This is a genomic window from Aeromonas sp. R2-4, from assembly GCF_040908365.1.
GTDB classification, from domain to species: domain Bacteria; phylum Pseudomonadota; class Gammaproteobacteria; order Enterobacterales; family Aeromonadaceae; genus Aeromonas; species Aeromonas veronii.
Genome location: NZ_JBFODO010000046.1, coordinates 1 through 57,671, shown reverse-complemented (window position 1 = coordinate 57,671; position 57,671 = coordinate 1). Strand labels below are relative to the sequence as shown.

The window sequence follows — 57,671 nt, the reverse complement described above, 5'->3', positions numbered from 1 at the left end:
GTGCAAACGGCTGAACAGTTGATCGATCATTATCTCATTCTCCTTGATGCTGTTTTCCAGCATATCCAGCCACATGTAGTTATTGATATGGAGCACCAGCAAGCATTGGTGCAGTTTCAAACCTTACATGAGCGGATAGAACATGCAAAGAATCAGACAGAAACAGCTTTGTGGAAACTTTCAAAAGCAGGTCGAGCATCTGATATGTACAAGCTGAACGCGGGTTAGTACTACATGGATATTCATAAAAAAATTACAGATATAGAAAATGAGTTGGCCCGACTCGCGCAGCAAAAGCAGCAAGAAACTGCAATGCAGGAGGTGCTTCCGCTGCGCTATGAACTCAACATGGCTGCGTTTGCCAAGTACATGCCCGCCATTCATGACTTTTTCAAAGCATACCAGCCTGCCAGGCCTTTTCGTTTCTTCTGTAATGAAAATGGCGTTCCCAATATTCTGTGGCTTGACGAGGGCGTCTCGCTTTATGGGGACGATCCATTTAGCGAGGTTCAGTCGCAGATTGCCGAGGTCATTGAACAAAGCGTTTTGCAGTGCATCGATTTTGTGCCTCAGTGGTATATCGACGGCCAAATCCATATCAAATACAACAATGAAATCTCCAAATTAAAAGAGAAGTCAGCGCTGGAAGGATTGCGTCTCAACGCGGCATTACATTCTGATATTCCTCTGGCACTGATGTATGGCATTGGTTTGGGCTACCAGCTCGGTTGCTTGTATGAACAGTGCAAGATCAAGAATCTGTTTGCTTTTGAGCCTGATCTTGACATGTTTTATGCCTCGCTTTTCTGCTTTGACTGGCATCAGCTGCTCGCCTACATGGATGAGGAGTCGATCAGCCTTCATCTCTTTATCGGTGTTGACGAGCAATTGCTGGTCGCTGACATGATGGAGGCGCTGCATCGCAAGGGGGCATTCTGGTCGGCAAGCTATTTCTCGTTCTGTCATTACCATTCCCCCAAGCTGCACGCCTTGATAACACAGGTGGAAAGGGAGTTCTATCTGCTCAAAACGGGGTGGGGGTTCTTTGATGACAACATCTATGCACTTGCCCATAGCCACACCCATCTGCAAGACGGCACCCCCTTTCTGAAACGGTGGCGTGATACCCGTGCCTTCGAGCAGATCCCTGTCTTTGTGATTGGCAATGGCCCCTCACTGGATCAGAGCATCGAGTTCATCCGGCAGCATCAGCAGCAGGCCATCATCATCGCATGTGGTACGGCGGTCAGTGCGCTGTATAAAGCTGGCGTCAAACCGGATATCTACGTTGCAGTGGAGCGAACTAAAAGCTCTGCGGATTTTCTGAATATTCTCAATGCCGATGACTTTATCAAGGATACGGTGTTTCTGAGCGTTGATGTCATCCATCCTGAATGCAAGCGCTTTTTTCGCAAAACAGGATTGGCATTCAAGCCCAATGAGCCGATGTTCTCCATGCTGATTAGCGCGTTTGGTCAGGCATTCGAGTACGATAATATCGAATTTTCCAATCCGTTCGTTGGTAATACCGGCCTCAATTATGCGGCCTTGCTTGGCTTCAAGCAGGTGTATTTGTTTGGTATCGACAATGGCTATAAAACAGCCGGACAGCATCACTCCAGCCTGAGTCTCTATTACAACGACAAGCAAGAGGCTAAATACCAGGAAAACTTAAAGAATACTTTCCCGGCACCGGGTAACTTTGGCGACGAAGTGCGTATCAACCATCTATTTGGACTGGCCATTCATAATATGGCCCGTGTATTGCGTGATTATCCCGAGATGCAGTGCGTCAACAGTAGTGACGGCGCTTATATCGAAGGGGCGATCCCTCGCCGTGTTGAATCGTTGCAACCAGAATGGCCGGTACTTGACAAGATCGCACTCATGGATGAAGTGATGGCGACTTGTTTCCAGCCTTTTGACATGGCCAGTTTTGATTTTGCCGCTGCGTTGCAGGTACCGCTGTTCATTGAGCTTGTGGACAAGTTCCGTGATGACTGGCGCCAGGTAGCCTGTGAGCACAACGCGGTGCTGGCTATGATGCAACGCCATCACGACTATCTGCTTTATCTGTTGATGAGCCGCGAATCCCATCTCTATCGGGTCTTGATCGGTTCAATGAACTATTTCTACGCCAATATCATCAGCCTGATGATGTCGCAGGTGACAGCAGAACCCGAGGTACTGGCGGTCAAGATAAAAGAGGCGCAGGCAATCCTGGAGTTATTTTTCGAGGACAGCGAAGTGATGTATGCCGATGCGTTCGATGGCCATGATACCACCTACTTTACCGGCCTGGATGTGTTCAAGCGCTAGTCCTTGAATCGGATGGGGATGACGCTGTTCATCTCCATTCCCTAACAGTATGATATAGAAGTATTTAATCCTTTCAGGTGCATATATGGCCACCCTTTCCCTGGCATCCACCGCATTTCTCATGCCCGGTAATGTGGCATGGGCTCCTTTGGCCCGACATGCACAGTTGCAATTTTGTCCTCAAGGTCAATGGCAGCAGATGGCCGCTTGTGACGGACATCTGGTGCTCTGGTTTTGGGAGCAACTGCTGACCGACAGCGAATGCCAGCATTGGCACACCTTGGCTGAACCTGCATTGTCCGAAACCATCGACACCTGGTTGGAAGCATTGCTCTCGCCACTGCGGGGGCTCCCTCATCTTTATCTCGGTGCTTGTTCACTGCAAGGAGGCGGTGTGAGTGGCGCTCTTCACCCCTGGATGATGCAGCTGGATATCTGTTTTACCCGAGCACTTGCACGTCACCATATTAGGGATTTGGGGCTGGGTCGCTGGCTCTTTGAGCAGGGGCGAGCCCATTGTGTGGACGAGCGTAATCGTTACCTTCTTTCTTGTCCTCTCTCGATGCACGGCTTGACCAGCCTTGCCGACTGGATTGCCGCGCGTTGGATGCTTGATCAGGCGCCGATACGCAAGGTGCTGGTGCTCGATTGTGACAATACCCTATGGGGGGGGGTAGTGGGTGAAGAGGGGTTGACTGGCCTGTACCTTGGTCAGGACGGTCTCGGCAAACTCTATCAGTCGTTTCAGGATGCGGCGCTCTATTGGTATCAGCGTGGCGTGTTATTGGCATTGTGCTCTAAAAACGAGCCTGCAGATGTTTGGCTGGTGTTTGAGCAGCATGGCGCCATGAGACTCAAAAGGCGAAATGTTGCAGCGTCTGCCATTGGTTGGGGCTCTAAATCTCAAGGTTTGCGACATATTGCTGCCAGCCTCAATCTGGGGCTTGAGGCCTTGGTCTTCTGGGATGACTCCCCCCTAGAAAGGGCCGAAGTTCGCCATGCACTGCCACAAGTCGATGTCATTGAACCACCAGCAGATATTTGGGTATGGCCTACAACCTTGCTCACTTATGGGGGGTTCTCGCGTACCTTCAGTGGTGATGACGCTGTTCGTCAGGCCTCCTATCTGGCATTGGCAGATGCCGCCCGGTTACGTAGCGAGGTTGGCAGTGAACAACATTTTCTCGCCTCCTTGTCGTTGCGTGCGGCGATACAGCCGTTGGCGGTGGATAACCTTGCTCGTGCCGAGCAGATCATCCATAAAACCAACCAGTTTAATCTCTCCTGTCAGCGATATGAGGCGAGCGAGCTCAAACGGCTGGCGCAGTCTGGCTGGTGCTGGCTAGTGTCGTTGCAGGATCGCTTTGCCGATCATGGTTTGGTTGGCTTGGTGCTGATCATAAACCTCACGCCCAAACTGGCATTGCTCGATACGCTGGCTCTGAGTTGCAGAGTGTTGTCCAGAGGGCTCGAATATTGGTTACTGGATAGAGTCTCGGCTGCATTGCGCGAGGCGGGGATCGAGCGCTTGGTTATTGGCTCGAACCGTTGTGCACGTAATGAACCTGCGCTGACATGGTTGGCATCCCTGTCGTTGACCCCCTGTGATAATCCGGATCCCGCCCGTTTTTCCCATGAGCATTACCATAGTCTGGCGCTCGAACAGCTGAATTTGCCTTTTTTGGAGTTTTATCACCATGACTGATCTCTTCACTCTGTTGGAACAGCAGTTTCCTTCTGCAACCGTCACGCGAGGCGACTATCAATTGGGACTTGGGGCCTTTCCGGAATGGGATTCGCTCGGTCATTTCAATTTTCTGTTACTGGTTGAACAGACGTTCTCGGTTCGCTTCGAGCCTGAAGAGCTGGCGACGATGAAACAGCTTCAGGATGTTCGTGAGGCGCTGTTGCGTCGTGGTCTTGCCCTGTGATTGAAGCTCTCTCTCATATTCTTGGCTCCCTCGGGATCGCACGAGGGAGCGCTATAATGGTTCACTCTGACGCCATGGCTGTGGCCCAGTTTCCAGGACGGGGCAATGAAGCCGGCATACATGCTTTTTGGTTGGGGATGCAGGAGTGGCTTGGAAACGAGGGCACTCTGCTGGTGCCAACATTCACGTATAGCCTGACTCGTCAGACCTGTTTCGACAGGGCGACGTCTCCCAGTGAAGTGGGCCTGATGACGGAGCAGTTTCGCACTCTGCCAGGGGTTGCGCGGACCCGCGATCCTATATTCAGCGTTGCGGTATGGGGAGCGGGGCGTGACCAGGTGGTTGCAGCAGGGGGTCATGACTGCTTTGGTGAAGAGAGCCCCTTCGCCTGGTTGGCGGCCCACGATGGCTGGATTGCCGGTTTTGCCTGTCATCCCGATCGCATTACCTTCACCCACTATGTCGAGCAGCAACTAGGTGTCGATTATCGCTTTATGAAACGCTTTGAGGGTGATGTCCGCGAGCAGGGAATGGTGCGCCCCTGGTATTGTGACTACTTTGTGCGAAGACTCGATCTGGCCAGCGAGATAGACCTCTCCCGTCTGGTTGAAGCCCTTAAAAATCAGGACAAATGGCACCACGGGGTGTTTGGACGGTTACCTGTCTGGGCCGTACGCTGCGCCGACTTTGCCGCGGTGGCAAAAGAGCTGATCGCTGTCCATCCCCATGCGCTTATCGGGGAGGGAAGATGAAACTGCACCATATTGGACTGGTGGTGGCCGAACTGGATCTTGGCGTACGTTATTGCTGCGAGACCCTCGGGCTTTCCCGCTTTAGCGAGCCGGTGCTCGATCCGTTGCAGCGGGTGCATATCTGTTTTGCCTATGATGATGCGGGGATTTGCTATGAACTGATTGCACCGGCCAGTGATGATAGCCCCGTCAGTCAGGCGCTACGTACCCGTCATAACCTGCTCAATCATCTGGCCTATGAGGTGGCTGACTTGGCAATGGCTGCCGAAAAACTGCGGGCCCAGCGTCATCTTCCCCTCGGGCCCAGCCAGCCCGCTATCGCGTTTGGCGGCGCCCACGTTCAATTTTTCCTAAGCCCGCTTGGGCACATTGTCGAATTGGTTCAGCATACCCATGACTCCTGACACGGATTTTTTACCTGCAGACTGGCAAGACCCGACGCAGATTGGCCAGGCCATGTATGATCTGGCGGTGCGCCTTTATCCTATCAATCGCAGTCTGACCGGTAATGGCGTTCGAGAAAGCCTGGCATTGCTATGCCATTGCCTGCCGGAGTTGCAGGTTCACGAAGTGCCGACCGGTACTGAATGTTTTGACTGGCAAGTGCCTGAAGAATGGAACGTACGCGAGGCTTACATAGTGGGGCCGGATGGGCGTCGGGTAGTCGATTTTCGCGATCATAATCTGCATCTGGTGGGGTATTCAGAGCCTGTTGATACAATTCTGTCCCTGGAAGAACTGCAGCTGCACCTGCACTCGTTACCGGAGTTGCCTGATGCCATTCCTTATGTCACTTCCTACTACCGGCGTCGGTGGGGCTTTTGTCTGACTCACAGGGTTCGTGAACAGTTGCAGCCAGGGCAGTACCGGGTAGTGATCGATGCGACGCTTGCTCCGGGGTCACTGACTTATGCCGATATGTGTTTGGCAGGAGAGAGCAAGCAAGAGATCCTGCTGTCAAGCTATCTTTGCCATCCATCCATGGCCAACAACGAGCTTTCGGGTCCCTTGGTCGGTGTGTTTTTGATGGCCTGGCTCGCCAGTATGCCGCGTCGCCGGTATAGCTATCGCCTCATATTAGTGCCTGAAACGCTGGGCGCCATTGTGTACCTGTCACGCCATCTGGCATACCTCAAGGCACAGACGCTGGCGGGGTTCAACCTCTCTTGTCTTGGGGATGAACGTGGTTACTCCTATTTGCCCTCACGCCGTGGTGGCACATTGGCTGACAGAGCCGCATTGCACGCTCTTGCCCACATTGACCCGGGATTTCATCGTTTCAGCTTTCTGGACCGAGGTTCCAATGAGCGTCAGCTGTGCGCTCCCGGGGTTGACCTGCCGATCGCCTCGATTATGCGCACAAAATATGGTTGTTACCCTGAGTATCACACCTCGCTTGATGATCTCTCTCTCGTAACTCCTGCTGGCTTGGCGGGAGGCTTTATGGCGGTGCGCAGGGCAATTGAATGTATTGAGCTGGATGGACGTTATCGAGTAACGGTGCTTTGCGAACCACAAATGGGCAAGCGCGGTCTCTATCCGGATCTGTCGACCCGCTGGTCAGGATGGGCTGTGCGAGACATGATGAACCTGCTTGCTTACAGTGATGGAGAGATGACCCTGTTCGAGATTGCCGAGACGATCCACATTCCATTCTGGCAAGCCCGCCAGCTGGCAGACATGTTGCTTGAAGCGGACTTGCTGAGTCCGGTCTAGGTGTTTAACAGAGCAGTCAGTTCACCTTCCAGCCAATCGGCTAATCCAAGCCAGTCATGGCGCTCTTGACATGCCAGCAATGCGGCAATGATTCTGGCTGCCTCGCTGCGATGTTCGTGTGGGAGCGCCAGCAAAACCTGTTCGAGTAAATCAGGAAGGGTCAGAGCACTCTCCACATGGTGGCCGAGCCGAAAACGGTGGGCGAGTGTGATGCAATGGTGTTTGAGCGTCATGATACAAAGTCCGGATGATATTCACTGCCGAGCAGAGCAGCACCATCTCGGCTGCTGTTCCAGAAATGAACTTTGGGATGGGCTGCCATATAGCGTTCTAGCTCAATTTGATAGGTTGTGAAGTTGGGATTGGTGCTGACCCGGTTCCCATGACCATCCACGACCCAGCTCAGTGCCTGACTGGCGCTGGGGCCGAGAGCTCCGTCTTGCCAGCCGGCATGGGTCTGGCCACCGGGGAAGGCAAAATCGCAACCAAGCAGGAGTACCTCAGTGCATCCGATTTGTACTGCCAGATCGACGGTCGGATGAATGACGCTTCCTCCCTGATGCAGGGTTCCCTTGGGATGTTTCCGAGCCAGCGTTGCATACATGGGACTGGCTGAGTAGGTGGTAAGCCGTGGGCCTGGCCAAGCATTCAGAGTGTCGGATGGTACCATGGGCGCGTAGACAAGAGGGACTGTATCCAACCCTGCCCCTGGCAACCTGTCTGGGGTAAGCGCATCATCAATACTGACCACTAAATGAGGCGCAAGGCCATAACTGCGTAACGAAACCAGCGCTGTATCGACGCAAATCACCAGCCAGTCGGGATGATGTGCCAGCCAGCCAGCCAGTTTTGGCAGATGTTGTGCTAGGGTGGGTCCACTGGCGATGACCAGTGCACTGCTATCAGGACGAGAGCCAAATAGAGAGCTCACGTCACCATCTTTTGCCACCAGAGACATATTCTCAGCCAGCCGGCTTAAGATCCGTGGCGATGCAGGATCAAAGCGTTGGCGAGTGTACCCAGCCAGTATCTCGCTAATCAAACGCCCACGAATGCGGCAGGCCGCATCTTCGGCCACCTCCAGTTCGCTGGGGAGGGCGAAGAAGGGGAGGACAATCTCCTGTTCATCGGCCGCGAGGCTCAGCTCTACCCGGGGGTCTTGCAGCCACTCGTCGTGCTCGAGCAAGGCCAGCACCAGAGTGAAGAGATTGTGGTGCATGATATGGACATGGAGGGTTTCTAACCGGGGGCGTGTCAGCAACACCTTCTGCAGATCGCCGAGTCCGGTGCCATAAAGGTGCAGCACGGGTACATCGGGAAGAGTTGCCGCTTGCAGTTCGGCCTCTTTCACCCGATCGTGCCGGCTGGTGAGCTGGATGCCATTGACCAGCAGTGTGCTGCTGAGGCCTTCACACAACTCCACCTGCAGATCGCCCAGCTGTGCCACCGTGAGGTGGGCTGCAAGCTGTGGCCAACGCTGTTCGATGATCGCCAGATGGTGGCGCAGCAGATCTTCATTCATCTTGTGCAATCCAATCCCAGTTGAGAGGCTGATTGGCGCACAGGTCGCGGTTGACCCGCTTGCCGATGAGTCGATCGTAATCGGCCGGGGGCAGACCGAGGGCGGGGCGCACCGACTTGATGTGCTCTGCGGTGAGCACCTCGCCAGCTGCCATCTCCTTGACCAGATAGAGGGAGCGGCGAAACGCGCGGTTACCCTGTTCACTGGCTGTGAGCTGGTAATCGGCCACTCCGAGGGCGGCATGGGCGGTATTGACCGAGGTTACCAGTTCGGTAAGTTCCGCCGGCTCCATGGAGAAGGCGCAATCTGGCCCGCCGTCGGCGCGGGCCAGGGTGAAGTGTTTCTCGATAAGGGTGGCCCCGAGCGCGGTAGCGGCGATGGCTGTGGCCGACCCCAGGGTGTGATCGGAGAGCCCCACCTCGACCCCGAAGCGCTGGCGCAACATGGGGATGGTACGCAGGTTATATTCGGCCGCCGGCGCCGGATAGCCGCTGACGCAGTGCAGCAGCGCCAGCTGGCCGTTGCCGTGCTTGAGTGCCATCTCGACCGCGGCGGCAATTTCGGCCTCGATCGCCATGCCGGTGGACATGATGAGCGGCTTGCCGGTCTGGGCGGCGTAGCGAATGAGGGGCAGATCCACCAGCTCGAAGGAGGCGATCTTGTAGGCCGGGCAATCGAGGGATTCCAGCTGATCCACCGCGCTGAAGTCGAACGGGCTGCTAAAGACCGTCAGTCCCAGCTCGCGCCCCTTGGCAAACAGCGCCTGGTGCCACTCCCAGGGGGTGTGCGCCCACTCATAAAGATCGTAGAGGCTGTGGCCATCCCACAAACCACCGTGGATCTGAAATTCCGGTCGATCACTTTTGAGGGTGATGGTATCCGGGCGGTAGGTTTGCAGCTTGACGGCGCTGGCACCCGCTGCTTTGGCGGCGGTCATGATGGCCAGGGCTCGGTCCAGATTGCCATTGTGGTTGGCCGACAGTTCGGCAATCACATAGGGGGCCTGTTCCTGGTTGATGGGGCGATGATCGATCTGCATCTGTGTTCAGATTCCTGTGCCAAGTTGCCAGCCTTGCGGCGCCGGCTGCCAGGGGGCAGGGGGCGCTATCTGCGGTGGCTCGGCAAGATAGAGGGGAAATTGGGAGAAAATTGTTTGCAAGCGATGTGCCAGCTCTTGCCACTCCGTGGGCTGAAGTGACCGGGTGGCCTGCCATGTCAGGTGCTGACCGTCCAGAGTCAGGGTTAGCAGTGGTTTGTCATCATGGCGTAGTTGCCACTGTTGACCATCAGGTAACAGCTGATAATCCGATTGTTGCAGCAACCAGGCGGTGAGTCGATCCAGCCCCAGCCCGTCCACCTGTTGCTGGCCACGGCGGCGGTAGTCGTCTGACTGTTGTTCAAGCCGGTGCAGGGTTTGCAGGAGCAGCTCAGGCTCGGCCAGCTCGCTCAGAGTCAGCCGCTCGGCCAACTGGAAGCGGGCGATCACCTGGTCGTTGAACTGCTGATTGTCGACGATGGGCACCGCTAGGGTCGGCAGGCCGAGACAGGCTCGCTCCCAAGTCATGCCGCCCGCAGCGCCAATGGCGAAGTCGTGTCGGCTCATCAGGTCGGCCATCTGGTCGCTCTGACTCAGCAGGGTGAGCGGCAGATCGGGCAGTTCGGCAACCCTTTGTTGCAGCTCGGGCCAGAAAGGATTGGCCCCACCGGCTACCAGAGTCCAGCTGACGGTTTTAGCCCATGGCAGTCGAGCCAGCGTGTTGAGGGTGACGAGACAGGCTCCGGCCGGATCAGCGCCGCCAAAGCAGATGAGGCCACGTTGCCACCGGCTGACCTTTTGGCGTGCAAGCTGGCGATAGGCGGGGCGCAGCAGGGCATAGTCGGTGCCCAGCAGCAGCCGACAGTCGGCAGGGACGAGTGACTGGTAATCGGCGGCGCTGCGCAGTGGCCCCTGATCCAGCAGCAACTGACCATGATGAGGGCGATCGGCCAGATCGTCGATCACCAGCAACTGACCACAGTGCATTGCCAGTGTCTGCTCGATCTGTCGATCAATCTGGTAGTGATCACACACCAGCCACTCCGGACGCAAGGTGGGCAAGGGGCCTGCGTCGTCCAGAGCGCAAAGAGGGTAATGCTGGTGGGATTGCAGCAGTGGCAACAGGTGGGCCGGTAGCTGATGGCAGAGAAAGTGGCACTCGGCGCCAGCCGTTTTCAGCCGATCGGCAATGGCCAGACAGCGCATCAGATGACCCAGGCCGATCTCGGCGCCGGCGTCGAGCCGGAAGGCAACCTTAAACGCCATCTTGGGCCAACACTTGATAGAGCAGTTCGGCCAGATGCCAATCTTCCGGAGTATCGATATCGACCACCCTGTGTCTTGGCAGAATATGGCCGATCCCCTCTCCACCGATGGGGCTGATCCCGTCCAACCAGGCAGCCCGCGTCCCCCAATAGAACTGACCTGCATCCTGATAGGCTGGCTCCAGATCCTGAGAGCGTTTCGCCATCTGCTCCGGCCAGAAGGGGGTGACCCGGCCCTGCTCATCCATGCGCACGGCGCGCTGGATAGGGAAGCCAAACTCGGCCACGGTATAGACAAATGGTGCCTTGTTTGCGGTCAGCCGCTGATAGGCGGCCTTCAGGTCATTGGCCTGGATAAGCGGCACCGTGGCATAGATGCAGCAGTAGTGTTCTGCCTGGATGCCGAGCTGGTCGAGCCGCTGGATGGTGTCGATCACCACAGGGGTGGTACCTGTGTGATCATCGGCGAGGTTGGCTGGCCGCAGAAATGGTACTTCCGCGCCCAGTTGACGAGCAACTTCGGCAATCTCCTCATCATCGGTGGAGACCACCACCTTGCTGAAACAGCTCGATTGTTGCGCCGCCTGGATGGCATAGGCGAGCATGGGCTGGCCACAAAAGGGGCGGATATTCTTGCGTGGGATGCGTTTGCTGCCACCCCGGGCCGGGATAATGGCGATGGCCATGATGGGTTCTCTCTGCTGGATTAATGACTGGCCAAAGCCAGGATAATCGATGACAACTCTTTGATTATTTTTGATATTATACTGGTTTTTCTGCTTGTATTATCGATTTTTGCTACGGAATGGCGGCCGTGTGGTCGATAAGGGAGACAGGTCATGGAAACTGTATGGCGTTGAATGATGAGTTATGGTGTTGAGCTACGCCCGATAGCGCCGTGGGATCTTCCCGCTTTGCGGCGTTGGCGCAATCAGGATGAGGTGCGAATGCAGATGGTATCCCAGACGCGTATTTCGCCACGGCAACAGCGCCAATGGTTCACCGTCACCCGTGAGCGACAGGATCAGCAGCACTGGGTGCTCTGGTGCAAGGGCGTGCGAGCGGGCTACGTCAATCTTAAAGGTGAGTCTCAGGGCGAGCTGCAGGGTCAGGCGATCGCCGATGCGGGGCTCTATCTGGGCAACTCAACCGTGCGGCATCCCATGTTGGCCGTTGCTGCTGCCTTATCCCAGCTTGATCAGGGTTTTGATGAGTTGCATATCGGTTGTATCCGCACTCTGGTTCGGGAGAACAATCGCTCGGCCCTACGCTTGAATGAACAACTGGGTTATAGCCAGATAGGACAAGAGAACGGATTTTTTGCATTGGAACTGCTGCCTGCGGATTACTATGCCGCCCGTGAGCGGCTACGGAGATTTTTCAGATGACAATCGCATTGGAACAGGTTTTTGCCGAGGCGCTGGGTATTGATATCGGCAGCGTCAGCGATGGGTTGGCCTACAACAGCATCCCGCAGTGGGATTCTGTCGCCCACATGGGGCTGATTGCCCAGTTGGAGGATAACTACGGCGTATTGCTCGACACCGATGACATTATCGACATGAGTTCGGTCGGAAAGGCGCGCGAGATCCTGGTCAAGTACGGGGTCGCTTTCTGATGCAGGGGCTGTTGCAGGGCAAGCGGGTGTTGATCACCGGTGCCGGGCGTGGCATCGGTCTTGCCATCGCCCGTCAGTTTGCCTCTCAGGGGGCGGAATTGTGGCTGGGAGGCCGTGATGAGGTGACCATGAGCCAGCTGGCGACCGCGATTGGTACCGAGTTTGGCGTGCCCTGCCAACCTCTCTGTTTTGATGTGGCTGACCCGTCGGCGGTCAAGCAGGCCTTTCAACAGCTTTTTACTCAGAGCCGATCGCTGGATGTGCTGGTCAACAATGCCGGCATGCTGGAAGAGGCGTTATTGGGGATGGCTAACCAGACCCATCTGCAAAAGACATTCAGCAACAATACCTTTAGCGTGGTCTACTGCAGCCAGTATGCCGCCCGCCTGATGCGGCGCAGTGGTGGTGGCTGCATCATCAATCTCGCCTCCCTGATGGGGCAGGTGGGGGCCGCCGGGCTAAGCTGCTATGCCGGCAGCAAGGCTGCGGTGATCGGTATTACCCAGTCACTGGCCAAGGAGCTGGCCGCCAGCCAGATCCGGGTCAATGCCATTGCCCCGGGTTTTATCGATACCGATATGGCACATGCTATCCCGGAAGAGAAGTTTGCCGAGCGGGTGGCCAGCATCGCGATGGGACGGATTGGCACGCCAGATGAAGTGGCCAAAGTGGCCCTGTTTCTCGCGTCCGACTTGTCGAGCTATGTGACCGGGCAGGTGATTGGGGTCGATGGGGGGATGGTGATTTGAACCGGCCTGATTTGTTGACGCATCTGGTTGAAAGTAATGACGAGCCCGCCTGGCGAGACCCGCAAGAGGGGTGGCTCAGTTATGGTGAGCTGGCTCGGCGTGTGGTGCAGTTGGCCACCATCTATCCTGCTGGCCGCCATTTGGTCTACCTGCCATTTGTGACATCAACCATGCATCTGCTGCACTACTTGCTGGCCCTGCGTGATGGCCACACCATCATGCTGGCCGATCCTGCTCAGGATGCCCAGTTGCACCGTGAACAGTGCCAGCGCTTTGGTGTCAGCCTGCGGGTATTAGAGGATGGGGCAGTTGTGCATCTTGGTGATGCGCCTTCACTTCACCCTGAACTGGCCATGCTGCTGCCGACATCGGGCAGTACGGGGTCCTGCAAATGGGTGAGATTGTCGCGAACCAATCTTGATACCAATGCCGCGGCCATCGCCGAATATCTGGCGCTGAACGGGGGTGAGCGCGCCATCACCTCGTTGCCACTTTTTTACTCCTTCGGTATGTCGGTGCTCAACAGCCATCTTTTGGCTGGCGCCTCGCTGGTTTCATGCACTGCTAGCCCCCTTGAGCGCCAATTCTGGGATGAGGTAAATCGCCATCAGGTCACCAGCGTGGCGGGGGTCCCGTTTACCTTTCAGATGCTAAACCGCTTGCGTTTTGAGTGGGCCCGCTATCCCAGCCTGATGACTCTGACCCAGGCCGGAGGAAGACTTGAGCCGGCACTGGCAAAACAGTTTGCCGAGCAGGCCTCCTTGCTGGGACGCCGTTTTTTCGTGATGTATGGTCAGACCGAAGCGGCGCCGCGCATCGCCTGGTTGGCGCACGATGAAGTGATGATTGCCCCGGATGCCATTGGCCGTGCCGTACCGGGCGGGCGTCTCTCTCTGCGTCATGAGCCCGGCTTTCCTGACGGGGAGGGGGAGCTGGTTTACCAAGGGCCAAATGTGATGTTGGGCTATGCGGAGCGCCCTGAAGATCTGGCGCGTGGACGTGATATGGATGCTCTCTTTACCGGCGATCTGGCTCGTTGTGATGAGGCTGGCCGCTTCTATCTGACCGGGCGACTCAACCGTTTCCTGAAGCTGTTTGGCAAACGGGTGAGCTTGGCTGAAGTGGAAACCTGGTTGCAGGGGAGGGGCTATTCCGGCGCTGCGACTGGCCGCGATGATCGCCTGCTGGTAGCCATCGAGGCAGATGCGTGTCCCAGTGATGCACTACAGCTGGAGCTGGCCCGCTGGCTGATGGTGCCACCATCAAGCGTGCGTATTTACCAACATCATTTGCCACGACGCAGCAATATGAAGATTGATTATCCGGCCCTATTAACAGCGCTAGAGCAACTATGAACAGGCTGTTTGATGCGCCGGTTTTCGGGCTACCCCAACGTGAAAAAAGTGGGCTGCTCCTTGCTCGCCTGAATGAATTGACGCAGCGGCATGGGCAGGGGTGTCCAGCTTTTGCCAATATTCTGTCGGCGTTTGGCTGGGGTCAGGCTTCGACCTATCAAGAGCTTCCCTATCTGGCCGCCCGCCTGTTCAAATTGGCCCAATGGCAGAGCGTGCCGCAAGAAGAGGTATTCAAGGTGCTCACCTCGTCGGGCACCACGGGGACGCCGTCACGGATCGTGCTGGATCGGGATACAGCCGCGTTGCAGAGCAAGGTGCTGGTGAAGATCCTGCAAGAGTTCGTCGGCAAGCAGCGGCAGCCCATGCTGCTGGTGGAGCAACCCGCCCTGATTCAAAACCGCAGCGGTTTTTCCGCCCGCGGCGCCGGTGCGCTGGGGCTCTCCTTCCTTGGCCGAGACCATACCTATGCCCTCGACGAGCAGATGCGGCCCAACTGGCCGGTCATCGAGGCCTTCTGTGACAAATATGCGGGCCAGCAGGTCCTGCTGTTCGGCTTCACCTTCATGGTCTGGCAATGTCTGCTGGAGCCGCTGCGTGAGCGCGGTCTGCAACTGCCGCTGACGCAGGGCACGCTTTTTCACAGCGGTGGCTGGAAGAAGCTGCAACACCACGCGGTGGATAATCCAGCCTTCAAGCTGCGCTGCTATGAGCAGCTGGGGCTGAGTCGGGTACACAACTTCTATGGCATGGTGGAGCAGGTGGGGTCGGTGTTTGTCGAGTGTGAGCATGGCCATCTTCATGCTCCCCTTTTTGCCGATCTGCTGGTGCGGGATCCGCTGACTCATCGATCGCTCGGGGTCGGCCAACCCGGCTTGCTGCAGGTGATCTCTGCCATTCCCCAAAGTTATCCCGGCCACAGTTTGCTCAGCGAGGATCTTGGCGTGCTGTTGGGGGAGGATGATTGCCCCTGCGGCCGTCGTGGCCGTTATTTCCATGTATCAGGACGTCAGCAAGGCGCCGAGGTGAGGGGATGCAGCGACACTTTCCAGTGAGCCGATCAGATGTAGAAGATGCCATCTGGCAAGCGGGGCCAGAGGTCGCTTTCGTGGCTCCCGTGAGCGGTTGGCAAGGTTTTGTCATTGGTCCGTTGCCAAGCTTTGCGCCCGTCATCTGCGACTTTGTGGCTGCGCTCTCTGCACGTCTGCTGAAGGAGGGGCGAGAGAACCCGGATCTGGCCGCCTTTGGCTTTTGGTTGCGGCCGCGCCAGATTGAGGTACAGCGCAAACGCACGGCAGGGCGTGCACCCTTGGGGATGGTTTTTCATCTGGTCCCCTCCAACGTGCCGACCGTCGCGTTCTACTCCTGGATCATGGCGCTGCTGATGGGCAATGGGTCCGTGGTACGTCTCTCATCGCGCATCGACCCGGTGCAAGAGGCCATGCTGGCCATCCTGAACGAGCTCTTCTCTCTGCCTGAGTGGCAAGAGATTGCCTCCCGTACCCGTTTTATCCGCTATGACCACGATGAGGGCATCACCGCCTGGCTGTCGGCCCGGTGTCGCCTTCGCATTATCTGGGGAGGTGATGAAACCATCAGCCGGGTACGGGCTATTCCGCTCTCACCCCGCGCTCAGGAAATCGTGTTTCCGGATCGCCGCTCCATGGCGGTGTTGGATAGCCAATGGCTCGCCAACCTGGATGCTGCTGCGTGGCGGCAAGTGGTCGCGGCTTTGCAACAAGACTTTACCCGTTTCAATCAACAAGCCTGCGCGTCCCCCACCACCATTTGCTGGTTGGGCATTCCCACCAGTGCGTTGCGCCGTTGTCTGCTCGAAGGGATCTTCGCCCCATTTGCAGATAATCCCTTCCTGATGATGGAACGCCTTATCAATAGTCAACAAAATGCCGCCTATGATGGCCAGATGAAGCTTGACACCTTCTCTGGCGTCACCTTATTGACTCCCACCGCCTCTTTGCGGCTTGAACACATCGGAGGAGGTACAGTCGCCGAATTTGTTGCCGATACCCTTGATGAGTTGCTGCTACAGCCTTGGGATATGCAGACCTGTGTCTGGGTTGGGCCAGATAAAACGCGGCTTGAGTGTGAGCTACCGCTGTCGCCTTGCTGCCGTATCGATCGGGTGGCAAGTCCGGGACAAGCGCTGGCATTCGAATGGCTCTGGGACGGCATCGACATGCTGGTGGCCTGCAGCCGTCAGCTTGATCGTATTGAATAGTGGATTCCAGGTCACATAAATCAAGTCATATCAATGAATTAGATTGGTCAGGCACGGCTCTTGCAGTAAATATTGCCATCAAGGGCAGGAAGGGTTGACAGAGACCGTGCGGTAGCCTTGTCCATTTTCTCCAATTCGCTTCTTTTTTACTCTACTTCTGGATCCTCTATGAAAGTCAGCGTACTGGTGCCGGTGTATAACCTCGGGCGCTTTATCGAGCCCTGTTTGCTAAGTCTGCTGGAACAGCAAACCAATTTCGATTTTGAGGTGATCGCCATTGATGACGGCTCGAGCGATGACTCCTGGGCCATTATGCATCGGCTGGCGCAGCAGTGGCCGCAACTCAAGGCACTACAGAATTCGCAAAATATGGGGTTGGCCAAGACCCAGAAACGCTTGCTGAAAGAGGCTAGCGGTGAATACATCGCTTATGTCGACGGGGATGATCTTGCTCTGCCGGGCAAGCTGCAGAGCCAGGCCGATTATCTTGATTCGCACACTGACTGCACGCTTTGTTACCACGAGGCGGAGATGTTTGATGATGAAACTGGCGCACGGATCAAGCTATTTACCCGCGATTATTACAATGCTCGCTATCTCGAACTCGTGATGACACGGGAGGCATTGATCCGCTTCGGGGTGTTCGTCAATGCCAGTTCCATAATGTTTCGCCGTTATGAAGGGATGGAAAATGCCATCGATGAGGGGTGCAAGATCATCCTCGATTATCCCTGGCACATCTTGAACCTCTCCCACAATCCGGGGACGCTGGATTTTATCCCTGAATTATTGGGCCGCTATCGCTTACATACCCAGAGCTTTGGCGGACAGACCCGCAAATCGGCAGAACGTCGTGAGCAGTCGCTGCGTGATCTGCTGCGCGCCTGTGATAACGCCGCTGCGTTTGGGGCGGATCCCGTGGCTATTGCCCAGGGGCGTGCCCATCACTATTACTCTGCCGCACTCTACTTTCTGCGACAGGATGACGTAGCCCGCTTCACGCAGCTTATCGAGCTGTCAGTTACCGAGGTAGCGAAGCTGGCGCCAGGCTGGTTCTTCGATGAGCGACATCAACTGGCTTGGATGCAGCGAGCTCATCCAGCACGGGTCATGCAACAACTGCTTGGAGAGGCGGCATGAGTTATCAGGCGATCGTCATTGGCGCCGGGCTTTCCGGTGCCGTGATGGCTGAGCGAATGGCCAGCCAGCTCGGTTGGAAGGTACTTGTGCTGGAGCAGCGCGATCATATCGGTGGCAACTGCTTTGACGAGTATGATGAGCATGGGGTGTTGATCCATCGCTATGGACCGCACCTCTTCCATACCGATAACAAGGAAGTCTGGGATTACCTCTCGCAGTTTACCGAGTGGCTGCCTTATGAGCATCGTGTGTTGTCACGCATCGACGGGCAGCTGGTGCCGATCCCGTTCAACCTGACCAGCATCGAACGTTGCTTTCAGACCGACAAAGCCGCCGCCATGATTGAGGCCCTGCGTACCCGGTTTGGTGATGGTGCCAGAGTGCCTATTCTGGAACTGCGCAAAGAGGCGCATCCCCTGCTGGGTGAATTGGCAGATTTCATCTATCAGAAAGCCTTCGTCAACTACACCAGTAAACAGTGGGGGGTACCGCCCGAGCAGATCTCCCCCGAGGTGACGGCACGAGTGCCCGTGGTGGTGAGTCGGGATGATCGCTACTTCACCGATCCCTGGCAGGCGGTGCCGGCGGAAGGCTATACCGCAATGTTTGAGCGCATACTTGCGTACCCCTTGATTGACGTAAGGTTGTCGACCCCTATGGAACAGCATGTCAGGTTGGACTGGCTGCAGAAGAGGGTGCTGCTGGATGGTCTTCCTTTCGATGGCCCACTGATATATACCGGTATGCTGGATCAGTTGATGCCGGCAGAAGGGAATTGCCTGCCATATCGCTCACTGCGTTTTGAACATCGCCATCTGGCGCAAGAGCAATTTCAACCGGTCACCACCGTCAATTATCCGAATGAAGAAGCCTTCACGCGGATCACCGAATTCAAGCATTTCAGCGGGCAGGTTCATCCCGGCACCAGTATCGTATACGAATATCCTTGTGACTATCAGCCGGAACAGAGGCTCGAGCCTTACTACCCGTTGTTTACCAACGCAGCCAAACAGAACTATCAGTCTTGCCGCGATGAATTGGCCCAGTTCCCGCAACTGATTGCTTTGGGGCGCCTTGCCGAGTACCGCTATTTCGATATGGATGATGCCGTCGACAATGCGCTGCAACACTATCGACACCTGGCTCAGCCGATGACAGGGAGATAAGCATGATGAATTATCTATCGAAATTGGATGGAGCTCTGCAAGCGCAGCCGATCCGTGCCATTTCATGTGATGTCTTCGACACTTTGATCTTCCGTCACGCCGGAACCGTCGAGCAATTCTGGCATCAGCTGGCAGTACAAGCTTACCAGTTAGGTATTCTTTGCAATGACGATCCTGATGCCTTTGTCGAATACCGTAAAGAGGCTGAATCGATGGCTCGGCGTCAGATGATGCAGCGAGAAGGTCACAGAGAGGTGCGGCTAGAGCACATCTATGCTTGCTGGCCCAGCGCTCAGGGGGAGCAGTTGGCCCAGCTGGAGCAGCAGCTGGAATACGACAACTGGTGGCTTAATCCGGTACTGGTCGATTGGCTGCTCAGTCAGCAACAGCGCGGCCTACTGATCGTGCTGCTTTCCGATATGTATCTGCCTGCCAGCCTGTTGCAGCGCTTCTTCAGTACTAAGGCTCCGCAGCTGTTGCTGCATAGGATCTATGTTTCTGGCGAATATCGGGCCAGCAAACAGGATGGGGGTCTGTATCAGCGCCTGCTGGCCGAGCAGCAATGGCCGCCTGAATCGGTTTTGCACATTGGGGACGACAAAATTACCGACCTGCAGATGGCAAAGGCCTCCGGGCTAAGCGCCTGTCATGTTGGGTTAGGGGATGATTACCTCGCGCAAGTGAAGTACGAGCAGCGTCTGTTTCCTCTTTGCATTCCAGGCTTAGAGCGGTTGCGGCGCCAATGGCGCTGGCTGAGTGATGGCTCGACCAGCTCAGAATTAGCTGGTCGTATCTACGCGCCGGTCCTTTACGTGTTTGCTCGCTGGCTCATAGAGAGATGCCAGCAACAGGGTATCACTACGCTGTTTTGTCTATTGCGCGAAGGTGATGTTATCGCGCGTCTTCTTGCACAGATACCCGGACACAGACTGACTGTCAAGACTTTGGCGGTTTCCCGTCGTTCCAGCTTTCTACCCAGTCGAGAGTGGTCGCTGGATCTTGTGCATCAGCTCTGTCAGCGCCGTGGATATACGCTGACTGAGTTGCTTGAGGATCTGGGGTTGACATGCCCTGAGAGCTGGGTAGCGCAGCAGCATTGCACCCTGTCGGAGCTGGTACAAACGCCGCTCTGGTGTGAGGTGCTGAGCTGGTTGGAAACTGTCCAGCCGCAGATCGTTGCCCACTTGCAACAACAGCGGCAGTGGCTGCTGCAATACCTGGTGCAACAGGGGGTAAGAAACAGCTCCGAGATCGCTATTCTCGATTGGGGATGTGGTGGCAGCCTGTTACAAAATCTCCATCAGTTGGCTGGGCTGAATGATGTTAACTACTTCATGTTTTATGCCAGTCAGCGTGCGAGCCGGGTAGCGCTAAGCCAAAAACTGCAGATATTTCAGCCCGCATCATGCCAAGCATGGGCTCAGCAATTAGCGGCCTATCCTGAAATAAGCGAGATCTTGCTCAATGGTGCGCTCAGCTCGACCCGATGCTATCAGATAACGAATGATGGCCAGATCACGACCAAACCAGTTGCACAATCTGATGATGCGATCCTCGGTCGGCAATCGCGCGAGGCGTTTGTTGGCATCCTGCTGAGATGGGGTGAGCAAGCATCTGCAGCTGGCTGGATGGAGGAAGGGCCGTCACTCGCCGAGCGTCACTATCTGGTGGGAATTCTCTATCGTCTGACTCTTTATCCTATGTGGCATGAAGCGCGTGAGTTGGCCAATTTATCGTTGCCAATGGCGCCGGGATGCAGCCAGCCACTGTTGCCACATAGCCGCGTGCTCGAGCTTAAAGAACGAGTATGCAGCGGTGAGCAGGCATATCAGTTGTTATTGGATGGCACAGATCCGATTCTACGTAATACGGTTTGGTATCCTGGACTGGTAGCTCTGGCTTTCCCTGACCAATTACAGCAGTGCGGTGAGTTGGCTACCTATCAGGATGATGAGAAGGTTGCACCGTTGTTGTTACAGAAGTTACGACAGTCAGGTATTACCAAAACGGCGTTATATGGTGCTGGTGAATTGGGATTGAAAGTGTATGAGTTCCTTACTACACATGGTATCAATATTTGCTGCGTGATTGATCGTCGGGCCTTGAATAGTTGTATTCGATTGGGTGAACATCAAGTAATCACGTTGGCAGAGGCCAAAAGACGGGATGTGGACTGTTTTACGGTCGCGTCACGGGCCTTTGCCAGCGAAATAAGTGCCGAGATCCGGCTGCAGTACAATGATAAAACCGCTTGCACTAATATTATTGTCTTCAGATAGTAATATCGGTGTTTTATAAAACAAGTGAATCAATGAATTGAAAATAGTGATATTTTCGTATTCATAATATCAAGTTGTTATAGTGTTATGACTGTTTTAGTCGTGCACTAAAAGGAGTTAAAATGACTAATTCAATTAAGGCACCTGGGTTGTTTCAGGTTGAACTGACTAATTATTGCAATATAGATTGTACCATGTGCGCGCGTTCAGCAGGTCTGAATAGACCTATAGGACACATGGACTTGGATCTTTTCAAAAAAGTTGTCGATCAATCCCGTGAATATAAAATGCCGATCCATTGGTTACATCATTTTGGGGATACCTTGATTTATCCTAAATTGCGTGATGCTCTACAATATTTCAAGGCCCATGGTTATGGCCCTGGAAATGTTTCTACTAATGCAATTTTATTGAATGATGACAAGATTGATATATTGTTGGAGTACGGCGGAAATGTACTATGTTGTATTGACACTATGGATCCAGATGCTTATAAAAAAATAAGAAACAATAATCATTTTGAAAAAGTAAAAGGTAATATTGAAAAGTTCATCGCCGAACGTGACCGCAGGAATTCTGATACCGTAATTACGATACAGTTTTTACGTACTGCGCATAATATGGATGAAGATTTGACCATTATGATGGACCACTTTGGCCAACATGATAACGTTCGATTTATAGAAAAACGTACTGACAAGCATCCTAAAGGTGGAGATATTACTATTGTAGCATTGGATGACGAATTTAATCATAAACGGACTTGCTTTAAGATTCGTTCGGAGTTGTGTGTGTTATGGACTGGCGAGTGTGTACCCTGCTGTTGGGATGCTGACGGAGAGCAGATTATAGGTGATGTGCGTGATGAATCACTAGCTGATATCTGGCTGGGTGAGCGACATAAAAAAATGCAGCAACAATTATATAAGGGAGAAGAGGGCGTGTTGTCGCTGTGTGATAAATGCACTGGTCCTATCAGCGATAATATTATGGGGTTGAGAGAACAGGTCAATGCCCATGCTTTACGTTGGATTGAAGAGGGGAAGACGGTTGTGCTTGCTGCCGCCAGCAAGGCCATGTTTGATTTGTACGAAAAAACACAACTACGGAACCTGAATGTAGCGGCTTTTTGCGATATTAATCCGGAAGGGAAAGTACCCCCTGTTAATATTCCAGTCCTCCCGTACTCAGAAATTGAAAGGATCAAGCCAGATGCGATACTTATTTTCTCTCCAGCCTACAGTACGGAAATATACTTCCAACAGAAACATTGGCGTGAAGAAAATATTGAGATAGTAGTTCTCGGTGAATTTCTATAATCTGGTATGGTAGCAGGAGTACTTTATGCCTTTTTGTATGCAGAGCTATCTTGCTCCTATTCCCTCTGTGGTGCTGGATAACTATCAAAAATATCTTGCACCATTGAAAAATCAGGGTAAACGTATTGTATTTGCACCACATTGTGAACTGGTATTTAATCTGGTGTATCGTGGCTATTTCTGTCATTTCACAGTCCTTGGTGCCTTGGATAAAAATAGTAAAAAAATTGGCAAAACAGGTAATGGTATTTTTGCTTATAGCTATGACAGTCTCACCGAATTGAAACCGGATATTGTTGTCGTAGCCAATACCCGCTACCACAATGAAATTGTGGTAGCCCTGCGTACAGCCGCAGAGGCGTTAAATTTTGAATTGGTTGATCTTTGTGAAGGTTACGAGCATACTGCATTTAGGCAGGAATTAGCTGAATTTCTGGACTGCAGGAAAATAAGCCAATTACGACCTGGTTGTATCGATGTGCCAGCAACAATTACCGATACAGATGTGATGGCCGTCGAAATTGTAATTGAGACAGGTTGGGGGTTAGGTGATAAATTGTGTGCACTGAGTGCTGCTCGTGAATTTGCACGCCGTAATCCCAACCTGTCGGTTTATTACAATACCTTACCAGAAATTGTTTCAGCCTATAGTGATGAACTTTTGAAGTTGGGCTCTGGGGCCTATCCTTTGCCGGAAAATTATGCGCTGTTTCATAGAGAAAAGGATTCATCGCCAGCAGCAAATTATTTAGGCTGTTATTACCTTGGTTTAGGTATTAATTTTGATTCTAATCCTGGGCTGGAGTTGCCCGCGGTACCACCTTGTGCCGGATTAATGCCCGATAGTTATATTGCATTACAGCCTACGGCTAATTGGGCAAGTCCGAATCTTTCCTTGGATAATATAAAAATAATCATAAAGAACGCCCCTTTACCTGTCGTTTTGACAGGGAATTATATTACCAATAACTCGACAGATAATGTCTCAGACGAAGATAAGCTACGATTCAATCAGGAGCTTGTCACTGCAGGAGCAAATGCCTCTTATATCGGTGATGAAATGAATATGCTAAAAATTATCCGTCATGCAGCACTGGTCCTGACACCGCGTTCAGCCAGTGCACATATAGCAGCAGGTTATGGTGTCAAAACCGTTGTTTGGGTACCCAATGATGGCGAGAATTGGCATCTGGATTATCCAAACTGGCAGCACAGACGTATTTCCGCTACACAAGAACATGTTTGTGATGAGCTGATTCGTGAAATGCATACCTTGATAAAGACAAAATAACACGGAGTATATATGACATCTTTTATTCATGATTGTGTATACAAGAAAATATTCAGTTTATTGCCGGAGCTCATTCGTTCGCAAGACCGAGTTTTATTGTATCCTGCAGGGGCCATGACTAAAGAGTTGATACAAAAGAATGTATTTAAAGAATGTAATCTAATCGGCATTGCAGATAAATCATGCAGTGATGGTTTCGATGCCGTACTTAATGTCACTACGTATAGCCGAGCATCCATTTTTCAAGCTAAGCCTGAATACATTCTGATCTGTTCGCTCTCATACCATAATGAAATCATGAGTGATTTTTTCGCTGACTGTTTAGCAAAGAATATAAAATTAGTTGATTTGTCAGAGTTTTTTGAAGCCGGGAAGGAAGATATAGCGGCAGCGTATATTGATAAAGTCAATGCCTTGTTATGTTCATCAGAGATTCGTGCATTGTTGGCTGATGACAAATACAAGGATAAACGACGCCTAGAGCCCTTTGGCTATAAATGTTACTCACAGCATGATGAAGACGGTATGTTAGCTGAGGTATTTCGTAGATTGGGGGCTACCTTGCCACATACATTTGTCGAGTTTGGTGTCGGTGATGGCTTAGAAAATAATTCGTTATTACTTTTAAAACAAGGCTGGCAAGGTTTATGGATTGAAGGAAGTAATACTAATGCTGCCTTGATAAAAGAGCGTTTTGCCAAACAAATTGCTGATGGAATGTTATATTTTGAACATCAGTTCATCGACAAAGATAATATCAACCAATTGATTGGTAACCATTTCAATGGTGACATAGGCATGCTATGTATTGACATTGATGGTAATGATTATTATGTCTGGGAAAAAACTGATATTGTGCAACCTTGGGTTGTTGTAATTGAGTATAACGCCAAATTCCCTCCCCCCATGAAATGGTCAATAGAATATAACAAGAATCACATCTGGAATTTGACAGATTATCAAGGGGCCAGTCTGGCTGCACTGGCTGAATTGGGTGACAAAAAAAATTATCAACTGGTTGGCTGTAATCTCAATGGTACCAATGCAATATTTGTGAGAAAGGACAAAGTCAATGAAAAATTCCTAGTTACCGATGAACTACTGGAATATTACCACCCACCAAGATATTTCCTAACGGATGGATACCGAATGATGTGTGGTCACGTACCTGATCCTCGAATGGGTGTTATTCTATAAATTAGCGAAAAAAAATTATGGTGCATAGTGAATTTTAAACCAGCGATCTCGCATAAATAAAACCCATGTTATCAGGGGACTATAATTATGAAAGAACTTGTTCTTGGTATTAATTATTTTGGGCATGATTCAGCCGTATCGCTGGTCAATATGGATGGTGAGGTTCTGTATTGCTTAACTGAGGAGCGTTTTTCCAATATAAAGCATGATGGGGCTTTTCCCATAATATCCATTAATACAGTTATCGATCTGATCAAACAGCATACACTTGGGAATTTGAGATATATAGCATTAAATCATGATCCTGAGCTATATGTAACCGACAAGTTATTCAGCTACATTGATAGTTGTTGTGTTCATGAACAGTCATCCCTGCTTAAAAATAATATTTTGGCCGTATTGTCTGAAATGCGCGTATGTCGGCAAGGGATGTACCCACTGAATTTTTTGCAAGAATTAATTGCTCGCTTAGGTATTTATAGAGATATATCACAAGATTTGCTTCGATATATAAAGTGGTCTCTGAATCGTTATCTTTATACGCAACAAACACTTAACAATATCAAGGCTATGTTTCCTGAATGCCAAGTCATTTCAGTAGCTCATCATGCTTGTCATGCGGCCAGCGCTTTCTTCTGTTCTGGTTATTCAGAGTCTGTAATCATGACGATTGATGGTTACGGCGAGCATGATACGATTACTCTGGGTTTAGGTTGTGGAAATGATATTTCAGTTATCTCGAAAAGCTGCTGGCCTAACAGTATCGGTATTCTTTATAGCATGGTGACACAATATTTAGGTTTTGATTGGTTTGGTGACGAATATAAAGTCATGGGGATGGCAGCTTATGGCGAAATTAAGTACCTTCCGCTTTTTAGAAAATTGGGCCGAGTGACAGATGATGGGGTATTTAAATTTATTCCAGGACATCTGATGTCTGGAGATGAGGTCCCTGGAGCTCCCGGAGAACAATGGTACGCTTTTACACCACTTCTTGAACAGTTATTGGGTGGACGGCGTCATCATGATGATGAGTTCGAACAACGGCATTTTGATATTGCCGCAAGCCTACAGGCATTCGTTGAAGACTGTGGGGTCTATATGGCCAAATATCTAAAGCGTATCTATCCCCATGTCGATAAAATTTGTATCGCCGGTGGTGTCGGCCTTAATGGGTTGATGAATTCTCGTATTTTGAAAGAGGCAGGCTTTTCGAGTATTTATATTCAGCCTGCTTCATCTGATGATGGGACTGCTATCGGTGCAGCATTCAGTGTGGTTGCGTCTAAATCTGAAAACCCGAAGTTTTGTCGACTACATAATATGTTTCTTGGTGTGGAACGTTCAGATGAAGAGATAAGGCAAGTTCTGGATGATAAAGGGTTGATTTATACTCGAGAGAAAAATATATCTGCTAAAATTGCGACCTTACTATCGGAAGGGAAAGTTGTTGCTAGATATGAAGGCCGATCTGAGTTTGGACCTAGAGCATTAGGGCATAGAAGTATCATGGCGAGTCCACTACACCAGGAAATGAAGGATGTTATTAATTCAAGAATAAAGCATCGTGAACGATTCAGACCTTTTGCTCCTGCCTGTTTGGCTGAGGATATAAAAGATTATTTCTATGCTGAGGATGATGCTGAATTTATGCTGATCATTCCGCAGGTTAAACCAGATAAACAGGATATTATTCCTGCTGTTGTGCATAATGATGGTACTGCGAGAGTTCAAGCTGTTCACAAGAGTAAAAACCCTGGGTTTTATGACATTATAGAAGAGTTTAAAAAAATAACTGGTGTACCTGTCATAATAAACACTTCGTTCAATGTTAATGGTGAAACGATAGTGGAATCCCCCCTAGATGCAATAGAGTGTTTTCTATATACAGATATTGATAACTTAGCCATAGGCGATTATCTGGTTTGTAAAAGCGCGAACCTTCCTGCCATGATTAAACTATCCCGCTCGGACTTCCTGGAATTGCGCAAACAGCGCTATCGCCAGCAGAGTTGGTGTCGGCAGTTGTTTTGGTCTTCTGACACAGGTTCTGTTAGTGCGTCAGAATCCGATTTAGACGCACAAGAGCAGCGTATAAAATGGCGTCGTATGGCATCGGTACTTCATCAGCATCTGGTGGCGATGCCTTATCCTGCATTCTGTATTGTTGGTGCGGGTGAGATCGGAATTGTATTTCTAAATGCATTGCGTAACCGCATGCAGATTAGTTGTTTGGTGGATAAACAGGCTGAATCTATGCAAGGATTTTCAATACCGGTAAAAACCCTCGAACAAGCTATTGCTGAGGGCGAACGCCATTTTATAATTGCATCTGAAGCCTTTGAAGCTGAGCTCAAAGCTAGGATAAATCAGCTTTTGCCGATAGAAGAAATCGTTATGTTTGGTATTTCAGATCTTATTTCTATGATGACCAAATCTGTAGAGTGAGGTACGAGTGTTGGTGTATTCCATTTGCGAGTACGCCAGCAATTTTATTGATTTATCTACTGTTCAAAGATGGTCTATGATACTCAAAATCACAAGCAATAAAAATTATGCTTTTTATGGAGGATGCTATGGATAGTTTTGGTAATAAAGTAAATTTTGATGACGTGCTTAATTATATTAATGATGGCGATGATGTGCGTGCACTACAAATATTAAGTTCTTGCATTTCGAACAACAATGATAATTTTCTATATTGTCATTTATATGTTTGTTGTTTAATAAATACCGGCCGTTTCTCAGAGGCAATTAGTTTTTTAAAAACAAAATCATCGACACCATTTTATAATGATTCACTTTGCAGAATTTATAACCTTACTAACAATGAACATGCGGAGATTGAACTGCAAGTTACTTCTGCAAAACAGAGAATAAAATCAAAGGAATATGTTGTCAGTGTCATAAATAAACTAATTGGTAAAAACTCTAATCGGTATAATTTGATTGCCTTTGAATTGGCGCGTAATTTTACTGACATTCATCCTGATTATCCTCTTGGATGGCAATTACTTGCTAAGTTAGCCATGTATACTGATAATTGGAGGGAGGCTGAATTAGCTTACCTGAAATTGCTGTCAATGGATGAAGGTAATGAAAATATACTAAATGACTATGAAAGTTTGTTAGCCAGAAAAACTATTGAACTCAGTTTTTTTGAAAATGAAACAGGTCTGGCACAGGGAATGGAATCAGAGAATAATAAACGCTCCATTAAAAAGCCCTATGTTATGGCACGCTATCCAATGAAAGATGAATTGATGACTAGTTTTAGAGATTCTTTTTTAAAGCATGTTGCAGTGGAGTTTAACTCTAATCCACCAAAGTTTATGCCTCATGATAAGTTTGTAACATTTGGTTCGTGCTTTGCATCTAATGTAGCTGCCGAATTAAAGTCTCAAGGTAAAGATGTGTGGCATATCCCTATTGGTGAAGATCTGAATAATACATATACAAATAAATTGTTTTGGCAATGGGTGTGTGGTCATGAAGTAGGGGCTGATCTAGAAAATAAGATGTTCAAATTATTAAATGTTTCTAGAGTAGAGGTTTTTCAAAAAATAAAAGATGCAAAATGCTTTATTTATACATTAGGGTTGGGTGCTGCTTTCTTTTCTAAAAGCACTGGTGAACTTCTTGTGCCAGATTCAGATTGGGTAGGGACAAGGGCTTTGATAGAACATGGAGAATTCAAAACGACTAGTGTTAGTGATAATTATAGAAATATCTTAGAAATAATCAGTTTGATAAGAAAGGTTAATATAGGGGCGCAGATAATAATTACATTATCTCCTGTACCATTGCTTGCTACTTTTGAACGGCATTCCGCTGTAATCGCTGATTGCCTAAGCAAGTCAGTTTTACGTGTGGCGGTCAATGAGGTCATGAATGATAAAATTGATGCTGTTTATTATTGGCCAAGTTTTGAGGCTGTTCGTTGGTTAGGCCCACATATAGGTAAATGCTATGGAAGTGATGATGGTGTTTCACGTCATATAAATGAAAGCATTATTTCAGATATCATTTCTGTATTTGTTGATTCAGTTACTGTGCGTGATTGTTAGTCATCATGGTGAAACTATTATGTCCTGATTTTTGGTATGAGTATGAATTGGTTCTGAAGAAGAGTGAAACTTGTCAGTGGAATAAACGTTCCCCCCATTTAATTGCTACTTTTGGTTGACGCTTCCGTTGTGCCAGACATGAGTCTTCAATAGATGACAGATTTCGCCTTGCTGCTTGGCCTGTAGCTCCGGAAAGAGTGGAAGCGTGATGGCTCCGGCATAAAACTGCTCGGTACATGGAAGAGGAGTCTGAGTCCACTTTTGATACCAAGGTTGTTTGTAAATAGGTATATAGTGCACGTTGGCGCCGATATCCTGTTCACGTACTTTTTGGAAGAGCACACTGCGTTGTTCAGGGACTACATGGTGAACATAGAGATGGAAGGCGCTACGCCGCTCGCTGTTGAAATATCGAAGTAGTTGTTGTGGTGCCAGTCTTTCGAAGTAGTAACGAGCAATCTTGTTACGCGTGTTAATCCATGTCTCCAGATTGATCATCTGGCTCAACCCTAGTGCCGCCTGAATGTCGGTCATGCGGTAGTTGAAGCCGAGTATTTGCTGCTCATAGTACCAAGGGCCGTCGGGTTCATTGATAAAGTCTTCCGGTTCACGGGTGATGCCGTGGCTGCGGAGCATACGCATCGTCTTGGCAATCGCAGGGTCGTTGGTCATGGCCATCCCCCCTTCACCGGTGGTGATGATCTTCACCGGGTGGAAGCTGAAGACGGTGATGTCGCTGTAGCGGCCATTGCCGGTAGGTTCATCGTGATAGCGAGCCCCCAGGGCGTGACAGGCATCTTCGATGATCCTAAAGCCATATTCTTGCCCCAACCGATGGATCTCTTTCATATCGCAGGGGAGGCCGGCAAAGTGAACTGGTATGACTACCTTGGGGAGTTTTCCTTCCGCCTGGGCGGCAATCAGTTTCTTCTCCAGCTCCACTGCGCACATGTTCCCTGTATCGGGTTCAATGTCGACGAAGTCGACTTGTGCACCGCAATAGAGAGCACAGTTGGCGGATGCAACGAAGCTGATGGGGGATGTCCAGACCCAATCCCCGTGGCCAACTCTCAGCGCCAGACAGGCGATATGGAGTGCTGCAGTACCTGAATTGACCGCCACCCCAAATTTAGCTCCACAGTAGTCGGCAACCGCTTGCTCGAAGCGCGGAACGACCGGCCCCTGGGTCAGGAAGTCGGACTTGAGAACTTCAACGACAGCATCGATATCTGCCTGGCTGATAGATTGACGGCCGTAGGGAATCATTTTGCTACCTTGCTCTGGTTCATCTTCTGGAGCTGTTCGATGCTGAAAAAGTGAGGGTTGCTGCGAGAGTTATATTCGAAGCCCTGTTCTACCATTTTTCCTTTTTCGCCCGCCGCTGTTTTGGAGAAATCGTTGTTGCGATTATTGAAGTTGATGGTTGGGCCAATCACGAAGAAGTCATCAAACTCGAATGTGTGATAAGAGTCATCGGCAGGGCACATTACTTCGTGAAGCTTCTCTCCCGGGCGGATGCCGATGATTTTGTGTGGCAGGTGAGGGGCCATGGCACTGGCCAAATCTGTGATGCGAACAGATGGCAATTTGGGAACGAATATTTCCCCTCCCTTCATCCGCCCAAAATTGTCCAGCACGAAATCCACCCCTTGCTGCAAAGTGATCCAGAAACGCGTCATCTCCTCATGGGTGATGGGCAACGCATCCGCATTCTGGTCAATCAGCTTTTGGAAGAAGGGGACGACAGAGCCACGAGAACCGACCACGTTGCCGTAGCGGACTACGGCAAAACGGGTGGGATCCTGTCCCGCGATGTTGTTTGCTGCAACGAAGAGCTTGTCTGATGCCAGCTTGGTGGCACCGTAGAGATTGATTGGATTGGCGGCTTTGTCAGTGGAGAGGGCAATAACTTTTTTGACTTGATTGAGCAAAGCGGCCTGGATGACGTTCTCTGCACCATGGATATTGGTTTTAATGCACTCCATGGGGTTGTATTCAGCAGCTGGAACCTGTTTCAGTGCTGCTGCATGGATCACGTAATCGACGCCACGCATTGCCATAGTGAGCCGGTTGGCGTCTCTTACATCACCGATAAAATAGCGCATGCAGGGGTCGTTAAACTCCTGTTGCATCTCGAACTGCTTCAGTTCGTCACGAGAATAGATGATAAGCCGTTTCGGTTTATAACGTTCCAGTACTGTTTTGACCAATCGTTGGCCAAACGAGCCGGTGCCACCGGTGATCAGTAGCGTTTTATCGTTGAACATTGTGGGCATCTCGTCATAAAAACAGTAGATGAATGATATGCTAGCAAATAAAGTACCAGTTTTTTTGGCAAAGAGTGTGATCCATTCACAAAAACAGTTTTAAAGGTTTGGGTGCAACCCAGACCACCTCGGATTGGCTCTCATCAGTAAAGCTTTATCAAGATGTGCCGGTGCTTTGCGAGCTTAGCTGGATAGCTTGGCAAACCTGCTCCACTGCATTGAGGGCTCTCGGGGTGAAACGGTGCAGCTCATCCGAGTTGATTAAATCGAGTCGCTGATGCTGCACCGCGTCGAGATTTGGCCACTTTCGCCAGTGAAGCAGGGCGTCAGGATCTTGACTCCCTCCCAGGATCAGCGATGGGTTGGCTCTGATCACCTGTTCCATGTCCACTTGAGGGTAAGGGGTCTTGGCATTCGCCATGATGTTGATCCCGCCGCAAAGCTCGATGGCCTGAGCCGGCCAGGCATTGCCACTGACGCTGGTGAGCGGCGGGTACCAGAGCTGGTAGAACACCTTGACACCGGTTGGTTGGCCATAGCGCTGTTGCAGGGAATGCAGGCGCGTCAGATAGCGATCGGCGGCTTCGTTGGCACTCTTCTCCACTCCAAGCAATTTGCCCAGCGCCCGCATTTCGGTGGCCAGCGAGGCAAAATCGGTGGGCTCCGAGTAGAAAACCGGGATACCCAGCTGCTCCAACGGGGCCAGCATCCGTGATTGAGCCGAGCGCCAGCCGAGGATCAAGTCCGGCTTTTGCGCCAGCAGCGCCTCGACATTGATGCTGCGATAATTGGCCACCTTGGGCTTGGTTTTCACCTCGGCGGGATAGTCTGAGGCATCATCAACGGCCACCAGCTTGTCACCGGCACCGATGTCGTAAAGCAGTTCGGTAAGATGGGGTACCACGCTCACCACCCGGCTCGGAGTGGCTGCCTGCAGCGCAGCGGGCAACCAGGCAAGCAACACGCAGGGCAGCCAGATAGGCAATCGCAACCATCTAACCATGAAATAACCCCGCCACAGTGACAAGCAGCGCCAGAATCAACCAGCCCCAGCCAATTCCTTGCAGAATATTGAGCACCTTGCGCGGTGACTCACCGTCGGGGTCATCACCGCTGCCAAGTATCGGCCAGCGTTGCAAGGTTCCCTGATAGTAGCGGGGGCCGCCAAGGCGGATCCGGCACTTGTCAGCAAGTAGCGTCAACAGCATCCCGATGGCGGGATAGGGCCAGATCGCGCCACTTCGCACCAGCTGTGCGGCCTGTTTGAGCCGCGGTAGCAGGAGCGGTAGCCCCAGCAGTAGGATGGTGGGAGCATTGAGCCCCAGATAGAGGGTACTGGCGGCTCGGCCAAAATAGCCAAACGCGGGATCCTTCATGCTCCAGCCCTGGCTCATCAGCTGCACCAGCCGCCAGAGCAAGGCGCCCTGTACGCCAGCCAAGGCAAATCCCAGCAGCGGGCCAGCCCATTGGCCGACCAGACGCAGGGCGCAGCTCTCCGTCACTGCTTTGGCGAGCCCCATGGTCGAGAGTTTGCCGGCCTCCCGCTTTAGCCAGGGGACAGACTGCAATCTCGCCAGCGGCAGGGTCTCCTGCGTGACGAGCGAGCGGGTGGCATGGGCGAGTTCGCGCAGCGGACGGGATTCGAGCATCAGCAGCAAGAACAGCAGGTCGAAGATCGGCTCGCTCAATGCCAGATTGCGCAACGACCACAGCCCGGCGGCGCAGGGTACCCATACCACCAGCATCGCCAACATACCTGCTTGCACCTGCTGGCGTGGCGTGCCATCGGCCCTGTGCACCTTGCGCCCCAACCGGGTCAGCAAGGGCGTTACGGCCGAAAGACGCAGATGGGATGGCCACGGGATCACCGCCTCCAGCAGGGCTGCCCCCACCAGAATGGCCGCCATCGTAGAAAGGAGGGCGTCGGCCATCAAATCAAGCGAGCCGGTCTCGATCACAGCTTGCCGAGCATCTTGATGATCACTTCGGCGGAGTGCTTGCCAGCCACTTCGATAAAGGCATCGAAGGATTCAACCTGTTCCTTGCCAGCGATATCGGACATGGCGCGTACTACCAGATAGGGCACCTTGAACATGTGGCACACCTGACCGATCGCTGCACCTTCCATCTCGACCGCCAGCATCTGCGGGAAGTCGGCGCGAGCCTTGGCGATGGCGTCCGGTTTGCACATGAACTGATCGCCGGTGCAGATAAGGCCGACCTTGGTCTGGTGTTTGCCTTGTTCGGCGATGCAATCCTGAGCGACCGCGATGAGTTTCTCGTCGCAGGGGAAGGCGGCGGGTTGCTGCGCCATCTGGCCCATCTCGTAACCAAAGGCGGTCACGTCCACATCGTGGAAACGCATCTCGCTGGCGATCACCACATCACCGATATGCAGGTCTTGGGCAAAGCCGCCCGCAGAGCCGGTATTGATGACGCAGTCGGGGGCAAATTTTTCCAGCAGCAGGCTGGTGGCCACGCTGGCGGCGACTTTACCGATGCCGGAGCGGGTCAGGATCACCTCTTTGCCTGCCAGCATCCCTTGATAGAACTCGCAGCCGCCCAGTTGCAGGGTGGTGGGGGTGCTCATCTGGCTGCGCAGCAGGGCTACTTCTTGCTCCATGGCGCCGATAATACCTACTTTCATTGCTGACCTCGTCTTGATAGCCGTGTGGCTGAATTTAAGTTGCTGTAGATCATAACAAAAGATGGCGTCGGCGCCGAGAGGCACAAGCGAAAGGAGAGATGAAGTGCGGCGCTCCATATGGGTGCGCCGCAGGTGACAAAAAGCATTGATGAGATAGGAGGGGGCCTTTAGCCGAGCGCGGTGTCGAGGGTCATCATCAGGGCAAAGCCCGCCATCAGGCCGAGGGTGGCATAGGTCTGGTGACCGTTGCGGTGGGTCTCCGGGATCACCTCGTGCGAGACCACAAACAGCATGGCGCCGGCGGCGAGCCCAAGTCCGATGGGGTAGGCGATGGCAAGGCCGCTGGAGAGCCCCACCCCGAGCAGGGCGCCAACCGGTTCGAGCAGGCCGCTGGCGATGGCAACCAGCACAGCCACCGAGGGGCGAAAACCGGCGGCGCACATGGCCAGCGCCACCGCCAGTCCTTCGGGAATATCCTGCAGTGCGATGGCGGTGGTGAGCGGCAGCCCCACCGACATATCCCCCTGCGAGAAGCTGACCCCGATGGCCATCCCCTCCGGCAGGTTGTGCAGGGCGATGGCAAAGACGAATAGCCAGACCCGGGAGCAGCTCTCATGGCCGGGGCCGCAGGGGCCGGTTTTGTCATGTTCGTGCGGGGTGAACTGATCCAGCCCCAACATCAACAGCACCCCGAGGGTCATGCCGACCACCACCACGGCGGCGGCACTGAAGCCGTTGCCAGTGATCCCCTCGGCGGCCTCCAGCCCCGGCAACAGCAGGGAGAAGGCACTGGCCGCCAGCATCATGCCGGCGGCAAAGCCCAGCATGGTGTCCTCTACCTTTTGCGGTACCGAGCGCAGAAACAGAGCGGGCAGGGCGCCGATGGCGGTGGCGGCAAACCCGGCAGCACCACCGACAAGGCCGTAGCGCACGCCGCTGGTCACCTCTCCGGTAGCGAGCATGATGAGACTCTGCAACAGCAGCAACAAGACGGCAGCCAGCGCGATAAAGAGGCCGAGGGCAGTGAGTGGGCGACTTTGCATCTGGCTGCGCAGTTGCTGTGACCAGGATAACGGAGGAAGAGCTGAAAGATGGTCCATGGCATGGCCTCAAGGTGAGCAAAGTGGATGATGGCATTACATCGACTCGGCCACCCCTTGTCCATGTCTGCAAGACGATTGCCGCTATCGAGAAAATGGCGTCGGGTGAATATGAAGTTTTTTGTGATCCGGCTCCGATTGTTGGTTTTGTTAAGTTGCTTTTAATTTTTAAAGAAAAGTGAGGGTGTGGTCGCTTTGTGCTAGAGTGCGCGCCTTTGCGGAACTCTATCTTCCCGGTGTTCTGCATTCTTTCCCGTCAGGAAGGTCCGGGGATTTGCTCATAGGGACGTGATCGCCACACTCCATTCGCCTGTCAGCAGTAGAGGATCACCCGCCACTATGTTTTACAAGAATCTCTCCATCGGCAAAAAGATTGCCGTGGTTTTTGCGGTCATTGCCGCAGTCAACGTTGTCTTCGGTGTTTTTCTCTCCAGCGAATTGCGCGGTGTGCGTGATCGGGTGCTGAACTTTACCGACTCTACGCTGCCGAGTGTCCTGTCGGTCGAAACCCTGCTCTATGACGTCTCCTATGTCCGTCGTGCCCAGTTTGCATTGCTGATGGTGAACGATGCCGCTGATCTGCAGGCTCGCCGCAGCCGGATCCAGCAGAATATCCAGAAAGTAGACAACGCATTTCACGCCTATGAGGCGACTGTCGGTGCTGATCATGAGCGTCAGGTGTTTAATCAGGCCAAACAACAGTGGCTCAGTTACCAACGTGCAGTGAACGAGTTTGATCAACTGCTGGTACAAGGAGAACAAGAGCAGGCCAAGGCACAGTTATTTGCCTCGAATGCTGCTTTTGGTTCTTTGGAGCGGGCAGTTAATGCTCTGATCGATGTGAACCTCGGTTTTGTGAAGGAAAACCGCAGCAGCTTGCTTGGCAGCGTCAGCATGGTGACCACTTTCGCCATGGTGAGCATTGGTGCTCTGCTGGTGTTCATGGTGGTGATGACCTGGTTCCTGACCCGCCAGATCTGCCTGCCGCTGCAAGCGGTAGTGGCTCAGGCCAACGCCATTGCCGCCGGCGATCTGACTCATCAGCTGGAGCGTCAGCATATCGGCCGCGACGAGCTGGGCATGCTGGCCAAAGCTTCCCTCAAGATGCAGGACAACCTGCGTGGTCTGATTGAAGAGGTGGTAGCTGCGGTTACCCAGTTGGGGGCGGCGATTGACGAAGTGAGTGCGGTTTCCGAACAGTCTGCCAAGGGTATTCAGAGCCAGCAGCAGGAGATCTCGCTGGTGGCGACGGCCATGACCCAGATGAAAGCGACCGTTGCTGATGTGGCGGGCAATACAGAGCACACTTCTGAGTCTGCCAGTGCGGCTAATACCTTAGCCCGCAAAGGTAATCAGGATGTGCAGCGTTCGCTGGTGGCGATCACCCGTGTGGCGGAAGAGATTGAGCAGGCTGGCACGCTGGTGGCCGAACTGGAGCGTGAATCCGCCCAGATCAACGTAGTGGTCGATGTCATTCGCAGCATTGCCGATCAGACCAATCTGCTGGCTCTCAATGCCGCCATTGAGGCAGCCCGTGCCGGTGAACAGGGCCGTGGCTTTGCGGTGGTTGCCGATGAGGTGCGCACCCTGGCGGGCCGCACCCAGGCCTCTACCGGCGAGATCGTCGCCATCATCGAAACCCTGCAGTCTCGCGCCAATCAGGCCAAAGAGGTGACCGGGCTGAGCTGTGACATGATCCGTCAGTGCGTCACCCAAAGCGAGCAGACCGGCACCGGTATCCAGCAGATCGAAGAGGCTGTCGCCCAGATTGCCGATATGGCGATCCAGATTGCCAGCGCCTGTGGTGAGCAGGATGCGGTGTCTGATGAGCTGGGTCGCAATGTTGCGCGGATCAACGAATCCGCCAATGAGGTGGCGCAGGGGGCGGATCATACTGCCCGCGCGTGTCTGGAGCTGAGCCAGCTGGCGGTGGGTCTGAAGCAGACCATCGGGCGCTTCCGTCTCGCCTGATAAGGGGGCTGGCGTACGCCGGCCTCTTTATTCATAAAAGTCGGGGCGCTTTGCCTGCCCTCACGACACCCGGCCATGTGCCGGGTGTTTTTTATCTGGCGATGGGTACGAGGCCTGATGGTTGGGGCTCTTCATACAGAGGATGAAGATCAGGGCAAACTGGGAGGGAGATCAGATGCTTATCTCTGCCTGTGTGGTGATATTCAAGAAGGTTGGTTAAGGCGTGTTTGCTAACAAGGGCGACGAACTGTTTTGGGGATGGGGAACGGGGCGAGCGGTTGGGGCGCGAGCTATGGGGGAAGAAGAGCATAAGCAGTTGGTTGGAATGCCCTGACAGGGGATATCGCAGCAATAAAAAAAACCGGCTTGCGCCGGTTTTTTTATCTGTCTGCTCGAAGGCTGGCTTATTTCGCCAAGGACTCCGGCAGCTCTTCGCGGATCTTGCCGAGCATCTCTTTCAGGACACGCGGGTTGGCAACCACGATGTTGCCGGAGTTTTCGTAGTTGTGACCGCCTACGAAGTCGGTGACGATGGCGCCCGCTTCTTTGGCCAGCAGTTCACCGGCAGCGGTGTCCCAGGGCTTGAGGCCGATTTCCCAGAAACCGTCGACGCGACCGGCAGCCACGTAGGCCAGATCCAGTGCGGCAGAGCCGGAGCGACGGATGTCGGCACATTCGATGAACATGCTCTGGAACATCTTCAGGTAGGACTCGATGTGGTGCTTTTGTTTGTAGGGGAAACCGGTAGCCAGTACGGTGCCAGCCAGCTCTTTGGCTTTGCCGACACGGATACGGTAGCCGTTCAGCTGGGCGCCGCTACCACGGGTAGCAGTAAACAGCTCGTCACGGATGGGATCGTAAACAACGGCTTGTTCGGTTTTGCCTTTCACGCGCAGGGCGATGGAAACGGCAAAGTGCGGAATGCCTTTGACCAGGTTGGTCGTGCCATCCAGTGGGTCAATGATCCATTGGTAGTCCGGATTGGTACCGGCAATCTCACCAGACTCTTCAGCAACAATGCTGTGCTCCGGGTAAGATTTTTTGATGGTGTGAATGATGGCCGCTTCGGCTTCACGGTCAACGTTGGTCACGAAGTCATTGCTGCCTTTTTGGATAGCCTCAATGTTCTCGGGCTGGGAGAAGGCTTTTACTACAACTTGACCGGCGTTGCGCGCAGCGCGCACGGCGATATTCAGCATCGGATGCATAGGTTCACCACTGGATGTTAAAGAACGGGGGATAAAAGGACGCGGTATGATACCAGTATTTTGTGCGATGGCAACTGTTATCCCCCTACGACCAATTGATTACCACTGCCAGATTTGACGGCTCCAATATAGACCAGATCTGCGCTAGTCTTATCCCAGCAGCCGGATACAGGCTGTCATGAGCATAGGGATGTGAACCATGAATTTGTCATTAGTGAGTCAGAACGTGTCAGCGGCCAGCGAGGGACTGTTGGCCATCTTGCGGTCATCACCCGAGTATGGTGATCACTTTGCCCACATCACCGTGACCCCCCTGGCCCAGTGGCAACCGGCCAAGACGGAGGCGGCGATCCTGCTGATCGACGGCGATGCGCCCTGGCAGGATGCCGGATTTGCCCGGGGAGAGAATGAGACGATCGGTTTGCCGGTCTTGCCGCTGTTGATCCGCAAGGGAGACAAGGAGCTGACGGTCTGCGGGCCGGATGTGCGTGACCCCCGTTTCTATTTTGTTTCAAACGGCATCGTGCTGGATGAGTCGGAGCTGGCCGAGCCTGCCTGCAGCCGGGTGCTGTTGCGCAAGCTGGAGTCCTACTTCCCGCTGCTTTCCCGCCTGATCATGCTGCGCCAGCGCAAGCCGGTCGCCGTGATCAACTAATATCTACCATTGCCAGAGCGCACCAGCGGCGCACCGTGGCCTTGTTTGGCCTACGGTGCGCCGCTTTTTAATGGTCTGGAGCCGGTCACTTGTTGCAAGATGAGGCGGCTATGGTGTTGCACCCAGTTCCAACCGTGCAATCTGGCTATGACCAACAAGGAGTGAATCATGATCGACTTTTATACCGCCGCAACCCCCAATGGCTTCAAGGTGGCCATTGCACTGGAAGAGCTGGGATTGCCCTATCGGGTCATTCCTCTCGATCTCTCGGCACTGGATCAGAAGAAGCCCGAGTTTCTCGCCATCAACCCCAACGGCCGCATTCCGGCCATCGTCGATCGGGATAATGACGATTTTGCCGTATTCGAGTCGGGTGCCATCCTTATCTATCTGGCGGAGAAAACGGGCAAATTGTTGCCGGCGGACCCCAAACGCCGCTCTCAGGCCATTCAGTGGTTGATGTTCCAGATGGGCGGGGTAGGGCCCATGATGGGGCAGGCCAACGTCTTCTACCGCTACTTCCCCGAGAAGATCCCCGCCGCCATCGAACGTTACCAGAAGGAGGGGCGCCGCCTGTTCGAGGTGCTCGACAGCCATCTGGCTCATCACGAATATCTGGCGGACGAGTACAGCATCGCCGATATCGCCACCTGGCCCTGGGTGCGGATTTATGACTGGAGCGGCATCTCCATCGAGGAGTTACCCCATCTGCAAGCCTGGATGGAGCGGATGGCCGAGAAGCCTGCCTGCCAGAAGGGGATCACCATACCACCGCGCAAAGAGCAGCCGGATGAGCTGATCAAGCAGGCGCAGCAGATGGTAACACGTTGATTTTTAACTGCTGACGGGGCGTGAAGCCCCGTAATATTAGAAAAACTAAGGCAAGCCGATTATAAAGATTCGTTCGTTTTTTGTGAGCTGAGTCACTATGATGCCCTCATACCACCAATCGTCCTGTGCGGTGGCTTGGCGGGCTCCCCGCCTACTGTTTCCAACACTGTTTTTGATTGCATCACAGCCTCTGTGATCAGATTCCTCTGGGCCATTTTGTGCCAGAGGGCGGCAGCTTTTTTTCGATTTTTTGGGACTGATATGGATCGGCACAGTTTTTATCCGTTGTTTTTACTGACCATTCTGATGGTCGCTGTGGGCCAGATGACCCAGACCCTCTATGTCCCCTCCATTCCCATGATGGCGGGGGACTTCAATGTGGCCTCGGGCCAGTTGCAGGCGGTGATGGCCTGTTACCTGATCCCCTATGGCCTCTCCCAGTTTGTCTACGGGCCGCTGTCGGATCGCATCGGTCGTCGTCCGGTGCTGATCGTCGGCATGATGGTGTTTCTGGTGGGCACCCTGATCATTCAGGTCATCCCCCATTTTGCCGCCTTGCTGGTGGGCAGCTTTATTCAGGGACTGGGCACCGGTGCCGGTGGCGCCATGAGCCGTACCGTGATGCGCGATCGCTACAACGGCGCCGAGCTCAACCGCGCCAACAGTCTGGTGAGCATGGGGGTGATCTTCTCCCCGCTGCTGGCGCCTGTGCTTGGGGGCTGGCTGACCGAGCTGTTCAACTGGCGTGCCGGTTACTGGTTCCTGTTCGGTTTTGGGGCCGTAGCCACTCTGGCGATCATGGCCTGGTTTGGTGAAACTCTGCCTGCTGCTGCCCGTCATCCACTGCGCGTCGGTGCTGCCTATCGCCATGTGCTGGGCAACCCCAAGTTTCAGGGCAACCTGCTCTGCCTGATGGCGACCTTTGCGGGACTCGCGGTATTTGAAGCGGCGGCCGGTGTGCTGCTCGGCGATGTGCTGAAACTGAGCGCCCGTACCGTGAGCGTGCTGTTCGTGCTGCCGCTGCCCGGCTATTTGTTCGGGGCCTGGCTCTCTGCCAAGCTGAGCTTCCGTTTGACTCAGGGCAAGCTGATGCGTCTGGGGATCGCCTTTCTGGCGCTGGGGTCGCTTATCATTCTGGTGCCGGGGCTGTTCGGGATGGTGAGTGCCGCCTCGCTGGTCGGTGGTGCGGCCGTCTACTTCATCGGTAGCGGCATTCTCTACCCGACCGCCACTTCCTGTGCCATCGAGCCCTTCCCGGGGCAGGCCGGCACCGCGGGGGCCATTCTCGGCGGGATGCAGAATCTGGGTGCCGGTGTGGTGACCCTGCTGGCGGCCGGTTTCCCGATGACCGGTCAGGTGACTCTGGGGGCCATCATGACCCTGATGGTGCTGATCGTGGCGCTGAGTTTTGTCTGGCTGCGCCACCATGGCTCGCCGCACGAGCAGATGGCGATTTGATGCCCGCGCTTGCTCTCTGAAAGCCCGCCTTCTGGCGGGCTTTTTCTTTGCCAGAACCTAATGCGGTCTACTGCTCGGCCTGCGTCAAGGTGCGTTTGCCGGTTCACCTTCTGCCACCAGTTCAAGAAAGGCGCGCATGGCGGGGGTGATGCTCTGCTGGCGGGTCAGAAAGGCGGTATGGCCGATATTCTCCAGTGGAGCGAGTGGCAGGCAAACGAGATCCGAGAGCTTGCTGGCAGAGCGGGCAAGGCCTGCGCTGACGATGGCCCAGCCCAGCCGGTGGCGTACGGCGCTGACCAGATGGAACAGCGAGTCGGTCTCCAGTACCACGTTGAGCGAGGTTCCCCCCTGCTCGGCGGCGCGATCCAGATACTGACGAAATTGCATGGTACGGCTGGGCAGCACCAACGGCTGTTGCTGCAGTTCAGCAAGCGCAATGTCACCGCTGTGCGGGTACAGATCCGCTTCGTCACGGTTCATCAGCACCGCCATCTGGTTGGCGCCTTGCGGGTAGACATGAAAGGCGCGCCGGCCAGCTCCGCCAACCGGTTCATCAAATCCCAGTCCGATATCGCACTGATGCAACTCCAGCTGTGACAGCAGCGCTTCGTTGCTGAGCACCGACAGGCGAATGACGATATCGGGATAGCGCTGCTTGCAGCGTGCGATAAACGGCATGATGTCGAGATTGGACTGCGGCACGATGCCGATGCGCAGGGTGCCGGAGAGTTCGCCTTGGAACAGGGCCAGCTCCTGTTTGAGCGCCTCCTGTTCCAGCAACATTCGTTCGGCATACTGGCGTACCAGCTCGCCGGCCTCGGTCAGGGCGACAAACTGGCTGGTGCGTACCACCAGATCGGTGCCGACACTCTTTTCCAGGGCAGTAATGCTGGCCGAGAGGGTCGGTTGGGTGATGTGGCAGGCTTTGGCCGCTTTGGCAAAATGCTGGTGTTTGGCCAGCTCGTGAAAGTAGTGAAGTTGCTTGATGTTCATCTGGTTGTAGTGGAGGCAGTGGAACCGGCTATTGAAGAATTAATCAATTGAAAAAACATCTTCGATAGAGCAACTCTATCAGGATATAGATTTATTTCATTGGTTTTGCGTCAGTCGCCGCTCTAAACTTGAATGCAGTTTGCATTTTTAGGCCAACCTGCATGCCTGCCCATTCTCCCGTCGCAACCCCCGCCAACTTGCCGTCACTGGATCATCTGGTGGAGGAGATAGCCGTCGCCATCAACATCAATGGCATCAACCATGCTGTGATGATGGCGACCCCGGACGATCTCGACGACTTTGCGGTCGGCTTTCTGTTTGGGGAGGGGATCATCCGGCACAACCACGAGGTCCACGATATCCAGATTGGGCCGGCCGAGCAGGGGATGGTGCTGGACATCACCATCGCCAACCGCTCCCTGGCTGCTTTGACCGAGCACAAGCGCCGGTTGACCGGGGCGACCGGTTGCGGCATCTGCGGCGTGGCGGCGGTAGAGCAGGCGTTGCCCGCCCTGTCGGTGTTGCCGTTGACGCCGCCATTGGATGGGGCCTTGCTGGCGGGGCTGCGTGCGCAGATCGCCCAGTGGCAGCTCAAGGGGCAGCAGCATGGTGCCCTGCATGCGGCGCTGGCGCTGGATGCCGAGGGGCGGATCCTCCACTGCCTGGAAGATATCGGGCGCCATAATGCCCTCGACAAGCTGATCGGCCTGCTGCTGCGTCAGCACCGTGCGTGCGACACCCTGGTGGTGACCAGCCGCTGCGGTAGCGAGCTGGTCCAAAAAGCCGTCCGCTTCGGCGCCCGTCATCTCATCTGCCTGGCATCGCCCAGCCAGCTGGCGGTCAGGTTGGCCCTCAAATACAACCTCAACGTCGTTCATATTCCCAAGTTTGATGCCCCGGTCAGCTATCCGAGCTATCGCCCGGCGGATCCCATCGGAGAGTGCCATGAGTCATATTGAAAAGCCCGCCAAAGCCGGCGGTTTTTCGTCCCTGCAATCCACCATGAAACAGGTGCTGCGCAGCCAGAAGACCCGTCAGAACATCAAGAACCTGCTGCGGGTCAACCAGACCGACGGCTTCGATTGCCCGGGGTGTGCCTGGGGTGACAACGACCACGGCACCTTCCAGTTTTGTGAGAACGGCGCCAAGGCAGTGGCCTGGGAGTCCACCGGCAAGACGGTGGGGGCCGAGTTTTTCGCCGCCCACTCGGTGCGCCAGCTGGCCAGCCAGAGCGACTACTGGCTCGAGTATCAGGGGCGGCTGACCGAGCCGATGCGCTACAATCCGGCGACCGATCACTACGAGTCGATAAGCTGGGATGACGCCTTCACCCTGATTGCCGACACCCTCAAGGGGCTGAATAGCCCGGGCGAGGTGGAGTTCTACACCTCGGGGCGTGCCAGCAACGAAGCTTCCTACCTCTATCAGCTGTTTGGTCGCCTGTTTGGCACCAACAACTTCCCCGACTGCTCCAACATGTGCCACGAGGCGAGCGGGGTAGCGCTGATCCAGTCGGTCGGCATCGGCAAGGGGACTGTGGTGCTGGATGACTTCGACCAGGCTGATGCGGTGTTCGTCTATGGTCAGAATCCGGGTACCAACCACCCGCGCATGATGAATGCCCTGCGTCAGGCGGCGCGCGGCGGCTGCAAGATCGTCAGCTTCAACAACTTGAAAGAGGTGGCGCTGGAGCGCTTTGCCAGCCCGCAGAGCCCGCTCGAGCTGCTGACCCCGGCGGCCACCACCATCAGCCACCAATACCTGACGCCGAAACTGGGTGGCGACATGGCCGCCATCCGTGGCATGGCCAAGTACATCCTGGAAGAGGTGCCAGAGGCGGTGGATCGCGACTTTATCGCCCGCCACACCCGCCACTTTGCCGAGTACGAGGCGCAGATGCGTGCCACCGACTGGGCGGCGATCGAGCAGCAATCCGGCCTGACCCGCGCCGACATCGTGCAGGCTGCCCGGGTATTTGCCGCAAGCCAGCGCATTATCAGTTGTTGGGCCATGGGGGTGACCCAGCACCTGCACTCGGTTGATACCATTCGCGAAATCGTCAACCTGCACCTGATGCGCGGCCAGATTGGCAAGCCGGGGGCGGGGCTCTGTCCGGTACGGGGTCACAGCAACGTGCAGGGCAACCGCACCATGGGGATCAACGAAAAGCCGACCGCCGCCTTTATCGACCGGCTCGAGCATCACCTGCAGGTGAGCCTGCCACGGGCCCGCGGCCACAATGTCTATGAGGCGCTCAAGGCGCTGCACGAAGGCAAGAGCAAAGTACTCATCTCCTTGGGCGGCAACCTGGCTGCAGCGGCGCCCGATACCGACTTCACCTATGGGGCGATGAAAAAGGCAGAGCTCAACGTGCAGATCAGCACCAAGCTCAACCGCAGCCATCTGCAGGTGGGCAATGCAGCGCTGATCCTGCCCTGCCTCGGCCGTACCGAGCTCGATATCCAGCGCAGCGGCAACCAGAAAATCACGGTGGAGGACACCTTCAGCATGGTGCACGCCTCGACCGGCGCAGCCGAGCCGGTGTCGCCCCTCTGCCTCTCCGAGACCGACATAGTTGCGCGGATGGCTCATGCCACCGTGGGCAGCGAGCGGGTCGACTGGCTGGCTCTGCGCGATGACTATGCCCGTATTCGCGATCTCATCGAGCAGACCATCGCCGGCTTTGCCGATTTCAATGCCCGCATCCAGCAGCCGTGCGGTTTTCATCTCGATAACTCCGCGGCGCTATTGACCTGGAATACCGCCAGCGGCAGCGCCGAGTTTCGCGCCAGTACCCTACCGCAATCAGTGTTGCCGGAGTGTACCCGCCATGCCGAACAGATGGCGGATCAGCCGGTACTGCTGCTGCAGAGCCTGCGCTCTCACGATCAGTACAACACTACTATCTACGGCATGGATGACCGCTATCGCGGCATCAAGGGCCAGCGCAACGTAGTGTTCATGAACGAGGCGGATGCTCGCCAGTTTGGCTTTGCCGAAGGGGATCGGGTCGACATGGCGGCCATCTGCAACGATGGGCGCGAGCGCTGCGTGACGGGTTTTGTGGTGGTGATCTACGAGATCCCGCGTGGCAACATCGCGGCCTACTATCCGGAGACGAACCCGCTAGTGCCTATCGACAGTATCGGCGCCGGTTCGTTTACCCCCACCTCCAAGTCCATTCCGGTGCTGGTGACAGCCTCCCGCCAGCCAGAGAACCTGTTGCTGGTCAAATAAAAGCGCTAACGCGACTGGCTGCGCTCACACAGCCTGCACAGTGAATGCGGTGATGCCCCGGGTGAGTTTTTCATCCGGGGCATTTTTCAGCTCTGAAAGGGGTAGGGAGCGTTGATCATCAGGCAAAGAAAAAGCCCGTCACGCTGGTGACGGGCTTTTGCTGTTGGTACCCCGAGATGCCGTTGCCGGTTTGGGCCCTTGAACCGTCGGTTCAAGGCGGGGATCGGATCTGACCGCAGGCTTCTCGGTCGTGCCGAGCATGCGCAATAGCCAGAAGGCAGATCCCCTGTTTGGTATGAATATCGGCTCGGGGACTTGAACCGGCTGACAAACATCCCAGGGAATTTTAAAACGGTTTGCGATTAGGGCTGCTGCCCCTCTTCGCTGGAATCACCATATTGTCCGTGCTCGATCAGGGCCGCTTCGATGGTGCGCTGCAGCATCTTGATCCGCTTGTCCATGGTCTCAGAGTATTGGTGGTTCTTCTCTTTTTCAAGGCAGAGCTCATGACAGAAATTGAGCGCCGCCATGATAGCCAATTGCTCGTTGCTGGAGACTTTGGAACGTTGACGCAGGTCGATCAACTTGTCGGTCAGCTGCTCGGCGGCCTGGCGCAGGGCATCCTGTTGTCCCAAGGGACAGGATACCTTGTAGGGACGTCCCAAAATGACGATTTCTACGGCCTCTGTGCTCATGCCTTCCTCAATACGGCGGAGCTGATTTCCGCCTTTATCCACGTGGACAACTGGGCGGGACTATATAGCGCAGATGCATAAGTTTCAAGGCCTTGCTGGCTCTGCAAGAGGGAGAATGCTAGGATCCTGACCATTAATTCTGCAAATTTGCCTGAACTTTGAGCGGATCCTCTATGAGCAAAACAAACCCCCTTAAATATGCGGCTGTGGCCGACATCATGGAGCAGCATGAGCTGATGGCCAGTGCAGTCGAGGCCCATGGTGTGATCTGCGGTCTGGTGTGTGGTGGTGTGGCACTGGATGAGAAGAGCTGGGTCCCCCATTTCAACGATTTGGTGAACGACGGTTTCGGCCTGCCGGCCCCGGTGCGCCAGGTGATGACCGATCTTTATCACAATGTGGTCGAGAGCCTGATGGCTCAAAAAGGGGTGGAGTTGTTGCTGCCAAGCGATGACACACCCCTCGATGAGCGGATCGATGCGCTGGTGGACTGGTCACAGGCGTTTCTGGCCGGTTTCGGTGTTGTGCAGCAGGAGCTGTCGCGTGCGTCGGAAGAGCTGCAGGAGATGATCCAGGATATCGCCAGCATCACTCAGGTCTCTGCCGAGTTCGATCAGGAAGATGACGAGAACGAAGCCTCCTTCTTGGTGCTCTACGAACACGTCAAGCTGGGGGTCATGATGGCCTTCGAAGAGTTTGGCAAGCGCCCCGATACCCCGAGCGCGCCGCCGACCCTTCATTGAGGTGCGGGTCAACGCGACCCTTACTGAATCTGCAAGAGCGCCTGATGGCGCTCTTTTTTATTCCCTTGTGGTGGCTAACCCTGTGAGGCGCAACCGGTTTTTTGCCGGTGACCTCGCATTCGGCCAGCGGCTTTGTGATAGCATGAGGCCACCTTTTTCACTTCTTCCTCTCTGCTTATGTCTCAATCTGATGTGCAACAGGTCGATGTCACCCTGGTCGGCGGTGGAATGAGCGGTGCCGTGCTGGCCCTCTCGCTGGCAGCCCTGCTTCGATCCGATGGCTCCCCCCTCGAGATCCTGCTGCTGGAGGCAAGCGTCCCCGAACAGCACACCCATTCAGGGTTCGACGCTCGCGCCATTGCGCTCTCGGCCGGTACCTGTGATGCGCTGTTGCGACGCGGACTCTGGTCGCTGTTTGCCCCCCATTGCGCCCCTATTACCCAGATTCATGTCTCGGATCGGGGCCACTTCGGTCAGGCTCGCCTGTCGGCTGCCGAATACGGTCTGCCCGCGCTGGGCCAGGTGATCGAGCTTGCCGCTGCCGGTCATGAGCTGCAACGGGCGATGGCGGCCTCGCCCAATATCCGAGTCTGTTGTCCGGCCCGGGTGAGCGAGATTGTGCCCGATGAGGAGAAGGTGACCCTCACCCTCGAGAGTGGTGAACAGATTGAGACCCGCCTGCTGGTGGCGGCAGACGGCGGCAACTCCTTTGTGCGTCAGCACTTCAAGTTGCCGGTGACCTGCCACGACTTTGAGCAGCACGCCATCATCGCCACGGTCAAAACGGCGCAAGACCCTGAGGGACGCGCCTTCGAGCGTTTTACCGAAGGGGGGCCGTTGGCCCTGCTGCCGATGCAGGAGGGGCTCTCCTCGCTGGTGTGGAGCGTCGGGCAGTATGAGGTGGATGAGCTGATGGCCCTCGATGAGGTGGCGTTTCTTGCTCGTCTGCAGCAGGCCTTTGGCTGGCGGCTCGGCCGCTTCGAGCGATGTGGCGTGCGTCACGTCTATCCGCTCATTCTGACCGCCTGCGACTACCCGTTGGCCCAGCGTACCGTGCTGGTCGGTAATGCCGCCCACGCCCTGCACCCCATCGCCGGACAGGGCTTCAACCTCGGGATGCGGGATCTGGACCTGCTTACCGGCGCCGTAGCCAAGGCGTTGGCAGAGGGGGAGGATATCGGCAGCTTCAAGGTACTGAGTGGCTACTGGCAGCAGCGTCAGCGCGATCAGGAGCAGACCGTCTGGCTCACCTCTTCGCTGGCCCAGCTTTTCTCCAATGGTCACGATCCGCTGGTGGCGGGGCGCAATCTGGCGCTCACCCTGATGGGGCGATTCCCATGCCTCAAGGCACCGCTTGCCTCGCGTACCCTGGGCTTTGTCGCTGATGTGTGCGGCAACTAGCCAGCACTTGTTGAGTGGAACATGTCGACCGGAAGATGGTGACCGCCATTCGTTGAGCAAAACGTAATGAATAAAGAGGGAATGCCTGCGGGCATCCCCTCGCTGGCCAGCCGGTCAGCCCTGAAAGGATGAGATGATGCAGATGCAAAATGTGGATGTGGTGATTGTCGGTGGCGGCATGGTGGGGCTGGGGCTCGCTGCGGCCCTGAAACATAGCGCCCTCAAGGTGCTGGTGGTGGAGGGGCAATTGCCCGACCCGCAGCTGGGGGAGGTGGCCGATAACCGGGTCAGCGCCCTGAGTCTGGCCAGCCAGCAGACCCTGCGCCATGTCAGCGCCTGGGACGGCATTGAAGCGCGCCGCCTGCAGGCCTACGACAAGATGGCGGTGTGGGAGCAGGACAGTTTTGGCCATATCGACTTCGATGCCGCCAGCCTGCGTCAGTCCAACCTCGGCCATATCGTCGAGAATCGGGTGATCCAGCTGGCGCTGCTTGAGGCAATTGAAGGTGCCAGCAATATCCAGTTGCTGACCCCCGCCAGAGCCAAGAGTCTGCAGAGCGGCCCGGCGGGCGCCCTGCTGCTTCTTGAAGATGGTCAGGCCATCTCGGCCAAACTGGTGGTGGCTGCCGATGGCGCCCACTCCTGGGTGCGCCGTCAGGCTGATATCCCGCTTACCAGCTGGGATTATGGCCACCACGCGCTGGTGGCGACGGTGCGCTGCGCCGAACCCCATGAAGCTGTTGCTCGCCAGATCTTCACCCCGGATGGCCCGCTAGCCTTTTTGCCGCTGTGGCAGGAGAACCTCTGTTCCATCGTCTGGTCGCTGCCTGCGGCCCGCGCCGAGGCGCTCTGCACCTGCGATGACGAGCAGTTCAATCGCCAGCTTACCGCCGCCTTCGATGCCCGGCTCGGTCTGTGCAAGGTGGAGGGGCCGCGCAGCGCGATTCCTCTTACCGCCCGCTATGCCCGCGACTTTGCCCGCGAGCGGCTGGTGCTGGTGGGAGATGCCGCCCACACCATCCACCCGCTGGCGGGGCAGGGGGTCAACCTTGGCCTGCTGGATGCTGCCGCGCTGGCGGAGCAGATCTTGCAAAATCATGCCGCGGGTGAGGATATCGGCCTGCTCGCCAACCTGCGCAGCTACGAGCGCTGGCGCAAGAGCGAAGCGGCTCGCATGCTGGCGGCGATGGAGGGGCTCAAGCGGCTGTTCAGCGGGGCCAACCCGCTCAAGAAGCTGGTGCGGGGCGTCGGGTTGCGCGCGGCCAATCTGCTGACGCCCTTCAAGGAGGGGGTGATCCGCGCCGCTATGGGGCTGGAGGGCGAGTTGCCCGCATTGGCCCGTCCTGACTGGGCTGTTGCTGCGACCAAGGGCAGTGCCATGCAGGCCAAGGGTGAAAAAAACTAATATTACTCGCCGTTTTTGACAACAAAAGTAATCCGACAAGGCTGATGACCCATTTTGGGTGTCAGCCTTTAATTTTGCTCTGAAGCGAAACGTTTTTCTGCAAATTGTGACGAAACGGTAAAAATCAAAATTTAATCTCGCCTGAGTCGGCTTATGGCTGTTTTTATCACTGCATTTATCTTAGTGTCTGGAGTCAGTTTTACGGGAGGGGATTAGTTTTTTTTGAGCGGCACGCTCGCCTGCTTGTCATATAATCCGCTCCGTTCAAGGAATCCCTCTTGCCTGGCAAGGGCAGGAGCGAGCACACACTTTTGGATCCGGTCGCTTTTTGCTGTACGTAGTGCAGTCAGAGCGGTGGCGCGGGTCGCAAGGGTGGTCGCCAAAGCGAAAAGGCTTTTTGCTAAGGAAAGAATGCGATGATCCAGACTACTGTACTGCATCCCAAACACCTGGAAGCCGGCGCCAAGATGGTGGACTTCCACGGTTGGGAAATGCCCATCAACTACGGCTCCCAGCTGGAAGAGCACCACGCGGTGCGCAGCGATGCCGGCATGTTTGATGTCTCCCACATGACCATCGTCGATTTGACCGGCGAACGGGTCAAAGCCTTTCTGCAACACCTGCTGGCCAACGATGTGGCCAAACTCACTGCCCCCGGCAAGGCCCTCTACAGCGGCATGCTCAATCCGGAAGGCGGCGTGATCGATGACCTCATCACCTATTACCTGACCGATACCTTCTACCGGCTGGTGGTCAACTCCGCTACCCGCGAGAAGGATCTGGCCTGGATCCGCCATCACGCCATCGATTTCGATATCACAGTGACCGAGCGTCCCGAGCTTGCGATGATTGCGGTGCAGGGCCCCAACGCCAAGGTCAAGGCTGCTGCTGTGCTGAGCGCCGCTCAGCGTACCGCCGTGGTGGGGATGAAACCCTTCTTCGGCGTGCAGGCTGGCGATCTCTTTATCGCCACCACCGGTTACACCGGCGAAGATGGTTATGAAATCGTGGTGCCGCAAGAGAAAGCCTGTGAGCTGTGGCAAGCGCTGCTGGATAACGGCGTCGCCCCGTGCGGCCTCGGTGCCCGCGATACCCTGCGCCTAGAAGCGGGGATGAACCTCTACGGTCAGGACATGGACGAGTCAATCTCTCCGCTTGCCGCCAACATGGCCTGGACCATCGCCTGGGAGCCGAGCGATCGCAACTTCATCGGCCGCGACGTGCTGGAAGCGCAGAAAGCGGCGGGCAATCAGCCCAAGCTGGTTGGTCTGGTGATGGAAGAGAAAGGGGTGCTGCGTGCCGGCATGCCGGTTACCTTCACCGCGGCAAACGGTGAGAAGCGGGAAGGTGTGATCACCTCCGGCTCTTTCTCCCCCACCCTGGGCTACAGTATTGCCCTGGCACGGGTGCCCCGTGATATCGGTGAACTGGCCGAGGTGGAGATCCGCAAGAAGCTGGTCACCGTGAAGGTCACCAAGCCTGCTTTCGTCCGTAACGGCCAGAAGCTGGTTTAATACCGTCTTGGGGGAGGGCAGTGCCTCCCCCATCGCTTTTCATATTCGTTTTTAAACGCGACTCAAAGATCAAAGGAAGCACAAATGAGCCATATCCCGAGCGAACTGAAATATGCCACTTCCCACGAGTGGATCCGTGTTGAAGCCAACGGCGAGGCCGTGGTCGGTATCACCGAACACGCCCAGGAGCTGCTGGGTGACATGGTGTTTGTCGAGCTGCCGGAAGTGGGCAAGCAGGTCAGTGCCGGTGACGACTGCGCCGTGGCCGAGTCGGTCAAGGCGGCCTCCGATATCTACAGCCCGGTGAGTGGCGAGATCATTGCCGTCAACGAAGAGCTGGAAGGGAGCCCCGAGCTGGTCAACTCTGACCCCTACAGCGCTGGCTGGCTGTTCCGCATCAAGCTCGATGACGAGAGCGAGCTGGCCAACCTGCTGGATGCCGAAGGCTACCAGAACGTGGTGGACGAAGAGTAATGCCCCCGGGCCCTGCCAACACAGCAGGGCCCCTTTGTATGACCGCCAGCCGGGCAAGCACCGGCCGGTGGAAGGGTGAAGTCGCCCGCGCTTGCCGTTTGCCAGCCTGGGAGCCTAGGGGCAAACAGGCCGGTTCGCAACAAGGCGATCCCCTCTCGATGCTGCCGCAGCATCCGGTGCCGCGCCCTGTCTGCGGGACCCAGAACATGAGTGGAGTCGGTATCAGCCGACGATCAGGAACATCAGGTCTTGGTTATCAGGATGTCATGCCAGGACTTATTTATCAGGAAATAGGGAAATGACCCAGTCACTGTTTGAACTCGAGCAAAAAACCGATTTTGTCCGCCGCCATATCGGCCCGGGCGAGGAAGAGCTGCGCCAGCTGCTGGCGACCGTCGGGGCCGAAAGCCTGGACGATTTGATTGAACAGACCGTGCCCGCCGCCATTCGCCTGCCGGGCCCGCTGGGGATCGGTGCCGGCATGACCGAAGTGGAGGCGCTGGCCAAGCTCAGGGGCTATGCCGCTCAGAACAAGATTGCCAAGAGCTACATCGGCATGGGTTATCACGATACCCATGTGCCCCACGTCATTTTGCGCAACGTGCTGGAAAACCCGGGCTGGTATACCGCTTACACCCCGTACCAGCCCGAGCTGGCGCAGGGCCGTCTCGAAGCCCTGCTCAACTTCCAGCAGCTGACGCTGGATCTCACAGGCATGGATCTGGCAAGCGCCTCCCTGCTGGATGAAGCGACCGCCGCCGCCGAGGCGATGGCGCTGGCCAAACGGATGGCCAAGTCCAAATCCAACCTCTTCTTTGTGGCCGATGACGTGCACCCGCAGGTGATCGACGTGGTCAAGGAGCGCGCGGTTCACTTCGGTTTCGACGTGGCGGTTGGCGCTGCGAGCGATGCAGTGAGCGAAGAGGTGTTCGGGGCCCTGTTCCAGTACCCCACCACCACAGGTGAGGTGAAAGATCTGCGTGCCCTGATTGCCGCGGTACAGGCCCAGAAAGGGCTGGCCTGCGTCAGCGCCGATCTGCTCTCCCTGCTGCTGCTCAAATCCCCGGGTGAGCTGGGTGCCGACGTGGTGTTGGGCTCCGCCCAGCGCTTTGGTGTGCCCATGGGTTACGGTGGCCCCCACGCCGCCTTCTTCGCCACCCGCGATGCCTACAAGCGCTCCATGCCGGGCCGCATTATCGGCGTCTCCAAGGATGCCCGCGGCAAGGCTGCGCTGCGCATGGCGATGCAGACCCGCGAGCAGCACATCCGCCGCGAGAAGGCCAACTCCAACATCTGTACCGCTCAGGTGCTGCTGGCCAACATGGCGAGCTTCTACGCCGTCTACCACGGCCCGGTGGGGCTGAAAACCATCGCCTCCCGCGTGCACCGTCTCACTACCATTCTGGCGCTTGGCCTCAAGGCCAAGGGTGTGGCTCTCAAGCATGCCAGCTGGTTCGATACCCTGACCGTGCAGACGGCAGATAAAGCAGCACTCATTGCCAAGGCCGAGGGGCTCGGCATCAACCTGCGTGCAGACCTCGACGGTGCGGTAGGGGTGTCGCTCTCGGAAACCACCACCCGCGGCGATGTGGCCGAGCTGTTCGAACTGTTCCTGGGCGCAGGCCACGGCTTGGATATCGAGGCCCTCGACCAGTCGGCTCAGGCCCATCACGCCATCCCGCAGGATCTGCTGCGCACCGACGCCGTGCTGACCCACGAGGTGTTCAACAAGTACCACTCCGAAACCGAGATGCTGCGTTATATCCACCGTCTCGAAGCCAAAGATCTGGCGCTCAACTACGCCATGATTTCGCTCGGCTCCTGCACCATGAAGCTCAACGCCACCGCCGAGATGATCCCGGTGACCTGGCCCGAGTTCGGCAAGTTGCACCCGTTCGCCCCGCTCGCACAGGCCAGGGGCTACCAGCTGCTGCTGGCCGACCTCGAAAACTGGCTAGTGAAGGTGACCGGTTACGATGCGGTCTGCATGCAGCCCAACTCAGGTGCTCAGGGCGAATACGCAGGTCTGCTCGCCATCAAGAAGTACCACGAATCCCGCGGCGAGGGACATCGCGATATCTGCCTCATTCCGGCTTCTGCCCACGGTACCAACCCGGCCTCTGCCCAGATGGCGGGGCTCAAGGTGATCGTCACCGCCTGTGACAAGTCCGGCAACGTGGATCTCGACGACTTGCGCGCCAAGGCCGCCGAGGCGGGGGATCAGCTCTCCTGTCTGATGGTGACCTACCCCTCCACCCACGGGGTGTATGAGGAGACCATCAAGGAGGTGTGCGACATCGTTCACCAGCACGGTGGTCAGGTCTATCTGGACGGCGCCAATATGAACGCGCAAGTTGGATTGACGGCACCGGGCTTTATCGGGGCGGACGTCTCTCACCTCAACCTGCACAAGACCTTTGCCATTCCTCACGGCGGTGGCGGCCCGGGCATGGGCCCCATCGGTGTGAAGAAGCATCTGGCACCGTTCGTGGCTGGTCACGCCGTGGTCAAGACCGACAAGGAGAGCCGCAACAACGGCGCCGTGTCGGCTGCACCGTTTGGTTCGGCCAGCATCCTGCCCATCAGCTGGATGTACATCGCCATGCTGGGTGACGAGGGGCTGAAGAGATCCACTCAGGTGGCCATCCTCAACGCCAACTACCTGGCCAAGAAGCTGGGGGAATCCTTCCCGGTGCTCTATTCCGGACGTAACGGTCGGGTGGCCCACGAGTGCATTCTGGATATCCGTCCGCTCAAGGAGGCTTCCGGCATCAGCGAGATGGACGTAGCCAAGCGGCTGATGGACTACGGCTTCCACGCGCCGACCATGAGCTTCCCGGTAGCGGGCACCCTGATGGTCGAACCGACCGAGTCGGAATCCAAGCGCGAGCTGGACCGCTTCGTCGAGGCGATGACGTCCATCCGCGCCGAGATTGCCAAGGTGCAGGAGGGGCAGTGGAGCCTCTCCGACAACCCGCTGGTCCATGCGCCGCACACCCAGGACGATGTGATGGATGCAGAGTGGTCCCGTGGCTACAGCCGCGCCGAGGCGGTCTTCCCGTCCGACGCCGTGCGCGCCGCCAAGTTGTGGCCCTCTGTGAACCGCATCGACGACGTCTACGGCGATCGCAACCTGTTCTGCTCCTGTATCCCGACTGAGGATTACGCCAAGTAAGTGGCGTTTAGTGATCACGATCATTTAAGTTGGAAACCGTGACATTGAAGTTGGAAACAAGCAATTAAGTTGGAAACTACTAGGGCCCTGCAATCAGAGGGCCCTTTTTCTACTACTGCTAGGAATTCACAAGATTACATAATGTGCTAACTTGCGGCTGTGCGAGCAGGTGGCTTTCAGGCAAGGTCAGAGTTGTTAGCAAAATCGATGACGTTTGAAGGGAACGGAGGGGGCTGTGATCTGATCACCACCATCCCCTTCCACTTTTCATAATGGGTTAATCGCTTCACCCCATCACCAACAGGTCTCTGATGAAGCGTGGCTCATTCACCTTCAAGGCTGTGTTCTTAAGATATAATCTCAAATCTTCTCAAAAACTTAAGACACTATGCAGTGTCCTGTCGTTACCAGTTGAGCGATGCTCAATGGGGACTAATCGAGCCCCTTTTTCCATATCACCACATAACCTGACGTCGTACTTGCGATCCACGTCAGGTGCTCGATGGTATTATCTGGATACTCTATACCGGTGCTCCTCGGCGAGACCTCCCAGAACGTTTTGGTCTACAACACCTTTCGACGTTGGAAGAGCATTGGTCGCATTGATGCCATCTTGAAGCGCTGCAACTGCATATCAATGAAGAAGGACTTATCGACTTCGACCTGTGTGGCATTGACGGCTCGAATGTCAGGACATCCAGAAATGTTGTCCGAGGGCTTAAAAAATTTCTGTTAATCAGGCGCTTGGTTGCTCGCGTGGCGGTTTCGGCAGCAAAATCCACTTGGTCACTGATGGTAATGATTTACCGCTGGAGTTCTGCTCTTCACCGGGGCAATCAGTGGAAATCAGATATGCGACAAGTGCGTTGGCCATGGTAAGGATACCGACCTTATCAGGCCGTTATCGCACGCGGCCAGCGGATCTTGTCTCAGATAGACCTATAGCAGCAGAGCTTTGCGGGCAGAACTCCGGCGCAGAAGGATAAAAGTGGTCATCCCGCTGCGTAGCGACAAGAAGCGGTACCATAAGGGACGTCCACTGGTGTTAGACAAAGCTAGTTATCGTAGGAGAAATGTTGTCTTGCTTGAGAGGCCCCTCTCGTTCGATATTAACCATTTTTCTGACTTGTTATCTCTAACGGGTGGTAAGTAACTGTTGGCTGATAAACAATTTTGAGAGATATTATGATAATAAGAATTTTTTATTATTCAGATGATGTATGTGAATAAAGAATAAATTCATCACTTTGCTCTCGCTTAATTATTTTCATATGTGAGTCATTATAAATAACTTTGATTGAGTTTTTATTCTCCATTCCATCTCTACCAACCTGTGTCAGATATGCTCTGATTCTTGATAGGTCTGAAACCTCATTGCCTTCACCATCTTGAATTGTCTTATAAATAATATAAACCTCTCCATCGTGGCTATTTATTTCATAGTGACCATGAGATTTGAATTTCGCTGTACCCTTAATACTGCTTCCGGTCAGATAAAGTGTAGAGGCAAAGTTCAATTCATTAATGATCACATGCCACACTTCGTGCCAGTTGGAACTTTCTCTGAATTTGTATATCTCTGCAAAAGAATCTTCGGTCTTTGGTGCTGATGAGAAAGAAATTAAATTCTTGTATTCTGCCCGCTCTACAAGTCTAATACTAACTAAATAAATTGAGATGGATAAAACCAAAAGTATGCAGGTAACTTTGCTTTTCATTTTTTCATGTCCGACACAATATAATTAACAATAATGTCATGGCTATACTTTTTTTTATCAAAACTGTAGTTAATGCCATTATTAACTAGTTCTCTTTTATGGAGACTGATAACTATGGACACACCGCTATCATCATAAAAAATTGCTTCCCCAGGTTGCATAACAAGCTCTATTTGAGCGAGCCAATTTGGGGGGATGAGTGTTTTTTTATGGATTATATCAATCCCATTAGAAGTCTGAGTTTTTATATACCCATTATCTATATAGAAATCAGTCGAGTTGGACATATAGAGGTAATGTATGTTTTTGCACGAAATAATCACAAAAAACATGGTTAGAAACCAGCATGGAAAATAGAAGAAATTGCTGGAACTTAATTGTTTTGTTTTTATCCATTCGAAACTATTTGTTGTTTTTCCTATATCGTCTCCCTTTCCACCATGATCGTTGGCTGACTCTACAGGTTGTGCTTCAAATGCATCCTGTAATAAGGGGGGATCAATCGTGGCTAATGTTATCTCATTTTCAATAATATTGACCTCACCAACATATTTATATCCCATTCTTGGTGCTGTAATTATAATGTCTTCATCTACACCACATTTTTTTATGGATAGGCGCAGGTTGGATATCGTTTTCGCAACAGATGAATTCGCAACCACTCGTCCACCCCAAGCGTAAGTCAATAGTTGCTCTTTACTAATGACTTTTCCGTGAGAGTTTAGAAACATCTCAAGTATTTTTGACTCAGTGTATGAGAGTGAGACTGATATATCATCACCAATATTTTTTATTTCATGTCTTATAGAATCAAAATATACACCATTGAATAGATAAACTGTTTTTTGTTCGGTCATTCTAGATACTCATTAAGCCACCCATGCTTCCAATTAAGTTTAACCACAATATTTTAAAAATCAACAGATTATTAGTGTTTTCTTATGCTCTCTATATATTCAACATGCAGAGTAACTGCTTTTTAAAGTATATGGTGTTTCGATTATGCAAATGTGCAGACATGCTCATGCGCTTCTAGCTAAAGCACATTTTGAGTTAATTCGTGTTGTGAAATCCATTTAGAATGAATGGAGATATTTACACACAAAGCACGCAATCTTGGTTAAGTTGTTGTTTTTAAACTAAATTTATTATTTTCTGAGGTTCTTTTTTTGGGATTTAATTAGATTTTTATTGGTGGTTTTTCTTTTTTTTAGATGGGGG

General features: G+C 54.2%; 50 protein-coding genes, 1 other RNA gene and 1 pseudogene (1 of these 52 running past the window's edge). 35 read left to right on the top strand and 17 right to left on the bottom strand.

From position 1 onward, the window contains the following. The 7 genes from AB5Z05_RS18010 to AB5Z05_RS17980 form a co-directional block, all read left to right on the top strand. Nucleotides 1-228: the 3' portion of a hypothetical protein gene (locus AB5Z05_RS18010; protein ID WP_139123810.1), read on the top strand. Its footprint begins 72 nt before the window's first position; only the last 228 of its 300 coding nucleotides appear in the window; the start codon falls outside the window, past its left edge; the stop codon is at nt 226-228. 6 nt (nt 229-234) lie between these two features. Further along, complete coding sequence (locus AB5Z05_RS18005; RefSeq protein ID WP_368152535.1) at nt 235-2,319, top strand: 6-hydroxymethylpterin diphosphokinase MptE-like protein; 2,085 nt, start codon at nt 235-237, stop codon at nt 2,317-2,319. 85 nt (nt 2,320-2,404) lie between these two features. Then, on the top strand, nt 2,405-4,024 hold the full coding sequence (locus AB5Z05_RS18000; RefSeq protein WP_368152532.1) for an HAD-IIIC family phosphatase: 1,620 nt from the start codon (nt 2,405-2,407) through the stop codon (nt 4,022-4,024). Beyond that, entirely contained in the window at nt 4,017-4,250 is a 234-nt protein-coding gene (locus AB5Z05_RS17995; RefSeq protein WP_111899742.1) for an acyl carrier protein, read from the top strand. Before AB5Z05_RS18000 ends, AB5Z05_RS17995 begins: the two co-directional genes overlap by 8 nt. A 56-nt stretch (nt 4,251-4,306) precedes the next feature. Beyond that, nucleotides 4,307-5,002 carry an AAC(3) family N-acetyltransferase gene (locus tag AB5Z05_RS17990; protein ID WP_368152529.1) on the top strand — a complete coding sequence of 232 codons (696 nt, stop codon included), beginning with the start codon at nt 4,307-4,309 and terminating at the stop codon, nt 5,000-5,002. Further along, the gene (locus tag AB5Z05_RS17985; RefSeq protein WP_111899744.1) at nt 4,999-5,406 is read left to right on the top strand and encodes a VOC family protein; all 408 of its coding nucleotides are present in this window, start codon (nt 4,999-5,001) and stop codon (nt 5,404-5,406) included. Before AB5Z05_RS17990 ends, AB5Z05_RS17985 begins: the two co-directional genes overlap by 4 nt. Beyond that, a complete protein-coding gene (locus AB5Z05_RS17980) occupies nt 5,390-6,718 on the top strand; it encodes a DUF4910 domain-containing protein (protein WP_368152544.1) in 1,329 nt (442 codons plus the stop codon). Before AB5Z05_RS17985 ends, AB5Z05_RS17980 begins: the two co-directional genes overlap by 17 nt. Here the strand turns inward: AB5Z05_RS17980 and AB5Z05_RS17975 are convergent. From AB5Z05_RS17975 to pseF, 5 genes are read right to left on the bottom strand one after another with little or no spacing between them, the layout of a single operon-like run. Further along, a complete protein-coding gene (locus tag AB5Z05_RS17975) occupies nt 6,715-6,951 on the bottom strand; it encodes a hypothetical protein (protein WP_368152526.1) in 237 nt (78 codons plus the stop codon). The genes AB5Z05_RS17980 and AB5Z05_RS17975 overlap by 4 nt on opposite strands. Beyond that, entirely contained in the window at nt 6,948-8,240 is a 1,293-nt protein-coding gene (locus AB5Z05_RS17970) for a motility associated factor glycosyltransferase family protein (protein WP_368152523.1), read from the bottom strand. Before AB5Z05_RS17970 ends, AB5Z05_RS17975 begins: the two co-directional genes overlap by 4 nt. Then, on the bottom strand, nt 8,233-9,279 hold the full coding sequence (pseI, locus tag AB5Z05_RS17965) for a pseudaminic acid synthase (RefSeq protein ID WP_368152520.1): 1,047 nt from the start codon (nt 9,277-9,279) through the stop codon (nt 8,233-8,235). Before pseI ends, AB5Z05_RS17970 begins: the two co-directional genes overlap by 8 nt. A 6-nt stretch (nt 9,280-9,285) precedes the next feature. Further along, the gene (gene pseG / locus AB5Z05_RS17960; protein ID WP_368152517.1) at nt 9,286-10,542 is read right to left on the bottom strand and encodes a UDP-2,4-diacetamido-2,4,6-trideoxy-beta-L-altropyranose hydrolase; all 1,257 of its coding nucleotides are present in this window, start codon (nt 10,540-10,542) and stop codon (nt 9,286-9,288) included. Continuing rightward, nucleotides 10,532-11,227 carry a pseudaminic acid cytidylyltransferase gene (gene pseF / locus AB5Z05_RS17955; protein ID WP_368152514.1) on the bottom strand — a complete coding sequence of 232 codons (696 nt, stop codon included), beginning with the start codon at nt 11,225-11,227 and terminating at the stop codon, nt 10,532-10,534. Before pseF ends, pseG begins: the two co-directional genes overlap by 11 nt. Before the next feature lie 174 nt (nt 11,228-11,401). On the opposite strand from pseF, the gene AB5Z05_RS17950 reads away from it, so the two are divergent. The 14 genes from AB5Z05_RS17950 to AB5Z05_RS17885 all read left to right on the top strand — a co-directional run bounded on the left by AB5Z05_RS17950 (nt 11,402) and on the right by AB5Z05_RS17885 (nt 28,958). Beyond that, a complete protein-coding gene (locus tag AB5Z05_RS17950; protein WP_368152513.1) occupies nt 11,402-11,929 on the top strand; it encodes a GNAT family N-acetyltransferase in 528 nt (175 codons plus the stop codon). Next, entirely contained in the window at nt 11,926-12,159 is a 234-nt protein-coding gene (locus AB5Z05_RS17945) for an acyl carrier protein (protein ID WP_368152510.1), read from the top strand. Before AB5Z05_RS17950 ends, AB5Z05_RS17945 begins: the two co-directional genes overlap by 4 nt. Then, nucleotides 12,159-12,908: an SDR family NAD(P)-dependent oxidoreductase gene (locus tag AB5Z05_RS17940; RefSeq protein WP_368152507.1), complete on the top strand. Its 750-nt coding sequence runs from the start codon at nt 12,159-12,161 to the stop codon at nt 12,906-12,908. The genes AB5Z05_RS17945 and AB5Z05_RS17940 overlap by 1 nt, the downstream gene beginning before the upstream one ends. Beyond that, nucleotides 12,905-14,263 (top strand): AMP-binding protein, encoded by a 1,359-nt coding sequence (locus tag AB5Z05_RS17935; protein WP_368152505.1) that lies wholly within the window; start codon nt 12,905-12,907, stop codon nt 14,261-14,263. The genes AB5Z05_RS17940 and AB5Z05_RS17935 overlap by 4 nt, the downstream gene beginning before the upstream one ends. Continuing rightward, nucleotides 14,260-15,315: an acyl-protein synthetase gene (locus AB5Z05_RS17930; protein WP_368152503.1), complete on the top strand. Its 1,056-nt coding sequence runs from the start codon at nt 14,260-14,262 to the stop codon at nt 15,313-15,315. The genes AB5Z05_RS17935 and AB5Z05_RS17930 overlap by 4 nt, the downstream gene beginning before the upstream one ends. Beyond that, nucleotides 15,294-16,499 carry an acyl-CoA reductase gene (locus AB5Z05_RS17925; protein WP_368152500.1) on the top strand — a complete coding sequence of 402 codons (1,206 nt, stop codon included), beginning with the start codon at nt 15,294-15,296 and terminating at the stop codon, nt 16,497-16,499. The genes AB5Z05_RS17930 and AB5Z05_RS17925 overlap by 22 nt, the downstream gene beginning before the upstream one ends. Nucleotides 16,500-16,667: 168 nt before the next feature. Further along, nucleotides 16,668-17,639, top strand: a complete 972-nt coding sequence (locus AB5Z05_RS17920) for a glycosyltransferase family 2 protein (protein WP_368152543.1) — start codon at nt 16,668-16,670, stop codon at nt 17,637-17,639. Continuing rightward, the gene (glf, locus tag AB5Z05_RS17915) at nt 17,636-18,805 is read left to right on the top strand and encodes a UDP-galactopyranose mutase (RefSeq protein WP_368152497.1); all 1,170 of its coding nucleotides are present in this window, start codon (nt 17,636-17,638) and stop codon (nt 18,803-18,805) included. Before AB5Z05_RS17920 ends, glf begins: the two co-directional genes overlap by 4 nt. A gap of 2 nt (nt 18,806-18,807) precedes the next feature. Continuing rightward, complete coding sequence (locus AB5Z05_RS17910; protein WP_362773686.1) at nt 18,808-21,084, top strand: HAD family hydrolase; 2,277 nt, start codon at nt 18,808-18,810, stop codon at nt 21,082-21,084. A gap of 122 nt (nt 21,085-21,206) precedes the next feature. Then, nucleotides 21,207-22,403 (top strand): radical SAM protein, encoded by a 1,197-nt coding sequence (locus AB5Z05_RS17905; protein ID WP_040067213.1) that lies wholly within the window; start codon nt 21,207-21,209, stop codon nt 22,401-22,403. Nucleotides 22,404-22,428: 25 nt separating this feature from the next. Further along, nucleotides 22,429-23,694, top strand: coding sequence for a hypothetical protein (locus AB5Z05_RS17900; RefSeq protein WP_368152494.1), 1,266 nt, complete (start codon nt 22,429-22,431; stop codon nt 23,692-23,694). Nucleotides 23,695-23,706: 12 nt separating this feature from the next. Next, on the top strand, nt 23,707-24,891 hold the full coding sequence (locus tag AB5Z05_RS17895) for a hypothetical protein (RefSeq protein WP_330124493.1): 1,185 nt from the start codon (nt 23,707-23,709) through the stop codon (nt 24,889-24,891). A gap of 87 nt (nt 24,892-24,978) precedes the next feature. Then, a complete protein-coding gene (locus AB5Z05_RS17890) occupies nt 24,979-27,339 on the top strand; it encodes a carbamoyltransferase (protein ID WP_368152491.1) in 2,361 nt (786 codons plus the stop codon). Nucleotides 27,340-27,467: 128 nt separating this feature from the next. Beyond that, a complete protein-coding gene (locus AB5Z05_RS17885; protein ID WP_368152489.1) occupies nt 27,468-28,958 on the top strand; it encodes a GSCFA domain-containing protein in 1,491 nt (496 codons plus the stop codon). 105 nt (nt 28,959-29,063) lie between these two features. On the opposite strand, the gene pseC is transcribed toward AB5Z05_RS17885, so the two are convergent. The 6 genes from pseC to AB5Z05_RS17855 form a co-directional block, all read right to left on the bottom strand. Then, nucleotides 29,064-30,224, bottom strand: coding sequence for a UDP-4-amino-4,6-dideoxy-N-acetyl-beta-L-altrosamine transaminase (gene pseC, locus AB5Z05_RS17880; protein WP_368152487.1), 1,161 nt, complete (start codon nt 30,222-30,224; stop codon nt 29,064-29,066). Beyond that, the gene (pseB, locus tag AB5Z05_RS17875; protein ID WP_127007581.1) at nt 30,221-31,225 is read right to left on the bottom strand and encodes a UDP-N-acetylglucosamine 4,6-dehydratase (inverting); all 1,005 of its coding nucleotides are present in this window, start codon (nt 31,223-31,225) and stop codon (nt 30,221-30,223) included. The genes pseC and pseB overlap by 4 nt, the downstream gene beginning before the upstream one ends. Before the next feature lie 157 nt (nt 31,226-31,382). Further along, nucleotides 31,383-32,228, bottom strand: a complete 846-nt coding sequence (locus tag AB5Z05_RS17870; RefSeq protein WP_368152484.1) for a cobalamin-binding protein — start codon at nt 32,226-32,228, stop codon at nt 31,383-31,385. Further along, entirely contained in the window at nt 32,221-33,183 is a 963-nt protein-coding gene (locus AB5Z05_RS17865) for a cobalamin biosynthesis protein (RefSeq protein WP_368152481.1), read from the bottom strand. The genes AB5Z05_RS17870 and AB5Z05_RS17865 overlap by 8 nt, the downstream gene beginning before the upstream one ends. Continuing rightward, nucleotides 33,180-33,872 (bottom strand): 5'-methylthioadenosine/S-adenosylhomocysteine nucleosidase, encoded by a 693-nt coding sequence (gene mtnN, locus AB5Z05_RS17860; RefSeq protein WP_005361500.1) that lies wholly within the window; start codon nt 33,870-33,872, stop codon nt 33,180-33,182. Before mtnN ends, AB5Z05_RS17865 begins: the two co-directional genes overlap by 4 nt. 167 nt (nt 33,873-34,039) lie before the next feature. Next, complete coding sequence (locus AB5Z05_RS17855) at nt 34,040-34,972, bottom strand: ZIP family metal transporter (protein WP_047440409.1); 933 nt, start codon at nt 34,970-34,972, stop codon at nt 34,040-34,042. On the opposite strand from AB5Z05_RS17855, the gene AB5Z05_RS17850 reads away from it, so the two are divergent. Together AB5Z05_RS17850 and AB5Z05_RS17845 are read left to right on the top strand one after the other, a co-directional pair. Then, nucleotides 34,900-35,154 (top strand): hypothetical protein, encoded by a 255-nt coding sequence (locus tag AB5Z05_RS17850; RefSeq protein ID WP_185900106.1) that lies wholly within the window; start codon nt 34,900-34,902, stop codon nt 35,152-35,154. The genes AB5Z05_RS17855 and AB5Z05_RS17850 overlap by 73 nt on opposite strands. A 157-nt stretch (nt 35,155-35,311) precedes the next feature. Further along, complete coding sequence (locus AB5Z05_RS17845; RefSeq protein WP_330124488.1) at nt 35,312-36,943, top strand: methyl-accepting chemotaxis protein; 1,632 nt, start codon at nt 35,312-35,314, stop codon at nt 36,941-36,943. Between the two features lie 404 nt (nt 36,944-37,347). Here the strand turns inward: AB5Z05_RS17845 and suhB are convergent, their stop codons facing one another. After that, on the bottom strand, nt 37,348-38,151 hold the full coding sequence (gene suhB / locus AB5Z05_RS17840; RefSeq protein ID WP_005352992.1) for an inositol-1-monophosphatase: 804 nt from the start codon (nt 38,149-38,151) through the stop codon (nt 37,348-37,350). A gap of 199 nt (nt 38,152-38,350) precedes the next feature. Between suhB and AB5Z05_RS17835 the strand changes: the two genes are divergently transcribed. The 3 genes from AB5Z05_RS17835 (at nt 38,351) to emrD (ending at nt 41,095) form a co-directional block, all read left to right on the top strand. After that, complete coding sequence (locus AB5Z05_RS17835; RefSeq protein WP_128835962.1) at nt 38,351-38,806, top strand: hypothetical protein; 456 nt, start codon at nt 38,351-38,353, stop codon at nt 38,804-38,806. Between the two features lie 168 nt (nt 38,807-38,974). Then, on the top strand, nt 38,975-39,637 hold the full coding sequence (locus AB5Z05_RS17830) for a glutathione S-transferase family protein (RefSeq protein ID WP_368152478.1): 663 nt from the start codon (nt 38,975-38,977) through the stop codon (nt 39,635-39,637). 261 nt (nt 39,638-39,898) lie between these two features. Next, nucleotides 39,899-41,095 (top strand): multidrug efflux MFS transporter EmrD, encoded by a 1,197-nt coding sequence (emrD, locus tag AB5Z05_RS17825; protein ID WP_368152475.1) that lies wholly within the window; start codon nt 39,899-39,901, stop codon nt 41,093-41,095. A gap of 84 nt (nt 41,096-41,179) precedes the next feature. On the opposite strand, the gene AB5Z05_RS17820 is transcribed toward emrD, so the two are convergent. Beyond that, nucleotides 41,180-42,088, bottom strand: a complete 909-nt coding sequence (locus AB5Z05_RS17820; RefSeq protein WP_335828262.1) for a LysR family transcriptional regulator — start codon at nt 42,086-42,088, stop codon at nt 41,180-41,182. 161 nt (nt 42,089-42,249) lie between these two features. Here AB5Z05_RS17820 and fdhD point away from each other — a divergent pair, with 161 nt between their 5' ends. Together fdhD and AB5Z05_RS17810 are read left to right on the top strand one after the other, a co-directional pair. Beyond that, nucleotides 42,250-43,047, top strand: a complete 798-nt coding sequence (gene fdhD / locus AB5Z05_RS17815) for a formate dehydrogenase accessory sulfurtransferase FdhD (protein WP_368152471.1) — start codon at nt 42,250-42,252, stop codon at nt 43,045-43,047. Beyond that, the gene (locus AB5Z05_RS17810) at nt 43,034-45,325 is read left to right on the top strand and encodes an FdhF/YdeP family oxidoreductase (protein ID WP_368152469.1); all 2,292 of its coding nucleotides are present in this window, start codon (nt 43,034-43,036) and stop codon (nt 45,323-45,325) included. Before fdhD ends, AB5Z05_RS17810 begins: the two co-directional genes overlap by 14 nt. A gap of 164 nt (nt 45,326-45,489) precedes the next feature. Here AB5Z05_RS17810 and ssrS read toward each other — a convergent pair. Further along, a non-coding RNA gene (gene ssrS / locus AB5Z05_RS17805) (6S RNA) lies at nt 45,490-45,671 on the bottom strand. Between the two features lie 16 nt (nt 45,672-45,687). Then, nucleotides 45,688-46,020 (bottom strand): cell division protein ZapA, encoded by a 333-nt coding sequence (gene zapA, locus AB5Z05_RS17800; protein WP_005333910.1) that lies wholly within the window; start codon nt 46,018-46,020, stop codon nt 45,688-45,690. Nucleotides 46,021-46,193: 173 nt separating this feature from the next. Here zapA and AB5Z05_RS17795 point away from each other — a divergent pair, with 173 nt between their 5' ends. The 7 genes and pseudogenes from AB5Z05_RS17795 to AB5Z05_RS17765 all read left to right on the top strand — a co-directional run. Further along, on the top strand, nt 46,194-46,763 hold the full coding sequence (locus tag AB5Z05_RS17795) for a UPF0149 family protein (RefSeq protein ID WP_368152467.1): 570 nt from the start codon (nt 46,194-46,196) through the stop codon (nt 46,761-46,763). Nucleotides 46,764-46,940: 177 nt separating this feature from the next. Beyond that, nucleotides 46,941-48,164 (top strand): 2-octaprenyl-6-methoxyphenyl hydroxylase, encoded by a 1,224-nt coding sequence (ubiH, locus tag AB5Z05_RS17790; RefSeq protein ID WP_213386362.1) that lies wholly within the window; start codon nt 46,941-46,943, stop codon nt 48,162-48,164. 136 nt (nt 48,165-48,300) lie between these two features. Beyond that, nucleotides 48,301-49,569 (top strand): FAD-dependent 2-octaprenylphenol hydroxylase, encoded by a 1,269-nt coding sequence (locus tag AB5Z05_RS17785; RefSeq protein WP_368152540.1) that lies wholly within the window; start codon nt 48,301-48,303, stop codon nt 49,567-49,569. A 416-nt stretch (nt 49,570-49,985) separates the two neighbouring features. Then, nucleotides 49,986-51,083: a glycine cleavage system aminomethyltransferase GcvT gene (gene gcvT / locus AB5Z05_RS17780; protein ID WP_058056652.1), complete on the top strand. Its 1,098-nt coding sequence runs from the start codon at nt 49,986-49,988 to the stop codon at nt 51,081-51,083. Between the two features lie 84 nt (nt 51,084-51,167). Continuing rightward, nucleotides 51,168-51,557, top strand: a complete 390-nt coding sequence (gene gcvH / locus AB5Z05_RS17775; protein WP_005333898.1) for a glycine cleavage system protein GcvH — start codon at nt 51,168-51,170, stop codon at nt 51,555-51,557. A gap of 298 nt (nt 51,558-51,855) precedes the next feature. After that, nucleotides 51,856-54,732 carry an aminomethyl-transferring glycine dehydrogenase gene (gene gcvP / locus AB5Z05_RS17770; RefSeq protein WP_368152464.1) on the top strand — a complete coding sequence of 959 codons (2,877 nt, stop codon included), beginning with the start codon at nt 51,856-51,858 and terminating at the stop codon, nt 54,730-54,732. A gap of 411 nt (nt 54,733-55,143) precedes the next feature. Beyond that, a pseudogene (locus AB5Z05_RS17765) lies at nt 55,144-55,296 on the top strand (transposase); the annotation flags it as partial. A 641-nt stretch (nt 55,297-55,937) separates the two neighbouring features. On the opposite strand, the gene AB5Z05_RS17760 reads toward AB5Z05_RS17765, so the two are convergent. Then, nucleotides 55,938-56,450 carry a hypothetical protein gene (locus AB5Z05_RS17760; RefSeq protein ID WP_147746082.1) on the bottom strand — a complete coding sequence of 171 codons (513 nt, stop codon included), beginning with the start codon at nt 56,448-56,450 and terminating at the stop codon, nt 55,938-55,940. Then, complete coding sequence (locus tag AB5Z05_RS17755) at nt 56,447-57,307, bottom strand: transcriptional regulator (RefSeq protein ID WP_368152461.1); 861 nt, start codon at nt 57,305-57,307, stop codon at nt 56,447-56,449. Before AB5Z05_RS17755 ends, AB5Z05_RS17760 begins: the two co-directional genes overlap by 4 nt. Nucleotides 57,308-57,671: the final 364 nt, after the last annotated feature.

What these genes read in the sequence shown, in the direction of transcription:
- AB5Z05_RS18005 (WP_368152535.1), top strand. Translation starts at nt 235, where the DNA reads ATGGATATTCATAAAAAAATTACAGATATAGAAAATGAGTTGGCCCGA.
- AB5Z05_RS18000 (WP_368152532.1), top strand. Translation starts at nt 2,405, where the DNA reads ATGGCCACCCTTTCCCTGGCATCCACCGCATTTCTCATGCCCGGTAAT.
- AB5Z05_RS17995 (WP_111899742.1), top strand. Translation starts at nt 4,017, where the DNA reads ATGACTGATCTCTTCACTCTGTTGGAACAGCAGTTTCCTTCTGCAACC.
- AB5Z05_RS17990 (WP_368152529.1), top strand. Translation starts at nt 4,307, where the DNA reads ATGGTTCACTCTGACGCCATGGCTGTGGCCCAGTTTCCAGGACGGGGC.
- AB5Z05_RS17985 (WP_111899744.1), top strand. Translation starts at nt 4,999, where the DNA reads ATGAAACTGCACCATATTGGACTGGTGGTGGCCGAACTGGATCTTGGC.
- AB5Z05_RS17975 (WP_368152526.1), bottom strand. Translation starts at nt 6,951, where the DNA reads ATGACGCTCAAACACCATTGCATCACACTCGCCCACCGTTTTCGGCTC.
- AB5Z05_RS17970 (WP_368152523.1), bottom strand. Translation starts at nt 8,240, where the DNA reads ATGAATGAAGATCTGCTGCGCCACCATCTGGCGATCATCGAACAGCGT.
- pseI (WP_368152520.1), bottom strand. Translation starts at nt 9,279, where the DNA reads ATGCAGATCGATCATCGCCCCATCAACCAGGAACAGGCCCCCTATGTG.
- pseG (WP_368152517.1), bottom strand. Translation starts at nt 10,542, where the DNA reads ATGGCGTTTAAGGTTGCCTTCCGGCTCGACGCCGGCGCCGAGATCGGC.
- pseF (WP_368152514.1), bottom strand. Translation starts at nt 11,227, where the DNA reads ATGGCCATCGCCATTATCCCGGCCCGGGGTGGCAGCAAACGCATCCCA.
- AB5Z05_RS17950 (WP_368152513.1), top strand. Translation starts at nt 11,402, where the DNA reads ATGATGAGTTATGGTGTTGAGCTACGCCCGATAGCGCCGTGGGATCTT.
- AB5Z05_RS17945 (WP_368152510.1), top strand. Translation starts at nt 11,926, where the DNA reads ATGACAATCGCATTGGAACAGGTTTTTGCCGAGGCGCTGGGTATTGAT.
- AB5Z05_RS17940 (WP_368152507.1), top strand. Translation starts at nt 12,159, where the DNA reads ATGCAGGGGCTGTTGCAGGGCAAGCGGGTGTTGATCACCGGTGCCGGG.
- AB5Z05_RS17930 (WP_368152503.1), top strand. Translation starts at nt 14,260, where the DNA reads ATGAACAGGCTGTTTGATGCGCCGGTTTTCGGGCTACCCCAACGTGAA.
- AB5Z05_RS17925 (WP_368152500.1), top strand. Translation starts at nt 15,294, where the DNA reads ATGCAGCGACACTTTCCAGTGAGCCGATCAGATGTAGAAGATGCCATC.
- AB5Z05_RS17920 (WP_368152543.1), top strand. Translation starts at nt 16,668, where the DNA reads ATGAAAGTCAGCGTACTGGTGCCGGTGTATAACCTCGGGCGCTTTATC.
- glf (WP_368152497.1), top strand. Translation starts at nt 17,636, where the DNA reads ATGAGTTATCAGGCGATCGTCATTGGCGCCGGGCTTTCCGGTGCCGTG.
- AB5Z05_RS17910 (WP_362773686.1), top strand. Translation starts at nt 18,808, where the DNA reads ATGATGAATTATCTATCGAAATTGGATGGAGCTCTGCAAGCGCAGCCG.
- AB5Z05_RS17905 (WP_040067213.1), top strand. Translation starts at nt 21,207, where the DNA reads ATGACTAATTCAATTAAGGCACCTGGGTTGTTTCAGGTTGAACTGACT.
- AB5Z05_RS17900 (WP_368152494.1), top strand. Translation starts at nt 22,429, where the DNA reads ATGCCTTTTTGTATGCAGAGCTATCTTGCTCCTATTCCCTCTGTGGTG.
- AB5Z05_RS17895 (WP_330124493.1), top strand. Translation starts at nt 23,707, where the DNA reads ATGACATCTTTTATTCATGATTGTGTATACAAGAAAATATTCAGTTTA.
- AB5Z05_RS17890 (WP_368152491.1), top strand. Translation starts at nt 24,979, where the DNA reads ATGAAAGAACTTGTTCTTGGTATTAATTATTTTGGGCATGATTCAGCC.
- AB5Z05_RS17885 (WP_368152489.1), top strand. Translation starts at nt 27,468, where the DNA reads ATGGATAGTTTTGGTAATAAAGTAAATTTTGATGACGTGCTTAATTAT.
- pseC (WP_368152487.1), bottom strand. Translation starts at nt 30,224, where the DNA reads ATGATTCCCTACGGCCGTCAATCTATCAGCCAGGCAGATATCGATGCT.
- pseB (WP_127007581.1), bottom strand. Translation starts at nt 31,225, where the DNA reads ATGTTCAACGATAAAACGCTACTGATCACCGGTGGCACCGGCTCGTTT.
- AB5Z05_RS17870 (WP_368152484.1), bottom strand. Translation starts at nt 32,228, where the DNA reads ATGGTTAGATGGTTGCGATTGCCTATCTGGCTGCCCTGCGTGTTGCTT.
- mtnN (WP_005361500.1), bottom strand. Translation starts at nt 33,872, where the DNA reads ATGAAAGTAGGTATTATCGGCGCCATGGAGCAAGAAGTAGCCCTGCTG.
- AB5Z05_RS17855 (WP_047440409.1), bottom strand. Translation starts at nt 34,972, where the DNA reads ATGGACCATCTTTCAGCTCTTCCTCCGTTATCCTGGTCACAGCAACTG.
- AB5Z05_RS17845 (WP_330124488.1), top strand. Translation starts at nt 35,312, where the DNA reads ATGTTTTACAAGAATCTCTCCATCGGCAAAAAGATTGCCGTGGTTTTT.
- suhB (WP_005352992.1), bottom strand. Translation starts at nt 38,151, where the DNA reads ATGCATCCGATGCTGAATATCGCCGTGCGCGCTGCGCGCAACGCCGGT.
- AB5Z05_RS17835 (WP_128835962.1), top strand. Translation starts at nt 38,351, where the DNA reads ATGAATTTGTCATTAGTGAGTCAGAACGTGTCAGCGGCCAGCGAGGGA.
- AB5Z05_RS17830 (WP_368152478.1), top strand. Translation starts at nt 38,975, where the DNA reads ATGATCGACTTTTATACCGCCGCAACCCCCAATGGCTTCAAGGTGGCC.
- emrD (WP_368152475.1), top strand. Translation starts at nt 39,899, where the DNA reads ATGGATCGGCACAGTTTTTATCCGTTGTTTTTACTGACCATTCTGATG.
- AB5Z05_RS17820 (WP_335828262.1), bottom strand. Translation starts at nt 42,088, where the DNA reads ATGAACATCAAGCAACTTCACTACTTTCACGAGCTGGCCAAACACCAG.
- fdhD (WP_368152471.1), top strand. Translation starts at nt 42,250, where the DNA reads ATGCCTGCCCATTCTCCCGTCGCAACCCCCGCCAACTTGCCGTCACTG.
- AB5Z05_RS17810 (WP_368152469.1), top strand. Translation starts at nt 43,034, where the DNA reads ATGAGTCATATTGAAAAGCCCGCCAAAGCCGGCGGTTTTTCGTCCCTG.
- zapA (WP_005333910.1), bottom strand. Translation starts at nt 46,020, where the DNA reads ATGAGCACAGAGGCCGTAGAAATCGTCATTTTGGGACGTCCCTACAAG.
- AB5Z05_RS17795 (WP_368152467.1), top strand. Translation starts at nt 46,194, where the DNA reads ATGAGCAAAACAAACCCCCTTAAATATGCGGCTGTGGCCGACATCATG.
- ubiH (WP_213386362.1), top strand. Translation starts at nt 46,941, where the DNA reads ATGTCTCAATCTGATGTGCAACAGGTCGATGTCACCCTGGTCGGCGGT.
- AB5Z05_RS17785 (WP_368152540.1), top strand. Translation starts at nt 48,301, where the DNA reads ATGCAGATGCAAAATGTGGATGTGGTGATTGTCGGTGGCGGCATGGTG.
- gcvT (WP_058056652.1), top strand. Translation starts at nt 49,986, where the DNA reads ATGATCCAGACTACTGTACTGCATCCCAAACACCTGGAAGCCGGCGCC.
- gcvH (WP_005333898.1), top strand. Translation starts at nt 51,168, where the DNA reads ATGAGCCATATCCCGAGCGAACTGAAATATGCCACTTCCCACGAGTGG.
- gcvP (WP_368152464.1), top strand. Translation starts at nt 51,856, where the DNA reads ATGACCCAGTCACTGTTTGAACTCGAGCAAAAAACCGATTTTGTCCGC.
- AB5Z05_RS17760 (WP_147746082.1), bottom strand. Translation starts at nt 56,450, where the DNA reads ATGAAAAGCAAAGTTACCTGCATACTTTTGGTTTTATCCATCTCAATT.
- AB5Z05_RS17755 (WP_368152461.1), bottom strand. Translation starts at nt 57,307, where the DNA reads ATGACCGAACAAAAAACAGTTTATCTATTCAATGGTGTATATTTTGAT.